The organism is Sphingomonas citricola (genome assembly GCF_019429535.1).
GTDB classification, from domain to species: Bacteria; Pseudomonadota; Alphaproteobacteria; order Sphingomonadales; family Sphingomonadaceae; genus Sphingomonas; species Sphingomonas citricola.
In genome coordinates this window covers 115,344-169,383 of sequence record NZ_JAHXZM010000004.1, presented here as the reverse complement: position 1 = coordinate 169,383, position 54,040 = coordinate 115,344, and the positions used below count along the sequence as shown (strand labels likewise).

Below are 54,040 nucleotides of genomic sequence, written 5' to 3'. Positions count from 1 at the left end.
GATGCCCGACAAGGATTCGAACCTTGATTGACGGAGTCAGAGTCCGCTCTCTTACCATTAGAGGATCGGGCAACGAGGGCGGGCATCTAGGGCGGGGAGCCGGGCATGTCAACGCCCTTGATGCACCCGCCGCTTGCCGCGGGGGGCGGGCGCTGCTAGCGTAATGTTCAAGCACCGGCAGATCGCGTCAACGATCTGTGACGGAAGAAAAAAGCGAGTACGACGGCAATGGTGGAAATTCCCGCCGAATTGCCGCGCCGGCGGGGCCCTGCCCCCGCCCGTTCGGCTAGGCAGCATGCGCCGCACGCGCGCGGCGGCTACGCGCGGCATTATGCCGCGCTCGATCTTGGCACCAACAATTGCCGGCTGCTGATCGCGCGCCCGCAAGGCGAAGGGTTCGCGGTGGTCGACGCCTTCTCGCGCATCGTTCGGCTGGGTGAGGGGCTCGCCTCGTCGGGGCGTTTGTCCGACCAGGCGATCGAGCGCACGATCGCGGCGCTGAAAGTGTGTTCGGACAAGCTGCGCCGCCGCAACGTCACGCTCGCGCGCTCGGTCGCGACCGAGGCGTGCCGCCGCGCCGAAAACGGTCACGACTTCATCGCGCGCGCCTATGACGAGACGGGGATACACCTCGACATCATCTCCGCGGAGGAAGAGGCGCGGCTCGCGGTGCTCGGTTGCCACGCGCTGCTCGAGCCGGGGACGGGGCCCGCGCTGGTGTTCGATATTGGCGGCGGCTCGACCGAACTGGTGCTGATCGACACCGCGGGCACCGTGCCGACGGTCCGCGACTGGCATTCGGCGCCGTGGGGTGTCGTCTCGCTGACCGAGAGCGCGGGCGGCGGTGACGGCGCGGTCGAACGCGCGGCGAGCTACGCCCGCATGCGCGCGTTGGTGCGCGAGAGTTTCGCGCCCTTCGCCGCCCGGTTGCCCGATCCCGGCGAACGCCCCCGGCTGCTCGGCACCAGCGGCACCGTGACGACGCTGGCGAGCGTGCACCTCGAACTCGAGCGGTACGACCGTGCCAAGGTCGACGGGTTGATCGCGCCGGCGGCGGCGATGCGGCGAATCAGCCAGGATCTGGCGGGCATGTCGCTCGCCGAGCGCGCGCGTTTCCCATGTATCGGCCGCGAGCGCGCCGATCTGGTGGTCGCGGGCTGCGCGATCCTCGAAGGCATTCTTGATCTCTGGCCCGCCGAACGGCTCGGCATCGCCGATCGCGGCATCCGCGAAGGTATCCTGCGCCGATTGATGGAAGCACGCTGAATCATGTGTCACCGTAAATGAGCCGGGGAGGTTCCGGCGGCCGCACCCGCGTCCGCACCGCGCGCGGCAGAAGCGCGCAGTCGACCCGCTGGCTCGAGCGTCAATTGAACGACCCCTACGTCCGCAAGGCGAAGGCGGAGGGGTATCGCAGTCGCGCGGCGTACAAGCTGCTCGAACTGGACGAGCGGTTCGGTTTTCTGCGCGGGCAGAAGAAGATCATCGATCTCGGCATCGCGCCAGGCGGGTGGAGCCAGGTGGTGAAGCGGCGCACCCCCGCCGCGACCGTGGTCGGGATCGACCTGCTGCCCGTCGATCCGATCGACGGCGTGACGATCCTGCAGATGGATTTCATGGACGATGCCGCGCCCGACCGGCTGACCGAGGCGCTGGGCGGCGCCGCCGATCTCGTGCTCTCGGACATGGCGGCGAACACCGTCGGGCATCAGCAGACCGACCATCTGCGCACCATGGCGCTGGTCGAGGCGGGGCTCGCCTTCGCGATCGACGTGCTGCGCCCGGGCGGCGCCTATGTCGCCAAGGTGTTCGCGGGCGGCGCCGACGCCGACCTCGTCGCGGAGATGAAGCGCAACTTCACCACCGTCAAACATGCCAAGCCGCCCGCCAGCCGCAAGGACTCGTCCGAATGGTATGTGATCGCGCAAGGGTTCAAGGGCCGCGCGCGTGATGGCGATGCGCCCCCGCCGGTGCCCGCCGTCTCCGACAGCGACCGCGACGACGAAATGTAACCATAGCGGATGCGTCGATTCGGGCGCGTCACCGGTTGTCATCACCGCGGAGCAGGCCAATGCTGCGCGTCGACAAGAATATGCGCGTCGGCGTTGTCGCATGACCGGCGGATAGAAGCATGCGGGAAGGGGTAGGGTCGAGGTGACGCAGCACGCCCAGCGCGACGGGTTCGCACCCGACGATGCGCCCGAGCCCGATAGTGCGCCCGAACCGGACAGCGCGGAGGCGAGCGCGGCAGCGCGACTGGGGATCAGCCCGGCACGGTTCACAACCGCCAGCGACAAGGCCGGACTGGAGGCGCTGTGCCGGTTCGCGGAGGAAGCCTATCTCGACAATGCGCTACCCGCCTTGTTCAAGGAGCGCGTCTTCGTCCGCCTGTCGCAGGTCGCGGGGGTGCAATATTGTCTGGTGCGGCATCTCAGCCGCCTGATCGGCCACGGCTATCCCGCGGGTGACCGCGATGCCGCCCCGCTCGGCGAGGCGGCGGTGGTGGCGCTGCTCGAGCGCCCGCGCGTCGCGGCGGACGCGATCGACGCGCTCGTCGAGGCGATCGCGCGCACTGGTTCGATCGATGAGCTGCCGCCGGCCGGCTCGCCGCTCGACGGGGCATTGCTCGACGCGATCACGGGCATTTTCGCCCATCCCGCCCACATCGTGCCGATCGCCGAGGCGCTGACCGCCTGCGTCGGCGCGGAACGCTACGCGCAGATCGTGGCCCTGGTCTCCTACGTTCGTGCCGAGCATTTCTGGGCGCAGGCGCATCCCGAACTGTCGTTCGCGCGCGACCTCGACCTGATCGAGCGGGATTACCCCGCGATCGCCGCGCTGCTTCGTGTTGAACGGCTTGCCGATGGAAGCGGCGCGTCACGGCCGCGCGGCAGCGGTGAGGTGCAGCGTGTCCTCGACTATGATGCGTTCGGCATCCTGGTGCTGGCGCGCGACGGAACGCTGATCGAGGCCAATGATCGCCTGCTCGATGCGGTGGGGCGCGACCGCACCGCGTTGCAGGCGGGCGTGCTCGCCTGGGAGGGGCTGGTCGCGCCTGAGCACGTCGCGGAAAGCCGGCGGCAATGGACGATCTTCGCCGCGACCGGCCGCGTCGGCCCGTTCGAAACGCAGCTACTTCACCGTGACGGCGCGCGCACCTGGGTATTGGTGGCCGGGCGCGAACTGGGTGACGGCACCCTGGTCGCGTTCGCGATCGATATCGACGCGGGAAAACGCGCGCAGGCGGCATTGAGCGAGAGCGAGGCGCGACAGCGCGCCTTGGTCGAGGGGATACCGCAGCTGGTCTGGCGCGCGATCGACGGTGGCGAGTGGACGTGGTCGAGTCCGCAATGGACCGCGTTCACCGGCCTGTCGGCGCAGGCGAGCCTAGGCTTCGGCTGGGAGGCGGCGGTCCACCCGAGCGACCGGACCGCGGCCCGCGCCTTCTGGCGCTCGGCCGAACGCACCGGCGAGCTCGAGATGGAAAGCCGCATCCTGCACACCGAAACCGGCGAATATCGCTGGTTCGCGACGCGTGCGACTCCGGTGCGCAACGAATGCGGCGATATCGTCGAATGGCTCGGCACCTCGACCGACGTCCACGATCTGCGGACGATCCAGGAGCGCTACGTTCGGATCGCGACCGAATTGCAGCACCGCGCGCGCAACATCCTGTTTGTCATCCGCTCGGTATTCGTGCGCACCGCGGAGGCGACGCAGGACCGTGCCGACATGATCGATCACTTCCGCGGCCGGCTCGACGCGCTCGCGCGGACGCAGGTCAGCGTCACGCGTCATCCCGACGGGTCGGCCGACCTCGAGAGCCTGATCCGCGACGAGCTGGTCAGCGTCGGTGCGACCGATGGCGTGCAGGTGGATCTGTCGGGCCCCGATGTCGCCTTGTCGCTGTCGCTGGCGGAGGCGATGGGGCTCGTGATCCACGAGCTGACCACCAACTCGCTCAAGTTCGGCGCATTGCGCGGCAACGGCCATGTCGCGATCCGCTGGCACGTCGATGTCGAGCACAACGGGCAGCGCGTGCTCGATTTCTCGTGGACCGAAAGCGGTGTGCCCGTCGTATCGGCGACGCCGGGTCGCGAAGGCTTCGGGCGCGAGCTGATCGAGGAAGCATTGCCCGACCGGCACGGCGCCACGACCAGTTTCACCGTCCGGGGCGGGGGCGTGCACTGCTCGATCCGCCTCCCGCTCGCGACCGGGGAGGGGTGAGCGGTCCCGACGGTTCGTCGCAGGCATGGCCCGCCGGGGCCCGTCTGGTTGCGGCGGGGGTTCCGCATCGCCGCGTGACCGGTTATGGTGAAGCATCGCTGCCTGATAAGTGCCGTGCGACGCCACGCCTGACCATGCCGTCCGCGGATGCAGCATTGACTTGGACCGTTTGCGCGCTGGGCGGGCAGGGAGTTTGCGAATGATCAACGCCCGGATCGCCGCCGCCGAGACGCCCCCGATCATCGCGCGCCTGTCGCGCCTCGCCGCGCTCGACGCGCCGGCGATGCGCCTGCTCGATGCCGCGATCGCCGATGCCTATCCGATGCGCGCGCGCCAGGAATTGCTGTCGGAGGGGCGCCCGGTCGAGACGGCGCTGCTGCTGCTCGACGGCTGGGCCGCGCGCGTTCGCCTGCTGGTCGACGGGCGTCGCCAGATCGTCAGCCTGTTGGTTCCCGGCGACGTGATCGGCACCAGCGAACTGCCCGATCCGATCGCGACCTCGACCATCCTCGCGCTGACGCCGCTGTCGGTCTGCGCGGCGCCCCCGCGCGGCGCGTCCGCGGCGCTCGACCTCGCTTATGCCGCCAGCCGCGCGTGCGACGAGGTCTATCTGCTCGCGCAGGTGACCCGCCTCGGGCGCATGAACGCGCAGGAGCGCATCCTCGATCTCCTGCTCGAACTCTACGATCGGCTCGAACTCGCCGGGCTGGTCCGCGCGCAGGGTTTCGACGTCCCGCTGACGCAGGAAACGCTGTCCGACGCGCTCGGGCTCACCCCCGTCCACGTCAACCGCATGCTCCAGGCCGCGCGCAAGGCGGGTGATCTGGTGTGGACGGGCAAAAGGATCACGCTCAACGATCCGCCGCGGTCGGCCCGCGAACTCGGCCGCAACCCACTCAAGCTGCGCGGGGCGTGAGGGGACCGACAAAGTCCTGAGAACGTCCTCGGGCAGGAAAAGAGCATCGCCCGTTGCGTCCGTCGGCGCCTGACGTCGGCCGACACCCGCGGCCGTATCGACGACGGGGCGCCGCTGCGGGCGATCCGCTGCGGCGGGAAACCCTTCGCCGCGTCATCGATTGAGCCGGCACGAAGGAGTTCATCGCCATGCTCAAGCCCGCCATCCTCGCCGCGATCGCTTCGGTCGCGCTCGCCGGTTGCCAGGAACAGATCGATCGTCAGGCGGACCGCCAAGCCGACCGTATCGGCGCTGCGGTGTCCGACGACGTCAACGACGCTGCGGCGAACGTGTCGAGCAGCCTCGACAATCTCGGCGATGCGATCCGCGGTCAGGCCGACCGCGTCGGTGCGCACGTGGTCGACGAAGCGGCCAACCAGACCACGCGCGCGGCGGACGACCTCGCCGACCAGATCCGCCGCCACGGCGACCGTGCGGTCGACGATGTCGGCGCGGCGTTGCAGGGGGCGGGTGCATCGCTGCGCGATCGCGAGCGAGCACCGGTGGACGACCGCCAGAGCGGGGACCGCGGCTACGACCGCGCGGACGAGCGCGACGATCGCCGCTAGCAGTTACGCCTCGCTGAGCAGCGCGCGCGATTCCGCGCTCGACCAGTCGCGCTCGCCGGTGACGCGCCACAGTTCGCGCCCGCGCTTGTCGTAGAGGATCGTCGTCGGCAGGTTCGCGTTCAGCGCCAGACTGAAGCCGAGCTGCGGATCGTACATCGGTTGAATCGTCGACAGCCGCCGTTCGGCGAAGAAGCTGCGCGCCTTTTTCGGGTCCATGTCCTGGCTGATCGCGACGAAACGGACGCGCCCGTTCGCTGCCTTTGCCGCGGCATCGAGTGTCGGCATCTCCTTCACGCACGGCGCGCACCACGTCGCCCACAGATTGACCAGCGTCGGCTTGCCGCCGAACGCCTTTACCGTCAGCGGCTTGCCCGCGGCATTTGTGAAGGCGACCGCGGGCGCGGCCTCGCCCTTGTGACTGCGATCGACGGTGCCGGCCTTGGGCGCGGTGCCGGCCGCTGCCGGCGCCTCGTCCGCGGTAGCGGCGGGGGCAGTGGCAGTGGAGGCCGCCGCGTTCGCGTCGCCCGCTGCGGCTTGCCCGTTACCCGATGCGGGCTTATCGCAACCCGCGATCGTCGTCGCGATCCCGAGGAGAAGTACGATCGCCGAGCGCGCTGACATGAACGGTTCCAATCAGATGTGGGGCGGGCGGTTCGCCGAAGGACCGGCGGCCGTGATGCGCGAGATAAATGCCTCCATCCCCTTCGACAAGCGGATGTGGCGGCAGGATATCGCAGGCAGCCGCGCGCACGTCGCGATGCTGGGGCAGCAGGGCATCGTCTCGGCAGAGGATGCGGCGGCGATCGACGCAGGGTTGGCGCGGGTCGCGGACGGTTACGCGGCGGACGGCGTGCCGGTCGATCTCGCGCTCGAGGATATCCACATGGCGACCGAGGCGCGGCTCGCCGACGCGATCGGGCCGGTCGCCGGCCGGCTCCACACCGCGCGCAGCCGCAACGATCAGGTCGCGACTGATTTCAAGCTCTGGGTCCGCGACGCGACCGATCAGGTGCTGGCCGCGCTCCGCGCACTCGACGCCGCGCTGCTCGCGCGCGCGGAGGAGCACGCCGACAGCGTCATGCCCGGCTTCACCCACCTGCAATCCGCGCAGCCGGTGACGCTCGGCCACCATTTGATGGCGTATCACGAGATGATCGCGCGCGACGCGAGCCGCTTTGCCGACAATCGCGCGCGCGCCAATCTGTGCCCGCTCGGCTCCGCCGCGCTCGCGGGCACCGGTTTCCCGGTCGATCGCCACGCCACCGCCGCGGCGCTCGGCTTCGATGCGCCGACGCGCAACTCGCTCGACGCGGTCAGCGACCGCGACTTCGCGCTCGATTATCTGATGGCGGCGAGCCAGTGCGCGCTCCACCTGTCGCGGCTCGCCGAAGAGTTCGTGCTGTGGGCGTCGCAGCCGTTCGGCTTCATCAGCCTCTCCGACCAATGGTCGACCGGCAGCTCGATCATGCCGCAGAAGCGTAACCCCGATGCTGCCGAGCTGGTGCGCGGCCACGCCGGACGGATCACCGGCTGCCTCGTCAGTCTGATGGTGACGATGAAGGGGCTGCCGCTCGCCTATTCCAAGGATATGCAGGACGACAAGCCGCCGGTGTTCGAGGCGCACGACCTGCTCGGCCTGTGCCTGGCCGCGATGACGGGGATGGTCGAGAGCGTCACCTTCCGTACCGATCGGATGCGTAGGGTAGCCGAAAGCGGCTTCGCGACCGCGACCGACCTCGCCGACTGGCTGGTGCGCGAGGGTGACGTGCCGTTCCGCGAGGCGCACCACATCACCGGCCGCGCGGTCGCGCGTGCGGAAACGCTGGGCGTCACGCTCGACCGCGTACCGCTCGCCGATCTGCAGGCGATCGACGCGCGGATCGACGCGCGCGTGTTCGACGTGCTGTCGGTCGATGCCTCGGTCGCCAGCCGGACGAGCTTCGGCGGCACCGCGCCCGACAATGTGCGCGCAGCGATCCGCGCGGCGCGGGGAGAAAAGGCATGACGCGTCCGCTGCTGCTCACCGCCACGCTGCTCCCCGCCACGTTGCTACTCGCCGCGTGCGGGTCGACGCAGGATTTGAAACCGGCGCCGGGCGCCGCCCTGCCCGTCGCGCCGCGCGGTGCGGCCGAGAGGCCGGGCGTCGCCAAACTGCTCGCCCCCTCGGTGCAGGCACGCCCGACGCGCAGCAACGAGCTGCTGACCCAGTCCAAGCCCCGCAAGCCCGACGAGTTCGACCTGCCCCCGCAATGACCCATTTCCATTATCAGGACGACGCCTTGTGGTGCGAGGGCGTGCCTCTGTCGCGCATCGCGGACGAGGTTGGGACCCCCGTCTACGTCTACTCCGCCGCCGCCTTTCGCGATCACGCGCGAACCTTTCGCGACGCGCTATCGGGCGTGGAGCGCAAGCACCTCGCCTACGCGATCAAGGCCAATCCCAACATCGCGGTGCTCCGCCTGCTCGCGGCCGAAGGCTACGGTGCCGACGTCGTCTCGGGCGGCGAGATGGCGCGCGCTCTGGCGGCCGGTATGCCCGCCGCCGACATCGTCTTCTCGGGCGTCGGCAAGACCCCGGCCGAGCTGATCCGCGGGCTCGACGCCGGGATTGGGCAGTTCAACATCGAGCTGGAGGAGGAAGGCGTCGTGCTCGCGGCGCTGGCCGCGGAGCGCGGGCTGACCGCGCGCGCGGTGCTGCGCGTCAATCCGGACGTCGATGCCGGCACCCACGCCAAGATCTCGACCGGGCGCAAGGAGAACAAGTTCGGGGTGCCGATCGATCAGGCCGCGGCGATGTTCGCGCGCCTGTCCGCGCTGCCGGGCCTCGACCTGCAAGGGGTCGCGATCCACATCGGTAGCCAGTTGTTCGACCTCGCCCCACTCGAAGCCGCGTACAACCGCGTCAAGGCGCTGGTCGATGAGCTGCGCAGCAGCGGCCACCGCATCACGCGCGTCGACCTCGGCGGGGGCCTGGGCGTCGCCTACAAGACCGACGACCGCCCGACGCCCCCCGCCGATTACGGCGCGATGGTGGAGCGCGTCACGCGCGGCTGGGACGTGGAATTGATGTTCGAGCCCGGCCGCGTCATCGCGGCGAATGCGGGCGTGCTGCTCACGCGCGTGATCTGGGTCAAGCCCGGGGTCGTCAATCCGTACGTCATCGTCGACGCCGCGATGAACGACCTCGCGCGTCCCGCGCTCTACGACGCGTGGCACGATTTCGCCGCGGTCCGGCCCTCGGGCGAGCGGATGACCGGCAACATCGCGGGTCCGGTATGCGAGACGGGCGACACGTTCGCGATGGCACGCGAGATCGACCGCGTGGCGAGCGGCGACCTCGCCGTCTTCCACAGCGCGGGCGCATACGGCGCGACGATGGCGTCGACCTACAACAGCCGCGCACTCGTGCCCGAGGTGCTGGTCGACGGCGATCGCTACGCCGTGGTCGCCGACCGCATCGCCGCCGAGACGATCCTCGCGGCCGAGCGCGTGCCCGAATGGTTGTGAGCCGGTGAGCGACTGGCCCGCGCTGCCGATCTTCGTGCGGCTGTCGGCGCATGCGGTGGTGCTGGTGGGCGAGGGTGAGGCCGCCGATGCCAAGCGCCGCCTGCTGGAGCGCGCCGGCGCGACGATTGTCGGCGAGGATCGGGCGGGTGAGGCGCGGCTCGCGGTCGTCGCCGACGACGAGCCCGCGGCGCATCGGCTGAAGGCGCGGGGGCTGCTCGTCAACGTCGTCGACCGTCCCGAACTCTGCGACTTCACGCTGCCCGCGATCGTCGACCGCGCGCCGATGCTGATCGCGGTCGGCACCGGCGGGGTATCCGCGGGGCTCGCCGCCGCGGTGCGCCAGCGGCTGGAGGCGATCCTGCCCGCCGGCCTCGGGCGGTTGGCAGACGCGCTCCACGCGGCACGCGATGCGCTGCGCGCGCGTTTTCCCGAGACGGCGCAGCGCCGCCGCGCGATCGGCGCCGCTCTCGCGGCGGGCGGTGCGCTCGATCCGCTCGGCGATCATGACGGCACGGACGTGATGGAACGGATCGCCGCCGGCGCGCCCCCGCGCGTCGAGCACATCCGCCTACGCTCGTTCGATCCCGACGACCTTTCCCTGCGCGAGGCACGCTGGCTCGCGCAGGCCGACCGCGTCACCCATCGCGTGGGCGTACCGCTCGCGGTGCTCGACCGCGCGCGTGCCGACGCGGTGCGCGAGCGGATCGATGCGGCACCGACCGCGAGTGTCGAGGGTCTCACGGTCGACGTGGCGCCGATGGAGAGTGCGGCGTGACCGGCTTCGCCTATCGCATCACCGACGGCCATGCCGAACCAGTCGAAATCGGCGACGCGCTCGGCTGCGGTGCGCCGTTCGTCTGGGTCCATCTCGCGACCACCGCCGAACACGCGCAGACGTGGCTGCGCGAGTGCGCCAGGCTCGAACCCTTCACGGTCGACGCGCTGACCGCCAACGAAACCCGCCCGCGCTGCGAGAAGATGGGTGCCGGATCGGGCGAAGGGGCGTTCCTCAACCTGCGCGGTCGCACCGACGAGGAGATCGAATCTAGCGACATGCTCGCGTCGGTCCGCATCTGGGCAGCGAAGGGGCGGCTCGTGTCGGTGACGCGCAAGAAGCTCGTCGCGCTCGACGCGGTGGTCGACGAAGTCAAGTCGGGTGCGGTCCGCGATCCGGGCGACCTGCTGACCGCCTTTGCGACCGAGATCACCGCCGATCTCGATCCCGTCGTCGCCGACCTCGGCGACTGGCTCGACGATTGCGAGCAGAAGCTCGACGTGAAGCGCATCTTCGAACTGCGCCGCGGCGTGACGCGCGTCCGCTCGGAGGCAATCAACTACCGCCGCTTCCTCAACCCGCAGCGGATCGCACTCGAACGGCTCGCGACGCTGCCGGGCGACTGGCTCGGCGACGACGACCGCGCGCACCTATCCGCCGCCGCCGACCGCGCCGCGCGCATGGCCGAGGAGGTCGAGGCGATCCGCGAGCGCGCTAGCGTGGTCCACGAAGCGCTGACCGACCTGCGCGCCGAACAACTCGATTCGCGCAGCCTGGTGATCGCGATCGCGGCGATGGTGTTCCTGCCGCTCACCTTCATCACCGGGCTGTACGGGATGAACGTCGACGGCTTGTGGTTCGCGCACGAACCCTGGGCGTTCGACGCGATCGTTGGATTGTGCATCACGATCGCGGTCGGCACGACGCTGTTCTTCGTCCGCCACCGATGGATCGGGCGCGGGACCGGGGCGGGGTAAGCGGCCGGGCCTAGCGCGTCGCCCATTCGGGCCGGGGCCCCTGCAGGCAGTGACCTTCTGCCGTACAGCCGAAATTTCGCGCGACCGTGTCCCGGACGAGGTTGATCGTCGCGCAGTCGGTACCTTTATCGAAGTCAATTGTGACGAACGGCTGCGGAGTCATTTGCGCGTCCATCCGGACATAATCGCTGATCTGCTCGATCGAGGCTGGCGCGTCATTGAACGCGAGCCCTCCGTCCCGGCGGATGGTGATCGCATCGACCATCGGGAGCTCTACTCCTCTAAAGTTGCGAAGAATAAACGCGCTCGTGCTGGGATTGAAACCGGCCGGCGGGATGGCGCAGGCGCGCGGAGGCACGCTGCATGCGCTCAGCAGGTGCAGCGCGAGCGCGGAGCCGAGAAGACGTTCGAACCGGCGGCTCGTTTGTCTGTTACGCATGCGCGGACGATCATGACCGACCAGCGCGATCCCGACAATGGTCGCGGGAAACTCGACACGTTCAGCCGCCGCTACGCTGCGCGGGCCTGCTTCCACGCTTGTGCGATCTCGTCCAGTTCGTCGGCGACGTGGCGGAACGGCGCGCCCGAATGGCCGATGCTCGCCTCCACCACGCGGCGGCGTGCGCCGGCGTAGAGGCGGGCGAGGACGACCGAGACCTCGCCGCCGCGCTCGAAATCGAGATTGGCCTCCAGCGCGAACAGGATCGCGGTGGCGCGCGTCACGCGCTCGCTCTTGACCGCGTAGCGGCCGTTCTCGGCCGCCCAGGCCGAGGTACGCAGCGCCGCGATCAGCTCCTCGTAGAGGAGCTGTACCAGCGCCGGGCCATCCGCGACCGCGGTGCGCCCCGCCAGATCGATCTCGCGGTAGGTGCGGGCCGGGTCGCGCAGCAGCGCAGAGGCATAGGCCATGTCAGTTCGCCCCCGTTGTCGGCTCTGGCCGGCGCATCAGTTCGACGACTTCGACCATTGGTCGATCTGCTGCTGCATGAACGATTGCGTCGACTTGTAGGCCGACACCTTCGCATTCATGCTCGAGAATTGCTGCGTCAGCCGCGTGGTCATCGCCGCTGCCTGATCGGTCAGCTTGCCCTGCGCGTCGGTCACGTTCGTGCGCGACTTCAGGTAATTGCTGTTCGACGCGCCCAGACCATAGATCGAACTCGTGGCGTTCAACTGCAGCGACTGCATCGCCGAGAAGATGCCGTTCGACGTGCCGTAGGAGAACATCGCCTCCACCGCGTCGGCGTTGCTGGTCATCGCCGCGGTCAGGGCGGTGTCGTCAACCTCCAGCAACCCCTCGCGCGTCGTGCGCACGCCGATTGCCGCCAGCGTGCTCGGTGCGCCTGCCGCCGCGCCGCTGTTCAGCACCTTGCTGGTCAGCCCCTGCAACGCGCGCAGCAGGTTCTTCGCCGCCGGGTCGGCGCGCAGCACGCCGGTGATCGGGTCGGTCTGTTCCTTGATCGTCTGGACGATGCCGTTGTAGGTATCGACGAAATCACCCACCGCATTGGTGATCGCGGTGGTCGGGCGACTGGACGTCAGCGTCGTCGTGCCGACCGACGTCAGGTTGAGCTTCGCGCCCGCGATCAGGTCGCTCACCTCGTTCGACGCGCGCTCGACCTCGACGCCGTCCATCGTCAGCTTCGCGTTCTGCGACTTGCTGGAGATCGCCATCGTCGAGCTGCCGCTCGCGCCCTTGCCGACGTCGAACTGCGCCAAGTCCCCCGATGGATCGCTCGCGATCAGCGAGAAAGCCTGCGCCGCGCCTGTCGGCCCTTTCAGCGAGAGATAGGCGCCGCCGTCGGCGTCGGTGACCACCGACGCGGTGACACCGGACTTCGCGGCATTGATGGCGGCCGCGATACCGGGCAGCGTGTTGTTCGTCTGGTCGATCTTGATGTCGAAGGAACTGCTCGCGGCAAGACCAGTCATGGTATCTGGGACCGGTTTGCCGTCCGCATCATTCGGGTTCGCTTGATAGCTTGCCGTCCCGATCTTCAACGTCAGCGTGCCTTCGCCGAACGTCGTCGTCTTCGGGGTCGTGATCTTGCTGCTGACCGCGGTCTGCGCGGTCGCGAGCTGCGTCACCTTGATCGTGCTGTTCAGCCCCGACAGATTGCCGCCGGTCAGCGTCGTCGCCGATAGCACGCCCGCGTTCGACACCACCGGCTGCGACGAGAGCGTGCCGCCTTTCACCAGATTTTCGAGTGCCTTGGTGAAATCGGTGATGTTGCTTTTCAGCGTCGCGACCGCGGAGATCTGCGAGGTGATCGTGTCGAGCTTGGTCGACAGCGCGCCCTTTTTCGCCGCGAACTGCGCCTCCACCAGCGAGGTGACGAGGCTGGACGTGTCGACCCCCGATCCGGTGCCGAGCGAGGTCAGCAGCGAATTGGTCGCCGAGGTCGTGACACTCGCCGTCGACTTCGTCGCGGTGGGCGTCGGCGTGGGCGTCGTGCCGCTCGTGGCGCTGGTCGTGGTCATGGCACCTCGTTAAACGGCCGTCGCCGCGCATCCTTTAGCGCTGCTGGATACCGTGTTCGTCGAACCGCGCGGTCGCGGGCACCTCGACCGGCGGCTGCGTCCCACCAGCTGCAGCGTTGACCCCGAACACGAACGCCAGCACCGTCGCGATCGCGAGGTAGAGGTCGTCGCGCACCTCCTGCCCCTCGCGACTGGTGTAATAGACCGCGCGCGCGAGCGCGGGATATTCGAGCACCTGCAAGCCTCGCTCGCCCGCCAGCTCGCGGATCGCGAGCGCGGTCGCGCCGCGGCCCTTCGCGACCACCACCGGCACCTGGTCGCGCCCGCGATCGTAGCGCAGCGCGACCGCGAAATGCGTCGGGTTGGTCAGCACGACATGCGCTTCCGATACCGCCTTGCGCACCCCGCCCGACAGCATCGCACGCGCCTGCGCGCGCTGATGCCCCTTCATCTCGGCGTTGCCCTCGCTCTCCTTGTGCTCGTCCTTGACCTCCTGCTTGGTCATGCGGAGTTTGCCGAGCAGCTGGATGATCTGGAGCGGCACGTCGAGCATCGCGATCCCGACCAGCCCCATCGCCATCACCAGCAGCACGCCGGTCAGCGTCGAGCCGAGCGACGAGATCGCCTGGTTGATGTTCGAATAAGCGAGGCCGAAGCTCGACTGCGCCACGCCCCACAACATGTAGGCGCCGATCGCGCCCAGCAGGATCACCTTGAGCAGCGACTTGCCGAGCTCGGTCCAGCCGTTCGTGCCGAAAATGCGTTTCAATCCCGACGCCGGGTTTAGCCGCCCGCCCTTGGGGGAGAGAATCGAGGCGTTGAACGACAGGCTGCCGAGTGCCGCCTGGCTGACCACCGCCGCCGCCATCGTGATCGCGAACAGCGTGCCGAGCGCGGGCGCGAGCCGCCACCCCGCCTGCACCAGCGGGCGCCACGGCTGGAAATCCTCGACGTCGCCGCGATCGAAGGTGAAGCTCGCCGCCATCACCGCCTTGCACGCCGCGATCAACTGCGGTCCGAAGAAGATCATCCACGCGACGCCCGCCAGCACGACGAGCGCGGTGGCGAGGTCCTTCGACTTGAGGACGTCGCCCTTCTCGCGCGCGTCCTTGCGGCGTTTGGCGGTTGGGGCTTCTGTCTTGTCGCCACCCTCCGACATCAGGCGAGCACCAGGCTCTGCGCGGCGGCGAGCGCTTCACGCACGATGACCTGCAGGTAATCGCCCATCGCGGGGAAGGCGATCGCGATCGAGACGACACCGACCGCGAGGCTGGCGGGCAGGCCGATCGCGAACAGGTTGAGCGCGGGCGCCGACCGCGACAGCATTCCCATGACGAGGTTGAGGCACAAGAGCAGGAACCCGACCGGCAGTGCGAGCAGCAGTCCAGCGAGAAAGGCGTAGCCGCCGAATAAAGCAATGTCGCGGAACTGCCCCGCGCTCAGCCACGCAGCACCCGGCGGCATCGCGCGGTAGCTGCGCACGACCATGTCGACGAGCACCAGATGCCCGTCGAGCGACAGGAACAGGAGCGTCAGCATGATCGACAGGAACTGGCCGATCGCTGGTGAAGACCGCCCCGAATTGGGGTCGATCATGTTGGCAAAGCCGATTCCCATCGCGCCGCCGATGATCTCGCCTGCAACAAGTGGTGCTGCGAACGCGATCTGGAGCACGAAGCCGAGTGCGAGTCCGACTAGCGCCTCGGCAACGACCGACAGGATCGTGGTCAGCGTGAAGATCTCGGCCGGCGCCTGGATCGTGTTGGTGCCGAGCACCAGCACCGCGATCGCGCCCGACAAGGCGACGCGCACCGGTAGCGGCACGGACACGTTGCCGAACACGGGCGCCGCGATCAGCGCCGCGCCCACGCGGATCATCACGAACAGCAGCGCCCAGAGCTGCGGCTCGATGGCCAGGCCGAAACCTAGCATCGCGCAGGGTGCGAGAGGCTGCGGGCCGCAGCCCACGCAACCAAGCGCGGCCGGCAGGCGCGAAGCGTTTGTTCGACGACGCGGCTCTGCCGCGGCGTGGTTACGTCCGTGCGGTCAATCCCGCCGCGGCAAAGCCGCGTCGTCGGACGGGGCTTCCGCCCCGCCGGCCGGGCTTGTGCCGGACGCGCGGGCGTGGCCGCGCTGGCACTGCGCCTCACCGCACCAGATCCGGAATACGCGCGAAGATCTCGGTCGTGAAATCGCTCAGCAATCCCAAGATCATCGCGCCGAAGATCATGATCGATACCGCCACCACGATCAGCTTGGGCACGAACGACAAGGTCTGCTCCTGGATCGAGGTCGCCGCCTGCACCATGCCGAGAATCAGGCCGGACAACAGCGCCGGGATCAGGATCGGCGCAGCGGCGAGCGCCAGTACCCACATCGTCTGGTTTGCGATCGTCAGGAAATAGTCGGCGTCGGCGAGGGGCTGCATCGGTTGAATTCCGCGAGAGGTCGGTCGGGTAGGGCGGGTACGTCAGGTCGCGAACGAATTGGCGAGGCTGCCCATGGTCAGCGCCCAGCCGTCGACCAGCACGAACAACAGCAGCTTGAACGGCAGCGAGATGATCGTCGGCGACAGCATCATCATGCCCAGCGCCATCAGCACCGTCGCGACCACCAGGTCGATGACGATGAACGGCAGGAACACGAGGAACCCGATCTGGAACGCGGTCTTCAACTCGCTGGTCACGAACGCGGGCAGCAGCACCGAATAGGGGATGTCGCTCGGGCGAGCGTACGGCCCCGACTTCGCCATCTCGGCGAACATCGTCACGTCCTTGACCCGCGTCTGCTTGGCCATGAAATCGTGCAGCGGCGCGCCTGCGGTCGAGATCAGCTGCGTGCCGTTCAACCGGCCGGCGGCATAGGGCTGGATCGCGTTCACGTTGATCTGGTTCACCACCGGCGCCATCACGAAAAAGCTGAGGAACAGCGACAGCCCGATCAGCACCTGGTTGGGCGGGGTCTGCTGCAATCCCATCGCCTGCCTGAGGATCGACAGCACGATGATGATCCGCGTGAAGCTGGTCATCATCAGCACGATGCCGGGCAGCACCGTGAGCAGCCCCATGATGATGAGGACCTGAAGCGACAGCGACAGCGATCCGCCGCCGGGCGTCGCGTTCGCATCCCCGCGCGAGAGCTGGCCGAGCGCGCGGTCGATCGCGTCGCCCACACCCGGCGCGGGCGCGGCGGGTGCGCCGGCGGGGGGAGCGACCTGCGCGAACGCGGGCGCCGCGATGCACAGCATGATGACAATTGCAGCGAGCGCCAGCGCGAGGCGGACCCAGCCGTGCGCGGGCTGGCGCGGGGGCGAAACCGGCGCGATCAGCGCGGGGCCGCGCCCGGTGCGGGTGACCGTGATACTCACGCGCGCGATCCCCGGGTCAGGTTGGCGAGCGCGTCGCGGAACGACGGCGTCGCGGCGGCGACGGGCTGGACCTCGTCGGCCGCCGGCGCTGCGCCGCCCTTGTCGACCAGCGTCACGCCCGTGCGCGTGACCGACACGAGCAGGCGGCGCCCCTCGAAATCGACCACCGCCAGCTTGACCCCGGGCGAGATCATCATCGTCTCACGCACCGCGATCGTCCGCGTCGCCGCCGCACCGGGCATCCGCGTCTCCAGCTTGCGCCACAGGTACAGCGAACCGATCATCAGCCCGCACACCAGCGGCAACAGCACGATCAGCTTGAGCACGTAAGTCCACATCATCGCGCCTGGCCTCAGCCGCGCTTCTCGGGCGAGACGAGCTCGAGCAGCTTGACGCCGAAGCGTTCGCCCACCGTCACCACCTCGCCGCGGCCGATCAGCGTGCCGTTGACGAATACGTCGAGCAATTCGCCCGCCTGGCGGTCGAGCTCGATCACGCTGCCTTCGCCCAGCGCCAGCAGTTCGCGCAACGCGAGCGTGGTCGAGCCGATCTCGACTGTCAGCTTGACGTCGACGTCCTGCAACAGCCGCAGATTGGCCGCCACGGCGGCGTCCACCGCGAAATCGGCGGTCATGTCGTTCATGCGATAGGTCCTTCGAGCTTGGAAATGCGGATCGCGGCGCGACCGTTCGAGGTGCCGACGGTGCCGGTGCCGACGCAGGTGTCGCCGATCACGATCGGCACATCGTTGTTGAACGCGATCGGGATGATGTCGCCGGGCTTCAGGTCCATCAACCGGCGCAACGGCAGCACCGGCTCGGCCAGCACCGAGCGGACGGGCATCCGCACCGTCATCGCCGCGCGCGTCAGCGATAATTGCCACTGGGCGTCGGCCTCGGCGGGCTTGGCGACGACCTTGCCGGTCAGCACCTGGGTGAACGGCTTGAGCGCTGCGACCGGGTAGAGCAGGTCGACGAACACCGGCGCGCCCTGCTCGCCCGCGACGCCGAAGCGCGTGACGACCATGACCTCGTCGTTCTCGATTCCCGACACGTGCGCGGCGTTGGTTTCGCAGCCGCCGACCGAGAAGGCGGCGCGCGCCACCGGCTCCCACGTCAGCTCGAGCTGATCGGCGATCCCGGCGCCCAGCCGCGTCACCAGCGCCTCAGCGGCGGGCGACAGGTCGGTCGCGGTGACGGGATCGGTGCCGCTCCCGCCGAAAAAGATGTCGAGCAGCCCGACGACGAACGCGCCGTCGACCGCGCACAGCATCACGCGACCGTCCATCCCCATCGGCAGCCACGCGGTCAGCGCGTCGCCGCGCTCGCTGCGATAGTCGGAGAAGCGGACGACCTCGAGCGGCTCTGCCCAGCAGCGCGTCTCGGTCCGCATATAGCCCTCGAACACGGGGCGCAGGTTGCGCGCCAGCCGTGCCGACAGATGCTGCAGCGTGTGGAGATCGCCGAAAGGGTGGAGCTTGCTCTGGCCCAGCAGCCCCGCATCGGCGCCGACCTGCTCGCGCGACCGCTCGCGCCGCTCGGACGCGGTGCGCTGCCCCTTGCGGGCAGCGGCTGATTCGGGGGTTGCGGGCCTGTTAACCATGCCCGTTCACTGAACAACGAAATTGGTAAAGTAGACGTTACTGACGCCGCCGAAACCTTCCTTTTGTTCGAGCACGCCGTTGATCGCGGCGACCAGCTTGCGCGCCAACTGCTGCTTGCCCTGGCTGGTGAACACCTGCTCCTCGGTCGTGTCGCCGAGCGTCATCAGGATCGCCGATCGGATCGCGATGTCGTTGGTTTTCAGATGCTCGATCACCTTGTCGTCGTACGGCGTCGAGATCGCGACCCCGACCTGAACGAAATGCGTCGAATCCTGCAGGTTGGAGGTGAACTCCTTCTCCATCGGGTAGTAGTTGGACGCGAACTTGTCCCCCGCCATGCTCTCGGGCGTCGGGATACCGCCGTGGCTGGCACCCGCCGCCTCTTCGCCGCCGCCGCCGCCGTGGCCACCTTCGCCTTCACCGCCGCCTTCGCCCGCGCGCTTCTGCGCCGACTTCGGGACCAGGTGCGGCTTGTTCGGGTCTTCCTTCGCCTCGGCGTGCGCGCCGCCGCCGATCATCCCGCTGCTGGCCGCGTACAGGCCCGCGCCGACGCCGCCACCGACCAGCACGCCGATGCCGAGCACCAGCCCGACGATCTTGACCAGCTTGCCCTTCTTCTTGGGCGCGGCTTCTTCCTTCTCGCTCATGGGTTACCTCCTCAGGCAATTCGTTCGTCATTGGCCGCGTCGTCGCGCTCGGCGACGCTGCGCGGCCGGGTGAAAAGGGATGTAGCGGGGGCGGACTGCTGGCGCGGTGCGTCGCCGCCCGTGCCGCCGCCGCCACCCATGCCATTGCCACCGCCGGGCTGTTGTCCCGTCGCGCCCGACTGACCACTCGTCAGGTGGAGCTTCACGCCGCGCGCATCCGCAAGTTCGGTCAACCGCGGCTGCGCTTCGGCGAGCAGCTGGCGCGTCTGCGCCTGCTCGGCGGAAATCTGTACCTGCACCGCGTCACCGTCGCGCCTCAGCGAGACGTCGATCGTGCCCAGCATGTCGGGTGACAATCGCAGCCGCGTATCGTGCTCCGCCGCCATGTCGCGCATCGTCGCGATCCGCTCGATCATCGCCGCCGGCCACGCGGCATGCCGCATGTCGAGCGCGCCCCCTTGTGCCGCTCCGGCGGCGGTCACCGTGGCAATTGGTGTCGTATAGGCGGAGGCGGGCGGCGTGGCCTCAACCGCGGGACGCTGATCCTGCTCGCCCAGCGCACGGTGGATCGCGGCGGCGAACACGCGCGCCGCCGGCGCAGCGGTGGCGGCCTGCGGCAATTCGGTGGGCATCGTTGCCGCTCGGGCGGGTGGCGCGATTGAACTGGCGGTGCGTGGTACCGCGTCACTGCCGCCGCGCCGCGACGACGCGAACGCCGCCGGTTCGCGCGCTGTTGTGCCGCCGGTGGGGGAGGCGGTCCCAGTCGCTGTGTCCTTCGTATCCGCGACCGCCGGCACACCCGCGATCGGCACGCCGGCGAGACCGGAAGCGAGGCGCTGCGGCACGACCAGGTCGGTCACCGGTCGATCAGCTGGCATTGCGGGGCCCCCATCGGCAGCAATACCCGGCAGCGGTACCGTCGGTGGGGCGAGTGCGGCACGCTGCTCGGGCGCGGGGGCGACCGTCCGGCTACCGTCCGTATCGGACAGCGTCGGGCCGGGCAGCACGTCGCGCGAAATCAGAGACGGCAGGTCCGTTCTATGCTGCCCGGTCCCCTGGTACGAAGTGATCCGAGCGCTCGTGCCGGTCGGCGCGATCCCGGCTGCATTCGCCGCGGGGGCGGGCAAGTCCCCGGGAATCGCGAAAGCCATCACCGGTGGCACCCCGAGCCACGCCAGCGCGTCGTCGTCCTCATTCCGCTGCGGCACGGTCTTGCCGTCGCCGGCATCGTCTTGCCGCTCGTCGACCGCGTCCGACCCCGCCACCGGCTGGCCGGGCGACGGCAGCAGGTCAAGGAAGGTGGCGAGGGGAGTCGTCGCGGCGCCAGCGACCGTGATCGGCGGCGCCACGGCGGCGGTGGTCGACAAAAGGCTGGCAATCGCGGTCATGGGACGAACGTGGACTCACCGGCAAAAGGACACCGGCAGACAGATCAGCAAGGATCGTGCCGGTTCTTCCTCGGCGTGCCGGGCAGGTCCTGGAGGCTGCGCAGTTCGGCCTCGACCAGCGCCTGCTGCCCGCGCTGGATCAGCTTCTCGATCGCGCTCTGGTCGCGCTTCGCCGATTGCGTCGCCTGCATCGTGCGCTGTGCCTCGTATTCGGCGGTACGCACCCGGTTGGTCGCCGCCTCGGACGATCGCTGCAGCCGTTCGCGGTAATGCGCGGCGGCGGCGAGCGACATCGCGCCCAAATCCATCGTGGTCGGCGCGACTGCGGCGGCGAGCTGCGCGATCCGCCCCGCGAGCGCCTGCTCGCTCGCTACCTGATCGCGCGCGCGCGCTTCCTCGGCCTGTGCCAGCCCCAGTTGCAGCGTGCGGACGCGGTGGGCGCGCGCGAGGCGTCCCGGATCAAGCGGCATGGTCGATCGGCATCAGGCGTCGCCGAACACGCCGGTCAATTCGGCCACCGCGTCATCGAGGTTGACCGACTGGTCGGTATCTTGCCGGACGAATTCCATCACCGCTGGATGATAGGCGATTGCGGCGTCGATCGCGGCGTCGCTGCCCGCCCGATACGCGCCCATCAGCACGAGGTCGCGGTTCTGTTCGTAGGTCGCCAGATGCCGCCGGAGCGCACGCGCCGCCGCCAGATGCGGGCGCTGGGCGATATCGGTCATCACGCGACTGACCGATTTCGATACGTCGATTGCGGGGTACACGCCCGCTTCCGCCAGCGCGCGCGTCAGCACGATATGCCCGTCGAGGATCGATCGCGCCGAATCGACCACCGGATCGTTGCCGTCGTCGCCGTCCGCGAGCACGGTGTAGATCGCGGTGATCGCGCCGCCGGTGTGGACGTCGGAGCCCGCGCGCTCGATCAGATTGGGCAGCATCGCGATCGCGGACGGCGGATAGCCGCGCGCCGACGCGGGCTCGCCCAGCGCCAGCCCGATCTCGCGGCCGGCGTGCGCGACGCGGGTGAGCGAATCGATGATCAGCAGCACGTTCTTGCCCTCGGCGCGGAAGGCTTCGGCGATCGCGGTCGCGCGGAGTGCCCCGCGGATGCGCAGCACCGGCGAATGGTTGGCGGGCACCGCGACCACCACCGAGCGCGCGCGCGCCTCGCCCGCGACCTTGGTTTCGAGAAAATCGGCGACCTCGCGGCTGCGCTCGCCGATCAACCCGATGACGATCACGTCGGCCTGCGCCGCACGCACCATCATGCCGAGCAGCACCGACTTGCCGACGCCCGATCCCGCCATGATGCCCACGCGCTGCCCCTGACCGATCGTCAGCAAGCCGTTGATTGCGCGCACCCCGACGTCGAGCGGCTCGAGCACGCGCCCGCGGTCGAGCGGGGATTGCAGCTTGCCCGCCAGCGGCCAGTGCCCGGCGCCGCGGATGGGCCCCAGGCCGTCGATCGGCTTGCCCGCGCCGTCGACCACGCGGCCGAGCATCGCGGCACCCACTTCCGCTTCGCCCGCCGCCCCCAGCGGACGCACTGGCGCCTGCGGCAAGAGCGGCGCGGGGCCGCCCAGGTTCATCATCAGCGTGCGCCCGCCGCGAAACCCGATCACCTCCGCCTCGACATGGTCGCCGACGCGGCAGACCGTGCCGACCGGTAACGACAGCCCGACCGCCTCCATCAGCAACCCGTCGTACGACGACAGCCGCCCCGACACGCGCGCGCGCGGCGCGAAATCGGCGCTGGCGATCGTGTCGAGATAGTCGCCCGAGAAGCGGTTGAGCATGTGCGTGTCGGCCAGTTCAGATCAGGCGGTTAGGTCGGGCGGGTGCGATCAGGCGGGCAGCGCGACGCGGTCGATCGCGGCGGTCAGCTGATCGAGCCACAATTCGGGCCCGTCCTCGACGATCGTGGATGCCGCCTCCAGCACGAAGCTGCCGCGCGCGACCTGCTCGTCGCCGACCGCGAACACGCTCGCGGGCAGATGCCCGTCGAGCAGCGCGACGTCGTCGGGGTGGACGCGCAGCATCGCCGGTTCGCTCGCGTCCGCCAACAGGTCGGTCGCCGCCTCGACGCGGCGCGCGAGCAGGTCGGCGGATACGCCCGCCTCGCCGATTACGCGCGACACCAGGGTCATCACCGTCGCGCGCAGCCGCCCGGCCAGCAGGTCGCGGTCGAACCCGCCCGCCTGCGCCAGCGCGGCGGCAAGCCCGGTCAGCAGCGCACCGTCGCGCGCTGCCTCGGCCTCGATCTCGGCGCGTGCCGCCGCCACGCCCTCGGCGAACCCCGCCTCGCGCGCGGTCTCGATCGGATCGATGAACGGCGTCGGCTCCGCTTCTGCATCCATCGGGTCCCAGCCTTCGGTGGGGTTGGTGTCGGGGGCGGCGGGCGAGAAATGCTTCGGCCCGCCCGCGAACGCTTCCTCGATCCGCGCGATCAGCTCGGCAGGGGTGAACCCCGGCACGCGCGTCGCGTGGCTGTCGGCGAGCGCCATCGCCGCGGCATCGCGCCGCGCGGGGAAACCGACGACGAACCCCCCGGTGTCGCTCGGGGCGCCGGTCGGACGCGTGACGAACCCTGCTTCAGACATAATCGTCGTCACCCGCACCCATCTGGATCGTGCCGTCCTTCGCCAGATTGCGCGCGATCTGGATCATCGCCTTCTGCGCGTCGAGCACCTCGGTCAGCTTCATCGGCCCACGCGCTTCCATCTCGTCGCGGATGCCGTCGGCGGCACGCGCCGACATACAACCGAGGAAGCGATTGCGCGCAATCTCGTCCACGCCCTTCAGCGCGCGAGTCAGCACGTCGCCGTCGACGTTGCGGATCAAGGTGCCCAGATTCTTGTCGTCCATGTCGAGCAAATTGTCGAAGATGAACATCGCCTCCTCGATCTGCTTGGCGACGTCGCGGTCGAGCTTGAACAGCTTGGGCATCACGCGCTGCTCGGTCGCCTTGCGCGCGCCCTGGAGCAACTTCGCCGCCTCGCGCGTGCCGCCGAGCTGCAACCCTTGCGCGGGGCCGCGACCCGACCGCGTCGCGGTGCGATTGGCGATCATCTGGCGCAGCGTTTCGACCGCCTCGGGCGTGATCGGGCCGAGCTTCGCGATCCGGTGCAGGATGTCGGGCTGCACCGCGTCGGGCAACAGCTCCAGCACCTGACTGCCGACCGCGGGATCGAGGTTGGCGATCAGCACCGCCGCAATCTGCGGATGCTCCTTCTCCAGCATCTGCGCGATCTCGGGCGCGTCGAGCCAGTCGAGCAGCTCGATCTCGCACGCGGCTTCCGCCGGGGTGATCCGCGCCAGCACGCTTTCGGCCTTTTCCGGCCCCAGCGCGCGGTTCATCACCGCCGCGACGTGCGGCTTGGGATCGAACGCGATGCCGTTGCGCTCGCGTGCGCGGCCGACGAAATCCTCGAGCACCAGCTCGACGTCGTCCTCGCTCACGTCGGCGACCGCGAACATCGCGCTGCCCAGGCGGCGGACCTCTTCGGGCTCCAGCTTCTGCAGGATCGCGGCGGCTTCCTCCTCGCCGACCAGCATCATCAGCACTGCGGCGCGCTCGACGCCGGTGAAGTGGCGCATCGGGACCTGCTCACTCATGACTTGGCGTCCGCCATGATCATGTCACGGACCGCGAGCGCCGCGCGCGCCGGATTGTCGCGCGTGAAGCCGCGCACCGCGCCGATCTTCTCCTCGTAACTGCGGCTCGCCGCGATCTGTTCCAGGCTGACGGGCGGCGCGACCGTGATCGCGGGTGCGCCCTCGGCGTCGGATGCGGGCAGCGGCTCGCCGTCGCTGCCGACCGCCGCGGTGCCGGGCAGGGCAGGGGTCGCTTCCTCGCGCTTCTTCATCAACACCTTCGCGATCGGGCGCACGCCCAGCAGCAGCACCAGCAGCGCGATGACGATCGCGGTCAGGTTGCGCGCCAGCACGGGCAGCCAGTTGTTGTCGTACCACGCCGGGCCGTTCTTCGCCGCGTCGTCGGCGCCCGCGAACTTGCGGCTGATGACCGTCACCTGATCCTGCCGGTTGCCGTCGAAGCCGACCGCGGATTTCACCAGGCTGTCGATCTGGTTGATCTCCATCGCGGTGCGGCGACCCTTTTCGGGATCGCGCAGCAGCACCGCGACCGACAGCCGCTTGATGCTGCCCGGCGTCGCGTGCGTCACCGACACTTCCTTGCCCAGATCATAGGCGCGCTGGAAACTGTCCGACTGCTTGTTCGCATCGGGGGCCGGGCCGCCCGCGGTGGGGGCAGCGCCGGGCGTGCCCGGATTGCCCGTCGCCGGCTGCGGCGTCGACAATTGCGAGGCGGGCGGCGGTGTGTTGCTGAGCGATCCGGGAATACCGCCCGGCGCCTGCGTGTTCGCCTGATTGCCGGTCCAATTGCCCGTCTCGGCGCGCAGCGCGCCTTGCTTCTCGTAACTCTCGCGCGTCGCGCTGGTCTCGTCCATGTTGACGTCGGCCTGCACCTCGGCGGTGAAATTGCCCGCGCCGACCAGCGGGGTCAGCAGCGCGTTCAGCTGCTGGCGGACCTTGTCCTCGACCTGCCGCTGGACGCGCAGCCGCGCATCGCCGCTGTCGCTGCCGCCGTCGCCCGATTTGCTCAGCAGCGCGCCGAGCTGGTCGACCACGGTGACCGAGTCGGGCTTCATCCCCGGCACCGACGAGGCGACGAGGTTGATGATCGAGGCGACCTGCGCGTCCGACAGCGATCGCCCGGCCTGCAGCTTGACGACCACCGACGCCGACGGCGCGGCATTGTCGCGCACGAACACCGACACCTCGGGCACCGCCAGATGAACGCGCGCTTCCGCGACCGCGTCGATTTCCTGGATCGAGCGCGCGAGTTCGGTTTCGCGCGCCTGGCGCAACCGCTCGCCCTCGACCGCGCGGCTGACGCCCATCGGCAACTGGTCGAGGATCGCGTAACCGCCCGGCGCCGCCTTGGGCAGGCCTTGCCCCGCCAGGAGCAGGCGCGCCTTGGAATAATCCTCCTCGGCAACGGTCAGCGTGCCAGCACCATCGTCGATGTGGCTGGGGATATTGGCCGCGGTCAGCGCGCTGGTGACGGCCGCCTTGTCGGCGTCGGGCAGCCCCGCGAACAGCGTCTTCTGCGGCGGCGTCGACAGCGCCGACCAGGCGAGCCCGGCCGCGCCGATCAACCCGACCATCAGCGCCATCGGCCCCGCGCGGCGGACCGCGGGCTGGGCCAGCGCGCCCTGGATCTGGCGCAGCGGATTGGCGAACTTCTCGGGCACGAGATTGTTCGCAGGGGCGAGTGCGTTGCTCATGTCAGACCGGCATGCTCATGATGTCCTTGTACGCGGACAGGATCTTGTTGCGGACCTGCATCGTCGCCTCGAAACCGATTGATGCCTCTTGCCGGGCGAGCATCACCTTGGCGATGTCGATCGTCTCGCCGCGTTCGTACTGCTCGGACAATGCGGTCGCGCGCTGCTGGCCGTCGTTCACCTTCGCGAGCGCGTTCTGCATCGTGTCGGCGAAGCTGGTCGGCGCGGCGGCGGTCGCCGCCTCGGGCGCGGCCGCGCCTGCGGTCGCGTTCGCGCGCTGCAACGCGCTGTTGCGCTCCAGGATCTGCGCCCTGAGCGCCATCACGCGGTCGACGCCGCCGACCCCTCCGATCGCGCTCATGCGCCGATCGCCCGGAGCGTGTTGGCCGACGCGAGATCGTCACCCTGCTCGCGTGCCTTGGCGAGGCGGTAGCGCAGTGTCCGCTCGGAAATGCCGAGCCGACGCGCGGTCTCGATCCGGCTGCCGCCGCACGCCGCCAGCGTTTCGCGGATCTTCGCGAATTCAGAGAGCTGCACGACCTGACCCAGCGTCGCGGGCTCGTCGGCCTGCTCGGTCACCGGCAGCGTAACCGGTACCGCCGCGACCGGCCGGTCGAACAGGATGTGGTGCGCCTCGATCACCTCGGCGTTGCCGGCGAACAGCAACGCGCGCTGGATCACGTTTTCCAGCTCGCGCACGTTGCCCGGCCAGTCGTGCGCCATCAGCGCCGCGATCGCGTCGTCCGACGGCCACGGCACGGTGGCGCGCGCGCCTGCGTGGCGCAGGATCATCGTCGCGGCGAGCGCCGGGATGTCCTGCGCGCGCTCGGCCAGCGCCTTGGTCGTCAGCGGAAACACCGACAGGCGGTAATAAAGATCGGCGCGGAACCGGCCCCCCGCCACCTCGGCCTGAAGATCGCGGTTGGCGCAGGCGATCACGCGGACGTCGACCGGCACCGGCTGCGTCGCGCCGATCGGCACCACCTCGCGCTCCTGCAGCACGCGCAGTAGCTTTGCCTGCAACCCGACCGGCATCTCGGCGATCTCGTCGAGCAGGATCGTCCCGCCGTGCGCGGCGCGAAAGAAACCGTCGCCCGCGCTGCTCGCGCCGGTGAAGCTGCCCTTCACGTGCCCGAACAGCATCGCCTCCAGCATCGTCTCGGGGAGCGCGGCGCAGTTGAGCGCGACGAACGGGCCGTCGGCCCGCGCGGAGTTCGCGTGAATCGTGCGGGCCAGCACTTCCTTGCCGGTGCCGGTCGGCCCGTTGATCAGCACGGTGATGTCGGCCTCCGCGACGCGCTCGGCGAGTGCGAGGAGCGCCAGGCTCTCGGGGTCGGCCGCGGTCGGCAGCGCCGGGCCGCCGATCAGTGCGCGGGCAAAGGCGTTGCCGACTGCGGCATCGCCGTGCGCGTAGCTGATCCGCGCGGGCTGGCCGTCGCGGAACGGCACCACGCTCGGGCGCTCACCCGCCTCGGCGCGCGCGACGATCAGCGTGCGCGCCGGCACCGCCATCGCCTCGCCATCCGCCACCAGATGCCCCGCACCCGGCTGCGCGCGCCCGCCGGGCAACTCCACCGCAAAACCCTGCGCGCGCAAGGACGACACGAGCGTCAGATGCTCGTTCATCACTCTCGCCGACGGCACGATCGAACGCATGAAATCGATTCCCCTGTTGGTGCGCTCCTTTTGCCGCCGCATTGGTTAACGCCGCGTATCGTTGCCGCCCTTGCCGGCAGATAATTTCCGGGCCCGCCCGCCCCCGCGCGCGCGGGGTGTTTCCTACACGCAGGCGAGCGCGCGCGAGGCGGGGCGGGGCGGCGTGCTGTGCGGCGGCAGGTTGCCGGACGGGCGGCAAAAACGGCTAAATCATGCCGGCGACCGGTCGTTTGATGCGCTGACGGCTCGGTTTCCTGCCTCGAACGAACGGGGGGCGGCGGGCGGTTTTGGGCACAGGAGAACAAACGTGACCGTTATCGCATCCAATACCTCGGCGCTGCGCGCCACCAACGCGTCGACGATGGCGAGCAAGGCGTTGTCGGTTTCGATGGAGCGCCTGTCGACCGGCAAGCGCATCAACTCGGCCAAGGACGACGCGGCGGGCCTCGCGATCTCGTCGAGCATGACTGCGCAGATCAAGGGCATGAGCCAGGGCATCCGCAACGCCAACGACGGCATCAGCCTGGCGCAGACCGCGGAAGGCGCACTCGATGAAGTTTCGAACATGCTTCAGCGTATGCGCGAGCTCGAAGTGCAGAAATCGAACGGCACCTATTCGACCGACGATACCGCCAATATTAAGCTTGAGCAGGACGCACTGTCGACGCAGATCACTGATGTGTTGAAGAATACTAAGTTCAACGACACCAAGCTTTTCGACGGCTCGACGGCGGGGACGCCGGCTGCCGGCACCGACGGCAGCGTTAAGATCCAGACCGGGGCCAATTCGACTGACTCAGTTACGATCACCTTGAAGCGATTGACGGACGCGACCGCGATCACCGACGTGGCGGGCGCAACGGCGGTCAACGCTGGCGCGACGCTCGCGAAATACGATACCGCCCTGTCGACGATCGCAAGTACGCGTGCCAGCTTGGGCGCGTCGCAGAACAGGCTTGAGTCGGCGGTTAACAACACGACCTCCAACATGACCAACCTGTCGGACGCGCGCAGCCGGATCGAGGACACCGATTTCTCGAGCGAGACGACCGCACTCGCCAAGTCGCAGATCCTGTCACAGGCGTCGACTGCGATGCTTAGTCAAGCGAACCAGTCGACGCAGAGTGTGCTGAAGCTGCTCGGCTGATTTTGTCCGGAGCCGGCGCCGCCCCCGTTTGGGTATCGGCTCCGTCCGCGAACCCCGGTCGCCACGCAGCGGCCGGGGTTTGTCGCGTCTGGGCAGGCGCGCGGACGAAGCGCGCGAGCGATTTACTGCTAAAATCCGCCTCGCGCCGGTCGTTTGGAAATGCAGGCACCTGGTTCCCCGCCATGGGGGCGGCGGTCGGGGCCGATCTGGAGCAAACCCATGACCGTTATCGGAAGCAACATCTCCTCGCTGCGCGCGTCGAACGCGGGCACCAAGGCACAGGGTATGCTGTCGACTTCGATGGAGCGTCTGTCGACCGGCAAGCGCATCAACTCGGCCAAGGACGATGCTGCCGGCCTCGCGATCAGCTCGTCGATGACCGCGCAGATCAAGGGCATGAACCAGGGCGTGCGCAACGCCAACGACGGCATCTCGATGGCGCAGACTGCCGAGGGCGCGCTCGACGAAGTGTCGAACATGCTTCAGCGCATGCGCGAGCTGACCGTGCAGGCGAAGAACGGCACCTATTCGACCGACGACGTGAAGAACATCAAGGCGGAAATGACCGCGCTCGGTTCGCAGGTGTCGGACGTGCTCGCCAACACCAAGTTCAACAACACCGCGCTGTTCGACGGGTCGACCACCAGCGTGAAGATTCAGACCGGGGCGAATGCCAACGATTTCGTCTCGATCTCGCTGAGCAAGATCAATGACTCGGCAACGGCGACGCAGAGCGACGTGAATAAGGCGCTGGCCATCGACGTAACCGTGGCAGACGCCGGCACCGCGGGGACAAGCGATTACCTCACCAAGTTCGACAACGCGCTCAAGCAGGTCGCGACTGCGCGCGCCGGGCTCGGTGCGACGCAGAACCAGCTTGAATCGGCGGTCAACAACATGACCAACAACGCCACCAACCTGTCCGACGCGCGCAGCCGGATCGAGGACACCGATTTCTCGACGGAGACGACCGCCCTCGCCAAGGCGCAGATCCTGTCGCAGGCGTCGACCGCGATGCTCAGCCAGGCGAATCAGTCGGCGCAGGGCGTGCTGAAGCTGCTCGGCTGATCCCGCGCCGGCGGGGGCGGCGTCGCCCCCACTCGGACGCCGCGCATCCGCGTGATCGAGGGGCTCTGGCGACATGCCGGGGCCCCTTTCCGCGTCCATGCATGCCTGATCAAAATTTCACGTGGAAAGTTCTTAAACCCGGCGCCTGCCGGTCGTTTCATGGGGCGAACGCATCGTGGTCGCCGTGGGGGCAGCAGCGGTGCCGATGGATGGAGACCCTGCCATGACCGTGATCAACAGCAACATTTCCTCGCTCCGCGCCGCCAATGCCTCGACTGCCGCGGGCAAGTCGCTCGCCACCTCGATGGAGCGCCTGTCGAGCGGCAAGCGGATCAACTCGGCCAAGGACGATGCCGCCGGTCTCGCGATCGCCAGTTCGATGACCGCTCAGATCAAGGGCATGAACCAGGGCATTCGCAACGCGAACGACGGCATCAGCCTGGCGCAGACTGCCGAGGGTGCGCTCGACGAAGTCACTAACATGCTTCAACGGATGCGGGAGCTGACCGTGCAATCGTCGAACGGCACCTATTCGGACAGCGACAAGCAGAACATCTACAAGGAGCAGGATGCGCTCGCCGATCAGATCCGGTCTGTCGTTAAGAATACGACGTTCAACGGCAAGACGCTGTTCGCGGGCGACGGCGCGACCACGCCGGCGGCACGCTCCGTGACGATCCAGACCGGCGCGAACAGCACCGACACGCTGTCGATCTCGCTCGACTATCTGACGAAGAATGACACCACCAACAATGCGCTGTCGAAGGTGGTCGACATGGACACGACGGCCGCCGGTATGACCGGCGACTCCGCCGCAGCTACGCCAGTCGTGCCGTCGCTCGACGATTTCGATAAAGCGTTGAAGCAGATTTCGACGACGCGCGCGGGTCTCGGCGCGGTGCAGAACCGTCTCGAATCGGCGGTCAACAACATGACCTCGAATGCGACCAACCTGTCGGATGCGCGTAGCCGCATCGAGGACGCCGACTTCTCGACCGAGACGACCGCGCTCGCCAAGGCGCAGATCCTGTCGCAGGCGTCGACCGCGATGCTCAGCCAGGCGAACCAGTCGAGCCAGGGCGTGCTCAAGCTGCTCGGCTAAGCCCGAACCAGCCTTTGGGTGAAACGAAGCCCCGGCGGTCACGCGACCGCCGGGGCTTTCGCTCGTCCGGGCTGTCCTACACGCAGCACCCGCGGCAGAGCGGCGGCGGTCCGCTCTTTAACATCGCTATCTTCACCCGCGCGCCCGCGCGTACGCGTAGGGGTGTGACCTTAGTGACCTTCCACGACGTGTCGTCCACGACGCGGACCGGTGGCGCGATTACTCTCCGCCCTGCACGGTCAGGTCGTCGGTATCCATGTCGGTGCCGTCGTCGTGTGCCGCGGTATCGTCGTCGCTTTCCGCCGGGCGACGCTCCGCCTCGTGGCCGAGCGGGACGCCGCTCGCGTCCACGTCGCCGATCGGCAGTTCGGGCTCGGGGCTACGCTGGTCGGTCATGCATCATCTCCTTCGCCGTGACCAACGCACCGCCGGCGCAAAAGAAACCCCGCCGGCGCTCGTCGCGCGGGCGGGGCGGGGTGTGGAGGGAAGGGCGCGCGCTCAGCGGCGCAGCATCGCCTTTTTCAGCTTGGCGTGCGCCGCCGCCTTGATCTGGCAGACGCGCGCCGCGCCGACGCCCAGCACCTGGCCGATCTCGTCGAGGTTCAGTTCCTCGACGTGGTAGAGCTGGATCACCAGCTGGTCGCGCTCGGGCAGCGCGGCGATCGCGGCGACGAGGCAGTCGCGCTGCTCGGCGTCCGCCAGTTGCGTGAACGCATCGGGCTCGTCGCTCGCGAACCACGGCTGATCGTCGGCATAGACCTCGTCGATCGATTCGTATTTGACCGCGTCGGCGCTGGCGTAATCGCTGCGCAATTTCTCGACCGAGACGCCGATCCGCGCCGCGAGCTCGCGCTCGGTCGCCGCGCGGCCCAGTTCGCCGGCGAGCGCACTGGTCGCGCGCGCATATTCGCGCCGGCGGCGGATCGCGCCGCGCGTCATCGCGGCGTGGCGGCGCAACTCGTCGATCATGCTGCCGCGCAGCCGCGTGGTCAGATATTGCTTGAACGTCACCTGGCCGCGATCCTCGAACGCCGCGGCGGCCTCGACCAGCGCGACGAGGCCGACCTGGATCAGATCCTCGACCTCGACCGCGGTCGAGACCGAGCCGTGGACATGCCACGCGATCCGGCGGACGAGCGGCAAATGCGCCTGCACCAGCGCGGCATCGTCGCGCGCGCGTACGCGCGGACTATAGGTGAGGGGGGTGGTGGTGAGGGCCGGGCCCGTCACCGGCTGCGCGTTGCTGAACGCGTCCCGCATCGGCTCGGCGGTCATGCCGCCAGCGCCTGCTGCTGGCCGATCGTCGCCGGCTGCGCGGCGCCGCCGATCACGGCGACGACCTCGACGGCCTTGTCCTCGGGTACTTCGAAGAAGCTCATGACAGGGGTATCCGGCAGAACGGTTCGGACGAGTTTGCGGACCGCGACGCGGATCGCGGGCTGGACGACGAGTGCGAAAGGCTTGGCCTCGGCGATCATCGGCTGGGCTGCGGCCTGCAGCGCGTCGACGATGCGGCGGCCCAGATCGGGTTCGATGACGTGGCGGCGCGACGGGTCGGCGCGCATCGCTTGCCCCAGCAACTGCTCAAGCCCGCCCTCGAGCGTCATGACGCGCAGCGGCTCGCGCACCCCCGCCAGCTTCTGGATGATGAGGCCGCCGAGCAGCGGGCGTGCCAGCTCGACGATTTCGTCGGCGTTCGCGCTGTGCTGCGCGCAGGCCGAGATCGCGGCGGCGATGCGGCGGAATTCCTTCAACGGGATGCCCTCGGCGAGCAGCGCGCGCAGCACCGCGGTCAGCGTGGTGAGCGGCAGCGGCTGCGGGCACAGCGACGCGACGAGCTGCGGCGAGCGTTCCTTCAACCCGTCGAGCAGCGCCTGCACCTCGTCGGCACCGAGCAGGTCAGCCGAATTGGCGCCGAGCGCGTGGTTGAGGTGCGTCGCGATCACGGTGCCCGCGTCGACCACGAGATACCCCTGACCGGTCGCGGCATCGGCGTCGCCCGGCGCGATCCAGGTCGCATCGAGCCCGAAGGTCGGGTCCTTCGCCTTCTTGCCGAGCAGTTCGCCGAACCCCTGTCCGGTATCGAGCGCCAGCATCTCGTCGGGAGAGACCTGATCCTCGCCGACGCACACGCCGCCCAGCATCAGGCGATAGGTATAGGGCGCGAGATTGATGTCGTCGCGGACGCGGACCTGCGGCACGACGAAGCCGAGTTCCTTCGACAATTGCCGGCGCACGCCCGTGATCCGCGCCATCAGCGGCGCGCCGCGGCGCTCGTCGACCAGCGGCACGAGGCCGTAGCCGATGTCGAGGTTGACCATCATCCCCTCGGTCACCTCGTCCCAGCCGATCTTCGACAGGTCGGGCGCCTCGGCGACGGGCACGGGCTCGGCGGGGGCGGGGCGCTTGGCGATCTGGTTAAGCTTCCACGCGGCGAACCCGGCGATCCCCGCGATCGGCAGGATGACGAGGTGCGGCATGCCCGGCAGCACGCCCAAGAGCGTCAGGATCGCGGCGACCGGCGTCCAGGTGCGCGCCGAGCCGAACTGGCTGCCGATTTGCCCCGCTAGATCCTTGTCCGACTTTACCCGGGTGACGATCGACGCGGCGGCGATCGACAAGAGCAGTGCGGGTACCTGCGCGACCAGCGCGTCGCCGATCGCCAGCATCGTATAGGTCTGCGCCGCTTTGGCGATGCCGAGCCCGTGGCTGACCGGCCCCAGGATCAGTCCGCCGACGATGTTGGCGGCGAGGATCAGCAGCCCCGCGATTGCGTCGCCCTTCACGAACTTCGACGAACCATCCATCGAGCCGTAGAATTCGGCCTCGGTCGCGACGTCGACGCGGCGTTTCTTCGCCTCGTCGGGGGTGATGAGCCCCGCGTTCAGGTCGGCGTCGATCGCCATCTGCTTGCCGGGCAATGCGTCGAGCGTGAAGCGCGCCGATACCTCCGACACGCGGCCCGCACCCTTGGTCACGACGATCAGGTTGATGATGACGATGATCGCGAACACGAACAGCCCGACGACATAGTCGCCGCCGATCACGAACGTCCCGAACGCCTCGATCACGTGCCCCGCCGCCGCTTCGCCCTCGTGGCCGTGGACCAGGACGACGCGGGTGGACGCGACGTTGAGCCCGAGCCGGAACAGCGTCGCGAACAGCAGCACGGTCGGAAAGGCGGAGAAATCGAGCGGTTTTTCCGCGTTCAGCGCGACCATCAATACGGCCAGGCTGATCGTGATGTTCATGATGAAGAACACGTCGAGCATCGCGGCCGGGATCGGCACGACCATCAGCACGACGAGCAGCAGGATCGCCGCAGGAAGTGCGGCCTGACGGGCGTTGGCGAGCAGCTTCATCTCAGCGTCCCCCCATCGACGCGAGCATCAGATAGGCGAGCCGCGCATTGTCGGGGCTTGGGCGTAGCAACGACGCCTGGCCCGCCGCCTGCCCCTTGATCTGGCCAAGCGTCGAGCGTGCCCATGACAGCGCGTCGCTCGCGCTCTCGCCCGCGCCGGTCACGACAGTCGCGTCGTCACCCATTCCCAGCGCCTGCGCGGCGAACTGCATCGTCGACAGGTTGCCGGTGGCGGCGACGCCGCTGCCCGACGCGTCCGCGCCGTCGCCCAGCTTGCTCGCGAAACGCTGATACACGTCGGACAATGAGCGCGCGCTGCCGTCGCTCGTGTAAAAGACGCTGCGGTTGGCATGCGCGGCCGCCGGGAACAGGCTCGCCGCGTCACGCGCCGGGTTGGACGCCATCGCCGACAGGAATTGCTTCGCGCCGCCCAGCCCCAGGAAATGCGCCATGTAGAGGTCGGTGCCGGTGGCGGGACGCCCGGTCGCTCCTTCGATCGCGGCCTTGTTGTCGCTCGCATGCTCGGCCGCCATCAGGCTCGCGACCTCGGGATCGTTGCGCAAGCCCAGCACCGCGTCGCGGTTGCCCCCGGTCACGACATAGCGCCCGCCGACCTTCTGGATGCTGTCCGCCGCCCAGCTCAGCCCGTGCTCGCCGCCGTGCTGCTTCATCACGCCGAGCCAGCTCTGCTCGATGAACTGGTACAATCCGCTTGCCGAGGAGGTACCGGCGCGGGCGTTGACGTTGAAGCCGCTCTCCAGCTTCGCCTGACCCATCAGATACTGGAAATCGATGCCGGTGCGCGCCGACGCGCGCTGGATCGCGGAGGTGACGCGCTGGCTCGCAGAGGTGATCGCGGAAACGGTCATGCTGATCTTGATGAGGCCCTGTTCTGAGCCGCTCGATCAGCAAGGGGCGTGCCAAGCGCGCCTTGGGCGCGCCCGGCAACCGGTGTCAGGCGTAGGCGAGCTTGCCGCGACCGTAGGCGCCGGCAGAATCGGCGGACAGGACTTGCAGGCGGCGGCGAACATTTGCCGCCATCAGGTTGACGTAGATCCGGCAGGTGTCGTTCAGCCGATCGGCTTCCTCCGCCAATCCGCGAAGCTCGGGCGTGGCGGGCCCGTCGCCGAGCTGCTGCAGCGTCTCGATCGCCTTCAGCTTTCCACTGGTGGCACGTTCCAGCCCGGAGACGTCGTTCGCCTTCAGCGCGGAAATCTCGGCGTGCAGCGCGTCGATCACGCGGACCAGGGCATCACGACGCGTCATGCGACATCCACTCGTAACGGGCGGCGATCAGCGCGTCGGCGACGCTCGCGGGGGACAGCGGATAGCGGCCCTGTTCGACCGCATCCCGGATCAGTGCGACGCGGCTCGTGTCGACCGGGGCGGATGCCGCCATCGTCCGGGCAAGCGTCGGGGCGGCGGCGGGTGCCGACACGGTCGGCGACGACGGCGCATTCTGCGTCGCGACCGGGCGCGCTGCCGCGACCCGCGTCACCCCGCCGATGCGTGGATCGTTTGCCTTGATCGTCGTCGGATTGACTGAATCCACCATGTCCGCACCTGTTGGTCGTCGCTGACATCGGAAGAAACGACCAACCGGCGGCCGGCTTTAGGACTTTTTTCATTCGCTCCAGCCGGGCAGCGTCGCGCGACCCGTATCGACCGCCACCGCCTGCACGGGGCGCGGCGTGCCGTCGACGCGTACCATCAATCGGGCGCCGGGTGCGGCATCGCCGATCGCGACCCCTTCGCGCGTGATCGAGAAGCCGTCGGACCCCGCCTCGATCGTGACGGGATCGCCGCGCCGGATCACCGGCGGCAGCGCCTTGGGGGTCATCGCCCCGCCCGCGCTCACGACCGCGGGCGTGGCCGCCGCGGCGCGGGGCGGGGCGAGCACGGGGACGAAGATGCGCCAGTCGGGCCCGGCGCACGACACCACCACCGCGTCGTGCGCGTCGCTGCGCCACGACAGGGCGACCGTCGGGCATTGCGCCAGCCGCAGCCGCGGGTCGACGGCCGCGCGCGCGCCGCCCTCGCTGCCGATCGGTCGCGCGGTGAACGCGGCGACCGCGCGGTCGAGCGAGGCGACATCCTGGAAAGCCGCGGCGGCAAGGAGCGAGAGGATGATCATCGTGTTCCTTTCTCGCCGACGAAGGCGAGCGTGATGAGGACGTGGCGCGCCGGGTGGGCGTCCCCGCCGGCATTGGAGATCTGCGTACGCTCAATCGGCACGCCCGCCTCGGCGAGCGCGGCGGCGACCGCACGCGCGCGGTCGGTGGCGAGCAATGCGGCGCTGCCGGTCGCGGCATCGACGTCGGTCGGGCTGCCGTCGGTCGCGCCGGTGATGCGAAGCCCGACCCGTGGGTCGCGCAGTTCGTCGCGCGCCCAGGCGGCGATCGCGTCGACGCGCGTCGGCAGGCGGGCCGAATGCGGCGCGAAGCCGGGCACGATCTGCGCCGCGACCGCGAGCGGCGGCGGCTCGGCGCCCAGCCCCACCGCGACGGCGCGCGTGATCGCGCGCGGGTCGAGCTGGTAGTTGGCCTCGAGCAGGACGAAGAAACCGACCAGCAGCAGCGCGAGATCGGCGAGCGTCATCAGCCACAAGGGACGCGCCGGCGCCGGCGCGGGAAAGTCCACGTCGCCGTGACCTGGCGCGGTGGCGATCGCGCCCGTCGTCACGCCGCAGTCGCCCGCAGGGTGGAAACACCCGTCATGCGCGGCGCCTCGCGTACGGCGAGCGCGATCAGCGGCGCGACCAGCCGCTGGCGTTCGGTCGCCTCGACCCGCGCCGCCGCGCGCAACCGCGCCGCGATCGGCATCGCGATCAGGTTGGCGACCAGCGCACCGTAGAGCGTCGCGAGCAGCGCCACCGCCATCGCGCCGCCGATCGCGGTCGGATCGCTCATGCGCGTGAACATCACCACCAGCCCGACCAGCGTCCCGACCATCCCCATCGCGGGGGCCGCCTCGGCTGCGGCTGCCCAGCAATCGGCGGCACCCAGGTGACGCTCGATCCGCGCGCGGCGGCGCGCCTCCAGGTCGGCGGCGATCGCCTCGGGCGTGGCACCGTCGACCACTCCGGCGATCCCCGCGGCGACGTCCGGGTCAGCGATCACGCTGCGATCGAGCGCCATCGCGCCGTGCCGCCGCGCGATCCGATCCTGCGCGACGATCTGCTCGAGCAGCGGTGTCGCCGAAAACCGTCGCCGCGCGAGCACGCGGAGCGCCGCCACCGCGCGAACGAGCTCGGGCGCGGGCGTGCGCAATGCGGTCGCCAGCAGCGTGCCACCGAAGACGATGGCGATTGCGACGGGATCGAGAAAGATGCCGGGAGTCATTGCCCGCACATCCGCAAGCCGCGTGCCAAACCGGGCGGTGCGGTTGCTCGGCTGCGCGTGACGGGGCGCGTCGGGCGAGCGGCAGCGTCGTTTGCCGGCAACCGGCAAGCCTTTGCCGCCCGGCGATGCCGTCCGGGACCAGACAGCCCCCGCCCCCGGCGCGAACACTATTTGGCACGCGCTTTGCTGTCATCCTCGCGAGCGCCCTGTCGGCGCATCGCAGGAGGCAGTTTGCATGGCTGGCGACAGTCTGTTCGGGGTACACGGAACCGCGCTGGAGGTGCGGGCGCAGCGCATGGGTGTGCTCGCGTCCAACATCGCGAACGCGTCGACCCCCGGGTTCAAGGCGCGCGACGTCGACTGGAAGTCGGCGCTGGCAAGCGCGAGCGCGACCGGCAACATCGACGCGGGCATCACCGCGCAGACCAAATACCGTGTGCCGAGCCAGCCGAGCATGGACGGCAACACCGTCGAGCTCGCCTCGGAGCAGACCGCCTTCGCCGAGAACGCGGTTCAGTATCAGACCACATTGTCGTTCCTGAACGGGCGCATCGGTCAGATCACCCGCGCGCTGAAGGGGGAATAAGCGCATGGGCACCCCCGTTTCCATCTTCCAGACCGCGGGGCGCGCGATGTCCGCGCAGCTGACGCGGATGAACACCAGCGCGTCGAACCTCGCGAACGCGGGCGGTATCGCATCGTCGGCCGACGCCGCCTACAAGACGATCAAGCCCGTCTTCCGCACCAGCTACGACGCCGCTTCCGGCCTTTCCACGGTCGACGTCGAGCGGATCGTCACCGCGGGCGAGACGCCGACCAAGCGCTACGACCCCGCCAACCCGATGGCGGACAAGGACGGCAATGTGTTCGAGGCCGCAGTCGATGAAACCCGCGAGCTGGTCGACATGATGGAATCGGCGCGCACCTATCAGAACAACGTCGAGGTGATGCAGACCGCCAAGTCGCTCATCATCGATACCCTCAAGCTGGGCCGCTGAGCATGACGCAAATCTCCACGATCGGTACGAGCACCAGTGCGACGGGCGCCGCGACGAACGCGACCACCGCGCTCACCGGCACCAAGACAACGCTCAACCAGAGCGATTTCCTGAAGCTGATGACCGCGCAGATGAAGAACCAGGATCCGTTCAACCCGGTCGACAACACGCAGATGGTCGCGCAGATGGCGCAATTCTCGTCGCTCGCGGGCATCACCGAGATGTCGACGACGCTGAAGGCGATTTCGGACAAGCTCGGCGCGACCACCACCGCCGATGCGGTCAGCTACATCGGGAAAACGGTGCTGACGCCGGGTACCACCGCCTACGCGCGGACCTCGGGCGGGATCGCGGGTGCGGTAGAGCTGGGCGGCGCGGCGAGCGACGTTGGCGTCACCATCACCGACGCGAACGGCATGGTGCTGAAGAACCTGTCGCTCGGCAAACAATCGGGCGGCACCGTCAACTACGACTGGAACGGCAAGACCGACGCCGGCGAGGACGCGGGGACAGGCCCCTTCACCGTCAGCGTCACCGCGGCAAACGGCGGCCAGTCGGTGTCAGCGACCAATCTCGTCTGGGCGCCGGTCCAGTCCGTCTCGACCGCCACCGGCCAGACGGTGCTGACCGCGCCCGGCCTCGGCGAAATCCCCGCCAGCGCCATTCGCCAGATCGGCTGAATTCCCTCCCTTTCATCGCTTTTCCCGGAGTTTACGCTCATGTCCTTCTACACTTCGCTTTCGGGCCTCCAGGCCGCGCAGACCGATCTGTCGACGATCAGCCACAACCTCGCCAACGTCTCGACCAACGGCTTCAAGAAGTCGCGCAGCGAGTTCGCCGACGTGATGGCATCGAACTTCACCTCCGACCCGCGGCGCATGGTCGGCTCGGGCGCGGTGTTGCAGCAGAATCGTCAGCAGTTCAGCGAAGGCAGCCTCCAGACAACGGGCAATTCGCTCGACCTGACGGTCGCGGGTGACGGCTTCTTCTCGGTGAAGATGCCCAACGCGGTCGGGACGCAGGCCTATACCCGCAACGGCGCGTTTCTGGTCGATCCCAATCGCTTCATCGCGGACTCGCAGGGCAGCCGGTTGCAGGCCTACGCGGTCGAAACCGATGGCACCGTGCCCGCCAACAGCAAGGTCGGCGACGTGCGCATCCCGCTCAACAGCGGCGAATCGGTCGCGACCGGCACGGTGACGCTGCAGATGAAGCTGAACGCCGCCGCGACGCAGATCGCGGGCAATTTCAACGCCGCCGACGCGTCGACCTACAACACCGCGACCAGCACCTCGATCATCGATGCGGCGGGCAACACGACCACGCTGACCAATTATTTCGTCAAGGATGCGCCGAACGATCCGTCGGGTGCGACCTCGTGGACGATGTACAGCTACGCCGCGGGCGCGCCGCTCAACAACGGCAACGGTACCAAGGTGACGTTCGACGGTGACGGCAACATGACCGCGCCGACCGGTGCGATCGCATTGTCCACGACGCCAGCCGGTGCCGCAGGAACCGCGCAGCAGACGATCTCGTTCGACCTGACCGGCAGCACCGCCGCCAAGCAGCCGTTCGCGGTCGTCTCGCGCAGCCAGGACGGCAAGGCGAAGGGCGAGTTTTCCAGTGTCTCGGTCGACGAAGCGGGCATCATCACCGCCAGCTACTCGAACGGCGATTCGGTGAAGCTCGGCAAGGTCGCGCTCGCCAATTTCGTCAACCCTACGGGGCTGAAGCAGAACGGCGGCAATTACTGGACCTCGACCGGCCTGTCGGGAACCGCGACGATGGGGACGTCGAATGAGAATGGTTTCGGCAAGCTGATGTCGGGCACGATCGAGGGGTCGAACGTCGACATCACCGAGGAGCTGGTCAACCTGATCGCGGCGCAGCGCAACTTCCAGGCGAACTCGAAGGCGCTCGATACCGCGAGCCAGATCTCGCAGACCATCTTCAACATCCGCGCTTGAGCGAACGGACCGGGGGAGCAGGATAGGTGGACAAGCTCGTCTATACCGCGGCGACTGGCTTGCGCGCGCAGATGGCGGCGCAGGCGGCGATCGCCAACAACATGGCGAACGCGTCCACCACCGGCTTTCGCGCCGACCGCGTCGTGTTCGACCGCATCACGCTGTCGGACGGCACCTCCGCGCTATCGGCGCGTCAGCCGACCGCGGAGGAGGTGACCGACGCCGATCGCACGCCCGGCACGATCCAGCAGACCGGGCGCAATCTCGACGTCGCGCTGACCGGTAACGACACGTGGCTGGCGGTGCAGGCCGCGGACGGCAGCGAGGCGTACACGCGTCGCGGCGACCTGTCGGTCACGCAGTCGGGCACGCTCCAGACCGGCGACGGGTTCCTGGTGATGGGCCAGTCGGGACCGATCACCATCCCGCCGTACCAGTCACTGTCGATCGCAGGCGACGGCTCGATCTCGATCGTGCCCCTCGGCGCCGCAGCGACCGAGACCACCGTGATCGACAAGATCAAGCTCGTCTCCGACAAGGGATCGAGCACGGTGAAGGGGCTCGACAACCTTCTCCACGTCAAGGGCGGCGGCAACCTGCCCGAGAACCTCGACGCGAAACTCGCCTCGGGTGCGCTCGAAGGGTCGAACGTCGACATGACCAAGGCACTCGTCGACATGATCGAGAACCAGCGCAGCTACGAGGTGCAGGCCAACCTGCTGAAGGAAGCCAAGTCGATGGACGAGTCGAGCGCGTCGCTGATGCGACTGCCGACGTAACGCGCCGCGCCGCCGACCAACCCGCCAACCGCCCACGATCTGAACGAACAGGAATCCGCCCATGACCACCGCCGCCATGCACATCGCGCGCACCGGGCTCGACGCCCAGGACATGCGGATGCGCGTCATCTCGAACAACCTCGCGAACGTGAATACGACGGGGTACAAGCGCGACCGCGCGGCGTTCGAGACGCTGTCGTACCAGGTCGTGACCGCGGCGGGTGCGGCGTCGAGCTCGGAGAGCAAGTACGCGACCGGCCTCAACCTCGGCAGCGGCGTGCGCGTGCAGGGCACCGCGCGGATGGATACGCAGGGCGCGACGCAGCAGACGGGCAATTCGCTCGACATGATGCTCGACGGCGACGGTTATTTCCAGGTGCAGTTGCCCGGCGGCGAACTCGGCTACACCCGCGCGGGCAATTTCTCGCGCAGCCCTGAGGGTCAGCTCATCACCAGCGAAGGCTATCAGGTGATGCCCGGCATCACCATTCCGCCCAACGCGACGCAGGTGACGATCGGGCTCGACGGTACCGTGTCGGCGACCATACCGGGGCAGACCGAGGCGCAGAACCTGGGGCAGATCCAGGTCGCGAGCTTCCCCAACGCCGCTGGCTTGCAGAGCACCGGCGACAATTACCTGCGCGAGACCGCGTCCTCGGGTGCCGCCAACCTCGGCATCGCGGGCGAGGACGGGCGCGGCAAGGTACGCCAGGGCGCGCTCGAGGCATCGAACGTCAACGTGGTCGAGGAACTGGTCGACATGATCGAGACGCAGCGTGCGTACGAGGTCAATTCCAAAATGATCTCGGCGACCGACGAGATGCTCAAATACGTCAACCAGAACATCTGACGGCAGAACATCCGATGGCCAGCCGCATGCCCCATTCCATCTCCGCGCACTGGATCGAGCTCGCGCTCGGCGCGACGGCGGCAGCGCTCGTCGCCGCCGCGCTGGTGCCGTCTTCCGCCGACGCGAAACTGTTCGGCGCGAAGAAGCCGCCGGAGGATTTCACCGTCGTCCGCGCGCCCGTCGTCCCGGTCGCGCCGCCACCCGCCGACGGCGCGATCTTTCACGTGTCGGACGGCTATGGCGCACTGACCGAGGGGTGGCGCGCGCGCCGCGTCGGCGATCCGCTGACGATCGTGCTGGTCGAGCGGACCGCGGCGTCGAAGACCGCGTCGTCGAAGCTCGACTCGACCGGGGCAGGGGGGCTGACCCCGCCCGCGACCGGGCCGCTGTCGTTCATCGACCCGAATTCGATCCGCGCCAGCGGCAACCGCAATTTCAACGGCGCGGGCTCGGCCGATCAGGCCAATTCGCTCTCGGGTGAGGTTTCGGTCACCGTGGCGCAGGTTTATCCCAACGGCACGATGCTGGTGCAGGGGCAGAAGCGCGTCACGCTCAACCGCGGCGACGAGTACGTCCAGATCAAGGGGCTGGTGCGGATGGCGGACGTCGACATCAACAACCGCGTCCCCTCCACCCGCGTCGCCGACGCACAGATCGCCTATACCGGCAAGGGCGACGTCGCGCGCGCCAGTCGCCAGGGCTGGCTGTCGCGCTTCTTCGGCGTGATCTCACCGTTCTGAGCGGCAGCGTTAGCGCCGCGGTAACCATGACCCGTCTAGGTTCGCCCATCATGACAGTCCTTGCCCACGCCCGTTCGCTTATCCGCCATCTGCTCGCGGCTGCGCTGTCGCTGGCCGCGCTCGCCGCACCCGCGCACGCTGATCGCATCAAGGATCTGGGCGGGTTCCAGGGCATTCGGTCGAACCAGCTGACGGGTTACGGCATCGTCGTCGGCCTGCCGGGGACGGGGGACGACAATCTCGAATATACCGTGCAGTCGGTGAAGGCGGTCGCCTCGCGCTTCGGGCTGCAATTGCCCGCCGGCGTCAATCCGGGGCTGAAGAACGCCGCGGTCGTCATGATCACCGCCGATCTGCCGCCGTTCGCGAAGCCGGGGCAGCGGATCGACATCACCGTTGCCTCGATGGGCAAGGCGAAGAGCTTGCGCGGCGGCAGCCTCGTGCTCGCGCCGCTGCTGGGTGCCGACGGGCAGATCTACGCGATGGCGCAGGGCAATCTCGCGGTCGGCGGGCTGGGTGCGGAGGGCAAGGACGGGTCGACGATCGTCGTCAACGTGCCCAGCACCGGACGCATCCCGGAGGGGGCGACGGTTGAGCGCGCGGTCGCGACGGGGTTCGCGGATACGCCGTTCCTCACCTACAACCTCGCCCGCGCCGATTTCACGACCGCGCAGAACGTCGCCGCCGCGATCAACCAGCGGTTGGGCTTCGGCACCGCGCAGGCGGTCGATGCGGTCTCGGTCGCGGTACGCGCGCCCGTCGGCGCCGACATCCGTGCGGGGCTGATGAGCACGATCGAGAACATCGACGTGACGAGTGCCGAGCCGCCCGCCAAGGTGATCGTCAACGCGCGCACCGGCACCGTGGTCATCAATTCCGCGGTCCGCGTCGGCGCGGCCGCCGTCACCCACGGCAAGCTGACCGTCCGCATCGACGAGAATCAGCGGATCAGCCAGCCCGCCCCCTTCAGCCAGGGCCAGACCGCGCTGGAGCGCAAGTCGGGCGTCTCGGTCGAGGAGGAGCGCAAGCCGATGTTCCTGATCAACCCCGGCCCCAAACTCGCCGACGTGGTGAAGGCGGTGAACGCGATCGGCGCGAGCCCCGCCGACCTCGTCGCGATCCTGGAGGCGCTGAAGGAAGCCGGTGCCCTGAAAGCGGAGCTGATCGTCCTGTGACCGACACCCCGAATATCGCTGGCGCGACCGCGTCGCTCACGCCGTCCGCCACCACCGGCACCTTCGCGCGCGCGAACACCAAGGAAAATCTCGCCAAGGCGGGGCAGCAGTTCGAATCGGTCTTCACCGGCATGATGCTGAAATCGATGCGTCAGGCAAAGCTCGCCGATCCATTGTTCGACAGCAAGGCGCTGGACACGTTCCGCGACATGCAGGACCAGAAGACGGTGCAGGCGATGGCCGAGCACACCCCGCTCGGCATCGGCCGCGCGATGACCGATTTCCTCAGCCGCGGGCAACCGAATCTTAACGAGGGCGGTGGCACGCTGCCGGGATGAGCGATCTCCTCTCCATCGGCGCCAGCGGCGTTCGCGCGTTCCAGGGCGCGCTGACGACGACGTCGGAGAATATCGCCAACGCCGGCACCGCCGGCTACGTCCGCCGCACCGCGCAGATGGCGGAAGTGTCCGCCGCCGGGGTCAAGGGGATCAATGGCTACGGCGTGACCGTCACCGGCACGCAGCGCGCAGCCGACGCAATCCGGTCGGCCGCGGTGCGCAGCGCAGGAGCCGACCTGTCGCGCACGCAGGCGGGCTCGGCCTGGCTCGACCGGATCCAGACCGCGCTGACCGGCGCCGACGTGTCGGGGCGGCTCACCAGTTTCTATACCTCGGCGACCGCGCTCGCCGCTGATCCCGCCTCGCTCGCGCAGCGCAGCGTCATGCTCGAGAACGCGCAGGGCGTCGCGGCGGGGTTCGCCGCCACGGGTGCCGCGCTGACGCAGGTCATGGCCGACCTCGACCAGACCGCCGACGGCGACGCTGCAACCTTGTCCAATCTCGCCGGCGCGCTCGCGAAGGTGAATGACGGGCTCGGCAAGGCGACCGCGGGCAGCGCGGGGGCCGCGAGCCTCGCCGATCAACGCGACCAGCTCCTCGAGCAGATGAGCGCGCTGTCCGACGTGACGGCGACGTTCGACGCGGCGGGTCGCGCGAATGTCAGGCTCGGCGGCGACACCGGCCCGACGCTCGTGTCGGGCGGCAGCGCGGGGCGCGTCTCCTACGCACGCAGCGCGCAGGGCAACGTCACCTTCACGGTCACGGGCGGCAAGGACAGCGCGACGTTCCAGCCGAACGGCGGCTCGCTCGCCGGCATCGCGGACGCCGCGCAGCGCATCGTCGACACGCGCGGGCTCGTCGCCGACACCGCACGTGATTTCGCCGCGGGCGTCAACGACGTGCAGGCGCAGGGCCGCGACCTGAACAACGATGCGGGCGCGGCGATGTTCGCGGTCGATCCGGCCGACACCACGCGGCTCACGGTCGCGATCACCGATCCCAAACAGATCGCCGCCGCGTCGGTCGGCGGCGGCACGCGCGACGGCAGCAATCTCGCCAATCTCCAGGCAACACGCGCGAGCGGTGATTACGAGGCGGGGATCACCGGCCTCGTCGCGGGCAATGCCGCCGCGATCGCCAACCGCAAGATCGTGGGCGAGGCGCAGAACGCGATCCTCACCGGCGCGATCACCGCGCGCGACTCGGTCAGCGCGGTCAATCTCGACGACGAGGCGGTCCAGCTGCTGCGCTTCCAGCAGGCGTATCAGGCCTCCAGCCGCGTCATCTCGGTCGCGAAGGACGTGTTCCAGTCGCTGATGGAGATCCGTTGATGTCGGTCAGTTTCGCCACGAGCGGGTTCTACGGCCGCTCCGCTGCATCGATGAACGCGCTGACGCAGCGCGCCGAGGCGCTGCAGGTACAGGTGTCGACGGGCAAGCGGCTGCAGGCCCCGTCCGACGATTCGGTCGCCTATCAGCGGCTCCAGGGGCTGCGCACCGCGGGGGCGAACGACACCGCCTACAGCGCCAACGTCAAGATCGCGCAGGGCGTGCTGGCGCAGGCCGACTCGACGCTCGGCTCGATCGGCGACCAGTTGCAGAAGGCGAACGAGCTCGTCGTCCAGGCGGGCAACGGCACGCTGTCCGCCGACGCGAAAAAGGCGATCGCGGTACAGTTGAAGGACGTGCTCGCCAGCATCGTCGGGCTCGCCAATGCAAAGGACGCGCGCGGCGCGCCGTTGTTCGGTGGTTCGGAGGCGCCCGCGGCGGGGAAGGGTGAGACACCCGCGGTGACCCAGCTCGCGACGGGTGCGCTCGCCTTCGCCGCGGGGCAGCCCTCCGCGATCCCGATCGGCGACGGGCAGACCGTCCAGCCGAGCGTCGCCGCGCGCGACGTGCTGACGATCAAGGAGGGGCGCGATCTCGGCACCGTCCTGACCGACATGATCGCGACGCTCGAGGCGGGCGATACACTGTCGAGCGAGGATGTCGGCGACCTGTCGACCATCACCGCGCAGACCACGCAGGCGCAGGCCTCGGTCGGCGCGCGCGCGGTCCGCGTCGACCTGCAGGCGACGTATTTCACGCAGGTGTCGACCGACCGCGAGGCGGCGCGATCGGACATGGAGGACGTCGACGTCACTTCTGCGATCACCGAATTGCAGAAGACGATGACGATCCTCTCGGCGACGCAGGCGAGCTTTTCCAAGCTCTCGCAACTGTCGCTGTTCGACTACATCCGCTGATCGCGGGCAGCGTGCAAAAGCACGCGGGCTTAACCTCTTCGCTACCACCCAGCTGTTAACCACGACCCGAACAGTTCAGGGAATCGCGCATGTTCGCCGGCATCGGCCTCGTCGTCCTACTCGTCATGGTGTTCGGTGGTTTCGCGATCACCGGCGGCGCGCTCGGCCCCGTGTTCGAGGCGATCCCGCACGAAATGCTCATCATCGGCGGCGCCGCCGCGGGCGCGCTGATCATCGGCAATTCGGGCAAGGAACTGAAGGCGATGGGCGGCGGCCTCGCCAAGGTGTTCAAGGGCCCCAAGTACAAGAAGCAGGATTATCTCGACGTCATCTTCCTCGTGTCGAAACTGATGAAGATGCTGCGGATGGAAGGGCCGATCGCGCTCGAGCCGCATGTCGAGGATCCCAATTCCTCCGCGGTCTTCGCCGAATATCCGCGGCTGCTGAAGGACCACACGCTGGTCAATCTGATCGCCGACACCTTGCGCCTCGTCGTCGTCTCGTCTGGCACGCTCGACGTCCACGCGGTCGAGGACGTGATGGACAATGCGATCAAGACCCACCACCACGAGGTCGAGGGGCCGCACACGACGCTGTCGAGCCTCGCCGACGCGCTGCCCGCGCTCGGCATTGTCGCGGCGGTGCTCGGCATCGTGAAGACGATGGGCTCGATCGACAAGCCGCCGTCGATCCTCGGCGCGATGATCGGCTCGGCGCTGGTCGGCACGTTCATGGGCGTGCTGCTGGCCTACGGCATCGTCTCGCCACTCGCGGGGCGGTTGAAGCAGGTGATCGACGCCGACGCCGCGATCTATCACGTGGTCAAGCAGATCATCATCGCCTCGCTCCACGGCCACCCGCAGCCGCTGGTGATCGAGGCGGCGCGCTCGGGTATCCAGCACAAGAACCAGCCCGGCTTCGCCGAAGTGTTCGACGGTCTGCGCGGCAAGTAACGTGGCGCGCGCACCCCACGGCGCCAATGTGCCGCCCAAGATCATCGTCAAGAAGATCTACGTCGAGGGTCACGGCGGCCACCACGGCGGCGCGTGGAAAGTCGCCTACGCCGATTTCGTCACCGCGATGATGGCGTTCTTCCTGCTGCTGTGGCTGCTTGGCGCGACGACCGAGAAGCAGCGCAAGGGGATCGCCGACTATTTCGCGCCGACGCTGATCGACACCAAGTCGAAGGGGATCGGCGGGATCGGGCCGTTCGGCGGCGAGTCGCTGATGTCGCAGGAACGGCTGGGGCCGAAGTCCGGACAGTCGGCGATGCAGGCGCTCGCGACCGTGACCGAATCGACCGGCGGGCCGCAGAACGGCTTCGGCCCCAAGGGGTCGATCCGCAGCAGCCCGCGCCAGGTGATGGCGGAGGATCAGAAGAACTTCGCCAAGCTGAAGCGCGAGGTCATGCAGCGCATGGCGATGAAGGCCGACATCGCGAAGCTCGCCAAGCACATCCGCTTCACCATGACGCCCGACGGCATGCGGATCGACCTAGTCGACGACGCCGATTACTCGATGTTCGCGCTCGGCACGACCGCGCTCGACCCGCGCGCGTCCGAGCTGATCGGCACGGTGGCAAGCGGGATCACGGCGACCAGCAACCCGATCATGATCCGCGGCCATACCGACAGTCTGCCGTACGGCGACCCGCGCGCAATGAACAACTGGATGCTCTCGTCGGGCCGTGCTGAGGCGACGCGGCGGCGGCTGGCGCTCGCGGGCATCCCCGAATCGCGGTTCCACCGTATCGAAGGGGTCGCCGACCGCGAACCGATGATCGTGAAGTCACCGGGCGATCCGCGCAACCGCCGCGTCGCCATCACCCTGCTGTACCGCGCGGGCACCTTCGGCGCCTGATCGACGCGATCCGCGCGGCGACAATGCTTGGTAAAGTCCGGCGGGTGCGGTACGCTGTGCGTTGCTTGCGATAGATTTAGCACAAACCGCGTTTTTCGCGCCGAACCTTGCACAAAACGAGTCGCGGAGCCGTTCGCGATAGGTTATGCGAGGGGCAAGGCGCTTATTCGATCGCGCCCCGAAAGCCACGTTCGCCGTCCTGCACGTGGGTTTCGCAATGGATGCGACGGGCGGACCGGGAAGTTGAACAGGGTTATGGGTTACGACAAGGGCGGCCGCGGTGCACGCGGTGGGCGTGGACGCGACAAGCGCGACGATTTCGGCGGCGGTGATTTCGGTGGCGGCGGCTTCGGCGGCGGCTTCGACAGCGACCGCGGCGGCTTCGGCGGCGGCGGCTTTGGTGGTGGCAGCGGCGGCTTCGGCGGCGGCAACCGTGGCGGCTTCGGCGGCGGTGGCTTCGGCGGCGGCGGCGGTGGTGGCTTCCGCGGCGGCGGTGGCGGCTTTGGTGGTGGCGGCGGCGGTGGCCGCGGCATGCCCCCGCAGGTCGTCGGCGAGGGCACCGGCGTGGTCAAGTTCTTCAACGCGCAAAAGGGCTTCGGCTTCGTCGTGCGCGATGACGGCGGCGAGGACGTGTTCGTGCACATCTCGGCGGTCGAGCAGGCCGGTCTCTCGGGTCTGGCAGAGGGTCAGCCGCTCGGCTTCACCCTGGTCGACCGCGGCGGCCGCATCTCCGCGACCGACCTCAAGATCGACGGCGAGCCGATGCCCGTCACCGACCGTGCGCCCCCGCGCGACGGCGGCTTCGGCGGCGCGCCGGGCGGCCCGCGCGGCGGCGCCGGTGGTGCTCCGCAGCGTTCGCTGACCGGCGAGAAGGCGACCGGCACGGTCAAGTTCTTCAACGCGATGAAGGGCTTCGGCTTCATTCAGCGCGACGATGGCCAGCCGGACGCGTTTGTCCACATCTCGGCCGTCGAGCGTGCGGGCATGCCGACGCTCAACGAGGGCGACCGTCTCAGCTTCGAGATCGAGGTCGATCGTCGTGGCAAGTACGCAGCGGTGAATCTCGCACCGAACAGCTGATCGACCGATCAGGTGATTGGGACGGCCCGTTCGGCACGATGCCGGGCGGGCCGTTCGCGTTCAGGCGTATGCGCGTGACCGCATTCGCAACAAGCAAGGCAAGGTGGCAGACATGACGCTGCGTTGGTTGGTCGTTCCCACAGTGGCGCTCGCGGCGGCCGGTGCCGCGCTCACCTTGCACGCGCCCGACGTGCCCGCGCCGCGACGGCCGGCCGCGACCGCCCCGGCGGCGGCGAATGACGCATCGGGCACTTCAGCTGCCGCGCGTCCGCCGCTCCTGACCCCGCGCGTCGTCGCCCGCTTCCCGCACGACGCGCAGGCCTTCACCGAAGGGCTCGTCTGGCACGACGGCGCCTTGTACGAGAGCGTCGGGCTCGAGGGCCGCTCCGACGTGCGCCGCGTCGATCTGACGACCGGCAAGGTGACTGCGCGCGCGGTCATCCCGCCCGCGCAGTTCGGCGAGGGACTGGCGGCTTACAAGGACCGGCTGGTCAGCCTGACGTGGCACGACGGCATCGCGCATCGCTGGTCCGCGCGCACGCTCAAGCCGCTCGGTACTGCGCGCTATACCGGCGAGGGATGGGGGCTGACCAGCGACGGTCGCGCGCTGACCCGCTCGGACGGGTCGGCGACGCTCACGTTCCACGATCCGGTGACGCTCGCCGAGCAGCGCCGTCTCGACGTCACGCTCAACGGTCGCCCGATCACGCAGATCAACGAGCTCGAATGGGTCGACGGCGCGATCCTCGCCAACGTCTGGCACGCGCCGTTCCTCGTGCGGATCGATCCCGCGAACGGCCACGTCACCGCGATCGTCGACCTGCGCGCGATCGTCGCCGAGGTGGGGGCGACCAACCCCGAAGCGGTCGCCAACGGCATCGCCTGGGACGCGGGCAAGCGCCGCCTGTTCGTCACCGGCAAGCTGTGGCCGACCATGTTCGAGATCGCGCTGCCGGCCAAATGACCCGGTGAGGCATGTTCGCGCGGTCATGCCGAAGGACTCAGCCATAAAAGGTTGGCGAGCGGCACCGCGCGATGCCACCGCTTCACCGCGATCACGCGCAAGCCGCCGCGGGACATACGTCACGCAAAAAGAGCCCGGCACGTCGCCGTACCGGGCTTCAGGTGTTTGTCCGCAGGAGGAACATCGTGATGGGCGCGGGGGGCCGGATCAGGGCCGGGCCCGCGCCCGAAAACCGTCAGTAATTGTAGGCGCGCTCACCATGCTCGCCGAGGTCGAGGCCTTCGCGCTCGACGTCGGGGGCGACGCGCAATCCGGTCAGCGCGCGTGCGGCGACCATCGCGACCGCGGTGCCGATGCCGGTCCAGATGATCGTCGTGACCACCGCCTCGACCTGGACGATCAACTGGTGCGCCATGTCGTAGTCGGGCTTGCCCGGCCCGCCGAGCGAGGGGGCGTAGACGATCGCGGTGCCGATCGCGCCGACGATCCCGCCGACGCCGTGGACGCCGAACGCGTCGAGTGCGTCGTCGTAGCCGAGCCGGGGCTTCACCACCGATACGGCATAGAAGCAGATCACCGAGGCAACCGCGCCGAGCACGATCGCGCCGAACGGCCCCGCATTGCCCGCCGCCGGCGTCACCGCGACGAGGCCCGCGACCACGCCCGAACAGAACCCCAGCGCCGAACCCTTGTGGCCGTTCAACCGCTCGGCGAGCATCCAGAACAAGGCACCCGACGCAGTCGCGACGAAGGTGTTGATCATCGCCAGCCCCGCCGACCCGTTCGCCTCAAGCGCGGATCCGGCGTTGAACCCGAACCAGCCGACCCACAGGAGCCCCGTGCCGATCCCCGTCATCGTCAGCGAATGCGGCACGATCCGCTCGGTCGGATAACCGATCCGCTTGCCCAGAATCAGCGCGGCGACGAGCGAGGCGACACCCGCGTTGATGTGCACCACGGTTCCGCCTGCGAAATCGAGCGCGCCCATCTTGAAGAACAGCCCGCCCGATGCCCAAACCATGTGCGCGATCGGGAAATAGACGATCGTCAGCCAGATCGCGGCGAAGACCATGACGGCGGAGAATTTGATCCGCTCGACCACCGACCCCAGCACAAGCGCGACCGTGATCGCGGCAAAGGTCATCTGGAAACAGACAAAGACATATTCGGGGATCGCCACGCCCTGCGTGAAGGTCGCCGCGGTGCTTTCCGTGGTGACGCCCGCGAGGAACGCCTTGCCCAGCCCGGAGACGAAATCGTTGCCGCCGTCACCGAAGGCGAGCGTGTAGCCCCACATCACCCAGATCAGCATCGCGAGACACGCGACCGCGCCGATCTGCGTCATCGTCGACAGCATGTTCTTGGTACGCGTCAGCCCGCCATAGAACAGCGCGAGGCCCGGCAGGATCATCATCATAACCAGCAACGTGCTGGTCAGCATCCACGCGGTATCGCCCTTGTTGACGGTCGCGGTCGCCGCCGTGGCGGGCGCCTGTAGCGCCGCGTCCTGCGCCCAGGCGGGCAGCGCCGCGACGAGCGCCAACCCAGCGCCCGCTAAACCAAGTCGTCCAATCGATCGCTTCATTCCCCAACCCCCGTCAGAGTGCGGTGTCGTCGGTTTCGCCGGTGCGGATGCGCACCGCCTGTCCGACCTCGAGCACGAAGATCTTGCCGTCGCCGATCGCGCCGGTGTTGGCGGCGGCCTGCACCGCTTCCACCACGCGGTCGGCCATCTGGCTCGCGCACACGACCTCGATCTTGATCTTGGGCACCATGTTGGTGCTGTATTCGGCGCCGCGGTAGATTTCGGTCTGCCCCTTCTGGCGGCCAAATCCCTTCACCTCGGACACCGTCATGCCCGCCACGCCGATCGCGGTCAGCGCCTCGCGCACCTCGTCGAGCTTGAACGGTTTGATGATGGCAATGACCAGCTTCATCGCGCCCCCTTCCCTGTAACGGGAGGGGGAGTCGCAAGCCGCGTGCCAACACGCGTGCAAGCGGGGGCAGGGGCTATATTGCTACGCGAAGGGCAACAATTTGGTAATTAATGGGCAGCAGCGAATGCCACCTGCCTAATAATCAGGCAGGATCGAGCAACCGCCTCGCGCGCGACAGATCGTCCTCGTCCACCATCACGCGCGCGGGGATCAGCAGCCAGCTGCCGTCGGCGATCGATGCGCCGGTGTCGAACGCGATCGCGTCGATCCCCTCCGCTTCCAGCCGACCGACGATGATATTGGCGAGGTTGCGGTCGAAGCGACCGAGTTCGACCAGCGCCATTACGCAGGAACCGTCGGGTTGCGCACCGGCAGCCCGTCGATGCTGGTGGTACGCTGCGCATATTTGGCGAAGCGCGTCTGATCGTCGTGTTTCTCGTGATATTTGTTGAGCGTCTCGCGCGTGCGCTCGAACGCCATGTGCGGCACGCCCCATCCGCACGAGGTCTGCACCTGCTGCACATCGACGACGAAGATCTGTCGCGTACCAGGCAGCAACGTGAAATGCGCCGCGAGCGCGGCCCAGTCGTCGTCCTGTGGCAGCACCGGGCGACCGCGGCCGTAGATGCGGAAGATCAGCGCGGGATTGTCAAAGGCGCAAAACATGATCGTGATGCGCCCGTCGGCGATCAGGTGCGCGTTGGTCTCGTTCCCCGATCCCGCGACGTCGAGATAGGCGACCGTGCGATCGTCGAGCACGCGAAAGCTGTCCATGCCCTTGGGGCTGAGGTTGATCCGCGTGCCCGCCGCCGCGGTCGCGACGAAGAACACCGGCTGCTTCGCGACGAACGCGCGATGCTCGGGGGTGAGCGCGGGGAAGAATTCCATGGCACATGCCTCGCGTTGACGCGCATCGGTGATGCGCATAGCTTCCGCGCATGAAGCATGATCCGATCAACTCCGGCAAGCGCAAAGCGGTCAACCTGTCGATCGACACCGGCGTCGTCGCCGCGGCGCGCGAGGCGGGGATCAACCTGTCGCAGACCTGCGAGGCCGCACTACGCACTGCGGCAAAGGCCGAGCGTGACCGCAAATGGGCAGAGGACAACCGCGAGTGGGCCGAATCGGTCAATCGCTGGGTGGAAGAGAACGGGCTTCCACTGGAAAAGTACCGTCTATTCTGATGGCTCAGTTTGACGTCTACGACGCCGGCGATGGCAGCCTGCTGATCGATTGTCAGTCCGATTCGCTGGGCTATCTAGCGACACGCTTGTCTGCCCCTTTGATACCGTTGGAGCGCGCGCCTGACCGGCGCCTGCGCTTGAACCCAATTTTCGACGTGAACGACGAGACGTACGTACTGGTGACGCAATTTGCCGCAGCCGTTCGATGCGCCGACCTGCGTAACCGTGTCGCGACGCTTGCCGCACATCGCGACACGATCATCGCCGCATTCGATATGCTCCTGACGGGCGTTTGATCTTTTGCCTCACGCGGTCGCGGTGCCGCCCACCGTCAGCCCGCCGATCAGCAGCGTTGGCTGACCCACGCCCGCGGGGACGCTCTGCCCGCCCTTGCCGCACATGCCGATGCCTTCGTCGAGCGCGAAGTCGTTGCCG

General features: G+C 68.6%; 64 protein-coding genes and 1 tRNA gene (2 of these 65 only partly in view). 30 read left to right on the top strand and 35 right to left on the bottom strand.

Going from position 1 to position 54,040, the window contains the following annotated elements; translation table 11 throughout:
- Window positions 1–72 (bottom strand) — tRNA-Gln (locus KZ810_RS11415) (it extends 2 nt beyond the left edge of the window).
- Window positions 73–228: 156 nt separating this feature from the next.
- Between KZ810_RS11415 and KZ810_RS11410 the strand changes: the two genes are divergently transcribed.
- The 5 genes from KZ810_RS11410 to KZ810_RS11390 all read left to right on the top strand — a co-directional run bounded on the left by KZ810_RS11410 (window position 229) and on the right by KZ810_RS11390 (window position 5,751).
- Window positions 229–1,266 (top strand): Ppx/GppA phosphatase family protein, encoded by a 1,038-nt coding sequence (locus tag KZ810_RS11410; RefSeq protein ID WP_219769239.1) that lies wholly within the window; start codon window positions 229–231, stop codon window positions 1,264–1,266.
- A gap of 17 nt (window positions 1,267–1,283) precedes the next feature.
- Window positions 1,284–2,012 (top strand): RlmE family RNA methyltransferase, encoded by a 729-nt coding sequence (locus tag KZ810_RS11405; protein ID WP_219769238.1) that lies wholly within the window; start codon window positions 1,284–1,286, stop codon window positions 2,010–2,012.
- Between the two features lie 142 nt (window positions 2,013–2,154).
- Window positions 2,155–4,227, top strand: a complete 2,073-nt coding sequence (locus KZ810_RS17390; RefSeq protein WP_219769237.1) for a sensor histidine kinase — start codon at window positions 2,155–2,157, stop codon at window positions 4,225–4,227.
- Between the two features lie 199 nt (window positions 4,228–4,426).
- Window positions 4,427–5,143: a Crp/Fnr family transcriptional regulator gene (locus KZ810_RS11395; RefSeq protein ID WP_219769236.1), complete on the top strand. Its 717-nt coding sequence runs from the start codon at window positions 4,427–4,429 to the stop codon at window positions 5,141–5,143.
- A 188-nt stretch (window positions 5,144–5,331) separates the two neighbouring features.
- Complete coding sequence (locus KZ810_RS11390; protein WP_219769235.1) at window positions 5,332–5,751, top strand: hypothetical protein; 420 nt, start codon at window positions 5,332–5,334, stop codon at window positions 5,749–5,751.
- A 3-nt stretch (window positions 5,752–5,754) separates the two neighbouring features.
- Here the strand turns inward: KZ810_RS11390 and KZ810_RS11385 are convergent, their stop codons facing one another.
- Window positions 5,755–6,372 carry a TlpA family protein disulfide reductase gene (locus KZ810_RS11385; protein WP_219769234.1) on the bottom strand — a complete coding sequence of 206 codons (618 nt, stop codon included), beginning with the start codon at window positions 6,370–6,372 and terminating at the stop codon, window positions 5,755–5,757.
- Window positions 6,373–6,388: 16 nt separating this feature from the next.
- Here KZ810_RS11385 and argH point away from each other — a divergent pair, with 16 nt between their 5' ends.
- From argH to KZ810_RS11360, 5 genes are read left to right on the top strand one after another with little or no spacing between them, the layout of a single operon-like run.
- Window positions 6,389–7,756: an argininosuccinate lyase gene (argH, locus tag KZ810_RS11380; protein ID WP_219769466.1), complete on the top strand. Its 1,368-nt coding sequence runs from the start codon at window positions 6,389–6,391 to the stop codon at window positions 7,754–7,756.
- Window positions 7,753–8,004 (top strand): hypothetical protein, encoded by a 252-nt coding sequence (locus KZ810_RS11375; protein WP_219769233.1) that lies wholly within the window; start codon window positions 7,753–7,755, stop codon window positions 8,002–8,004. Before argH ends, KZ810_RS11375 begins: the two co-directional genes overlap by 4 nt.
- Entirely contained in the window at window positions 8,001–9,257 is a 1,257-nt protein-coding gene (lysA, locus tag KZ810_RS11370; protein ID WP_219769232.1) for a diaminopimelate decarboxylase, read from the top strand. Before KZ810_RS11375 ends, lysA begins: the two co-directional genes overlap by 4 nt.
- Window positions 9,258–9,261: 4 nt before the next feature.
- Window positions 9,262–10,032, top strand: a complete 771-nt coding sequence (locus tag KZ810_RS11365) for a precorrin-2 dehydrogenase/sirohydrochlorin ferrochelatase family protein (protein WP_219769231.1) — start codon at window positions 9,262–9,264, stop codon at window positions 10,030–10,032.
- Window positions 10,029–11,009: a CorA family divalent cation transporter gene (locus KZ810_RS11360; protein ID WP_219769230.1), complete on the top strand. Its 981-nt coding sequence runs from the start codon at window positions 10,029–10,031 to the stop codon at window positions 11,007–11,009. The genes KZ810_RS11365 and KZ810_RS11360 overlap by 4 nt, the downstream gene beginning before the upstream one ends.
- 10 nt (window positions 11,010–11,019) lie before the next feature.
- Here the strand turns inward: KZ810_RS11360 and KZ810_RS11355 are convergent, their stop codons facing one another.
- The 19 genes from KZ810_RS11355 to KZ810_RS11265 all read right to left on the bottom strand — a co-directional run bounded on the left by KZ810_RS11355 (window position 11,020) and on the right by KZ810_RS11265 (window position 27,466).
- Entirely contained in the window at window positions 11,020–11,544 is a 525-nt protein-coding gene (locus KZ810_RS11355; RefSeq protein ID WP_219769229.1) for an ExbD/TolR family protein, read from the bottom strand.
- The gene (locus tag KZ810_RS11350; protein WP_219769228.1) at window positions 11,520–11,918 is read right to left on the bottom strand and encodes a flagellar export chaperone FliS; all 399 of its coding nucleotides are present in this window, start codon (window positions 11,916–11,918) and stop codon (window positions 11,520–11,522) included. The genes KZ810_RS11355 and KZ810_RS11350 overlap by 25 nt, the downstream gene beginning before the upstream one ends.
- Before the next feature lie 36 nt (window positions 11,919–11,954).
- Window positions 11,955–13,490 carry a flagellar filament capping protein FliD gene (gene fliD / locus KZ810_RS11345; RefSeq protein ID WP_219769227.1) on the bottom strand — a complete coding sequence of 512 codons (1,536 nt, stop codon included), beginning with the start codon at window positions 13,488–13,490 and terminating at the stop codon, window positions 11,955–11,957.
- 34 nt (window positions 13,491–13,524) lie between these two features.
- Window positions 13,525–14,649: an EscU/YscU/HrcU family type III secretion system export apparatus switch protein gene (locus KZ810_RS11340; protein ID WP_219769226.1), complete on the bottom strand. Its 1,125-nt coding sequence runs from the start codon at window positions 14,647–14,649 to the stop codon at window positions 13,525–13,527.
- Window positions 14,649–15,422 carry a flagellar biosynthetic protein FliR gene (gene fliR / locus KZ810_RS11335; protein ID WP_219769225.1) on the bottom strand — a complete coding sequence of 258 codons (774 nt, stop codon included), beginning with the start codon at window positions 15,420–15,422 and terminating at the stop codon, window positions 14,649–14,651. The genes KZ810_RS11340 and fliR overlap by 1 nt, the downstream gene beginning before the upstream one ends.
- Window positions 15,423–15,636: 214 nt before the next feature.
- Window positions 15,637–15,918: a flagellar biosynthesis protein FliQ gene (gene fliQ / locus KZ810_RS11330; RefSeq protein ID WP_093006364.1), complete on the bottom strand. Its 282-nt coding sequence runs from the start codon at window positions 15,916–15,918 to the stop codon at window positions 15,637–15,639.
- A gap of 42 nt (window positions 15,919–15,960) precedes the next feature.
- Complete coding sequence (fliP, locus tag KZ810_RS11325; RefSeq protein ID WP_219769224.1) at window positions 15,961–16,857, bottom strand: flagellar type III secretion system pore protein FliP; 897 nt, start codon at window positions 16,855–16,857, stop codon at window positions 15,961–15,963.
- The gene (locus KZ810_RS11320) at window positions 16,854–17,198 is read right to left on the bottom strand and encodes a FliO/MopB family protein (protein WP_219769223.1); all 345 of its coding nucleotides are present in this window, start codon (window positions 17,196–17,198) and stop codon (window positions 16,854–16,856) included. The genes fliP and KZ810_RS11320 overlap by 4 nt, the downstream gene beginning before the upstream one ends.
- Before the next feature lie 11 nt (window positions 17,199–17,209).
- Window positions 17,210–17,500: a flagellar motor switch protein FliN gene (fliN, locus tag KZ810_RS11315; RefSeq protein WP_174193862.1), complete on the bottom strand. Its 291-nt coding sequence runs from the start codon at window positions 17,498–17,500 to the stop codon at window positions 17,210–17,212.
- Entirely contained in the window at window positions 17,497–18,459 is a 963-nt protein-coding gene (locus KZ810_RS11310) for a flagellar motor switch protein FliM (RefSeq protein ID WP_219769222.1), read from the bottom strand. Before KZ810_RS11310 ends, fliN begins: the two co-directional genes overlap by 4 nt.
- A gap of 6 nt (window positions 18,460–18,465) precedes the next feature.
- Window positions 18,466–19,107, bottom strand: coding sequence for a flagellar basal body-associated FliL family protein (locus tag KZ810_RS11305; RefSeq protein ID WP_219769221.1), 642 nt, complete (start codon window positions 19,105–19,107; stop codon window positions 18,466–18,468).
- Between the two features lie 11 nt (window positions 19,108–19,118).
- A complete protein-coding gene (locus tag KZ810_RS11300) occupies window positions 19,119–20,495 on the bottom strand; it encodes a flagellar hook-length control protein FliK (protein WP_219769220.1) in 1,377 nt (458 codons plus the stop codon).
- Between the two features lie 44 nt (window positions 20,496–20,539).
- Window positions 20,540–20,965: a hypothetical protein gene (locus KZ810_RS11295; protein ID WP_219769219.1), complete on the bottom strand. Its 426-nt coding sequence runs from the start codon at window positions 20,963–20,965 to the stop codon at window positions 20,540–20,542.
- A gap of 12 nt (window positions 20,966–20,977) precedes the next feature.
- Window positions 20,978–22,297, bottom strand: a complete 1,320-nt coding sequence (locus KZ810_RS11290) for a FliI/YscN family ATPase (protein WP_219769218.1) — start codon at window positions 22,295–22,297, stop codon at window positions 20,978–20,980.
- A gap of 48 nt (window positions 22,298–22,345) precedes the next feature.
- Complete coding sequence (locus KZ810_RS11285) at window positions 22,346–23,101, bottom strand: FliH/SctL family protein (protein WP_219769217.1); 756 nt, start codon at window positions 23,099–23,101, stop codon at window positions 22,346–22,348.
- Window positions 23,094–24,116 carry a flagellar motor switch protein FliG gene (fliG, locus tag KZ810_RS11280; protein ID WP_219769216.1) on the bottom strand — a complete coding sequence of 341 codons (1,023 nt, stop codon included), beginning with the start codon at window positions 24,114–24,116 and terminating at the stop codon, window positions 23,094–23,096. Before fliG ends, KZ810_RS11285 begins: the two co-directional genes overlap by 8 nt.
- Window positions 24,113–25,810: a flagellar basal-body MS-ring/collar protein FliF gene (fliF, locus tag KZ810_RS11275; RefSeq protein WP_219769215.1), complete on the bottom strand. Its 1,698-nt coding sequence runs from the start codon at window positions 25,808–25,810 to the stop codon at window positions 24,113–24,115. The genes fliG and fliF overlap by 4 nt, the downstream gene beginning before the upstream one ends.
- A gap of 1 nt (window position 25,811) precedes the next feature.
- The gene (gene fliE / locus KZ810_RS11270; protein ID WP_219769214.1) at window positions 25,812–26,171 is read right to left on the bottom strand and encodes a flagellar hook-basal body complex protein FliE; all 360 of its coding nucleotides are present in this window, start codon (window positions 26,169–26,171) and stop codon (window positions 25,812–25,814) included.
- Window positions 26,168–27,466, bottom strand: coding sequence for a sigma-54 interaction domain-containing protein (locus KZ810_RS11265; protein WP_219769213.1), 1,299 nt, complete (start codon window positions 27,464–27,466; stop codon window positions 26,168–26,170). Before KZ810_RS11265 ends, fliE begins: the two co-directional genes overlap by 4 nt.
- 307 nt (window positions 27,467–27,773) lie before the next feature.
- On the opposite strand from KZ810_RS11265, the gene KZ810_RS11260 reads away from it, so the two are divergent.
- The 3 genes from KZ810_RS11260 (at window position 27,774) to KZ810_RS11250 (ending at window position 30,783) form a co-directional block, all read left to right on the top strand.
- Complete coding sequence (locus KZ810_RS11260; RefSeq protein ID WP_219769212.1) at window positions 27,774–28,613, top strand: flagellin N-terminal helical domain-containing protein; 840 nt, start codon at window positions 27,774–27,776, stop codon at window positions 28,611–28,613.
- Between the two features lie 219 nt (window positions 28,614–28,832).
- Window positions 28,833–29,681 (top strand): flagellin N-terminal helical domain-containing protein, encoded by an 849-nt coding sequence (locus tag KZ810_RS11255; RefSeq protein ID WP_219769211.1) that lies wholly within the window; start codon window positions 28,833–28,835, stop codon window positions 29,679–29,681.
- A gap of 223 nt (window positions 29,682–29,904) precedes the next feature.
- Window positions 29,905–30,783, top strand: a complete 879-nt coding sequence (locus KZ810_RS11250; protein ID WP_219769210.1) for a flagellin N-terminal helical domain-containing protein — start codon at window positions 29,905–29,907, stop codon at window positions 30,781–30,783.
- Window positions 30,784–31,002: 219 nt separating this feature from the next.
- Here KZ810_RS11250 and KZ810_RS11245 read toward each other — a convergent pair whose 3' ends face one another.
- The 9 genes from KZ810_RS11245 to KZ810_RS11205 all read right to left on the bottom strand — a co-directional run bounded on the left by KZ810_RS11245 (window position 31,003) and on the right by KZ810_RS11205 (window position 37,485).
- Entirely contained in the window at window positions 31,003–31,179 is a 177-nt protein-coding gene (locus tag KZ810_RS11245) for a hypothetical protein (RefSeq protein ID WP_219769209.1), read from the bottom strand.
- A gap of 102 nt (window positions 31,180–31,281) precedes the next feature.
- Entirely contained in the window at window positions 31,282–32,058 is a 777-nt protein-coding gene (locus KZ810_RS11240) for a FliA/WhiG family RNA polymerase sigma factor (protein WP_219769208.1), read from the bottom strand.
- On the bottom strand, window positions 32,055–34,145 hold the full coding sequence (flhA, locus tag KZ810_RS11235) for a flagellar biosynthesis protein FlhA (protein WP_219769207.1): 2,091 nt from the start codon (window positions 34,143–34,145) through the stop codon (window positions 32,055–32,057). The genes KZ810_RS11240 and flhA overlap by 4 nt, the downstream gene beginning before the upstream one ends.
- Window position 34,146: 1 nt before the next feature.
- A complete protein-coding gene (locus tag KZ810_RS11230) occupies window positions 34,147–35,013 on the bottom strand; it encodes a lytic transglycosylase domain-containing protein (RefSeq protein ID WP_219769206.1) in 867 nt (288 codons plus the stop codon).
- Window positions 35,014–35,098: 85 nt separating this feature from the next.
- Window positions 35,099–35,410 carry a flagellar protein FlgN gene (locus tag KZ810_RS11225; RefSeq protein WP_219769205.1) on the bottom strand — a complete coding sequence of 104 codons (312 nt, stop codon included), beginning with the start codon at window positions 35,408–35,410 and terminating at the stop codon, window positions 35,099–35,101.
- On the bottom strand, window positions 35,397–35,699 hold the full coding sequence (flgM, locus tag KZ810_RS11220) for a flagellar biosynthesis anti-sigma factor FlgM (RefSeq protein WP_219769204.1): 303 nt from the start codon (window positions 35,697–35,699) through the stop codon (window positions 35,397–35,399). The genes KZ810_RS11225 and flgM overlap by 14 nt, the downstream gene beginning before the upstream one ends.
- 69 nt (window positions 35,700–35,768) lie before the next feature.
- Window positions 35,769–36,278, bottom strand: a complete 510-nt coding sequence (locus KZ810_RS11215; protein WP_219769203.1) for a flagella basal body P-ring formation protein FlgA — start codon at window positions 36,276–36,278, stop codon at window positions 35,769–35,771.
- Window positions 36,275–36,826, bottom strand: coding sequence for a flagellar motor protein MotB (locus KZ810_RS11210; protein WP_219769202.1), 552 nt, complete (start codon window positions 36,824–36,826; stop codon window positions 36,275–36,277). The genes KZ810_RS11215 and KZ810_RS11210 overlap by 4 nt, the downstream gene beginning before the upstream one ends.
- Window positions 36,823–37,485, bottom strand: coding sequence for a motility protein A (locus tag KZ810_RS11205; protein ID WP_219769201.1), 663 nt, complete (start codon window positions 37,483–37,485; stop codon window positions 36,823–36,825). Before KZ810_RS11205 ends, KZ810_RS11210 begins: the two co-directional genes overlap by 4 nt.
- A 235-nt stretch (window positions 37,486–37,720) precedes the next feature.
- On the opposite strand from KZ810_RS11205, the gene flgB reads away from it, so the two are divergent.
- The 15 genes from flgB to KZ810_RS11130 all read left to right on the top strand — a co-directional run bounded on the left by flgB (window position 37,721) and on the right by KZ810_RS11130 (window position 50,484).
- Entirely contained in the window at window positions 37,721–38,071 is a 351-nt protein-coding gene (gene flgB, locus KZ810_RS11200; RefSeq protein WP_219769200.1) for a flagellar basal body rod protein FlgB, read from the top strand.
- A 4-nt stretch (window positions 38,072–38,075) separates the two neighbouring features.
- Window positions 38,076–38,483 (top strand): flagellar basal body rod protein FlgC, encoded by a 408-nt coding sequence (gene flgC, locus KZ810_RS11195; protein ID WP_219769199.1) that lies wholly within the window; start codon window positions 38,076–38,078, stop codon window positions 38,481–38,483.
- Between the two features lie 2 nt (window positions 38,484–38,485).
- Complete coding sequence (locus KZ810_RS11190) at window positions 38,486–39,163, top strand: flagellar hook assembly protein FlgD (RefSeq protein ID WP_219769198.1); 678 nt, start codon at window positions 38,486–38,488, stop codon at window positions 39,161–39,163.
- A gap of 39 nt (window positions 39,164–39,202) precedes the next feature.
- Complete coding sequence (locus KZ810_RS11185; protein ID WP_219769197.1) at window positions 39,203–40,453, top strand: flagellar hook protein FlgE; 1,251 nt, start codon at window positions 39,203–39,205, stop codon at window positions 40,451–40,453.
- A 26-nt stretch (window positions 40,454–40,479) separates the two neighbouring features.
- Window positions 40,480–41,232, top strand: coding sequence for a flagellar basal body rod protein FlgF (locus KZ810_RS11180; protein ID WP_219769196.1), 753 nt, complete (start codon window positions 40,480–40,482; stop codon window positions 41,230–41,232).
- Between the two features lie 61 nt (window positions 41,233–41,293).
- Window positions 41,294–42,082 (top strand): flagellar basal-body rod protein FlgG, encoded by a 789-nt coding sequence (gene flgG, locus KZ810_RS11175; protein ID WP_219769195.1) that lies wholly within the window; start codon window positions 41,294–41,296, stop codon window positions 42,080–42,082.
- A 26-nt stretch (window positions 42,083–42,108) separates the two neighbouring features.
- Window positions 42,109–42,822, top strand: a complete 714-nt coding sequence (locus KZ810_RS11170; protein WP_258044794.1) for a flagellar basal body L-ring protein FlgH — start codon at window positions 42,109–42,111, stop codon at window positions 42,820–42,822.
- A gap of 50 nt (window positions 42,823–42,872) precedes the next feature.
- The gene (locus tag KZ810_RS11165) at window positions 42,873–43,997 is read left to right on the top strand and encodes a flagellar basal body P-ring protein FlgI (RefSeq protein WP_258044793.1); all 1,125 of its coding nucleotides are present in this window, start codon (window positions 42,873–42,875) and stop codon (window positions 43,995–43,997) included.
- Window positions 43,994–44,335: a rod-binding protein gene (locus KZ810_RS17385; RefSeq protein ID WP_219769193.1), complete on the top strand. Its 342-nt coding sequence runs from the start codon at window positions 43,994–43,996 to the stop codon at window positions 44,333–44,335. The genes KZ810_RS11165 and KZ810_RS17385 overlap by 4 nt, the downstream gene beginning before the upstream one ends.
- The gene (gene flgK, locus KZ810_RS11155; RefSeq protein ID WP_219769192.1) at window positions 44,332–45,666 is read left to right on the top strand and encodes a flagellar hook-associated protein FlgK; all 1,335 of its coding nucleotides are present in this window, start codon (window positions 44,332–44,334) and stop codon (window positions 45,664–45,666) included. The genes KZ810_RS17385 and flgK overlap by 4 nt, the downstream gene beginning before the upstream one ends.
- Complete coding sequence (locus tag KZ810_RS11150) at window positions 45,666–46,580, top strand: flagellin N-terminal helical domain-containing protein (RefSeq protein ID WP_219769191.1); 915 nt, start codon at window positions 45,666–45,668, stop codon at window positions 46,578–46,580. The genes flgK and KZ810_RS11150 overlap by 1 nt, the downstream gene beginning before the upstream one ends.
- Window positions 46,581–46,669: 89 nt before the next feature.
- A complete protein-coding gene (gene motA, locus KZ810_RS11145; RefSeq protein WP_219769190.1) occupies window positions 46,670–47,533 on the top strand; it encodes a flagellar motor stator protein MotA in 864 nt (287 codons plus the stop codon).
- Between the two features lies 1 nt (window position 47,534).
- Window positions 47,535–48,440, top strand: a complete 906-nt coding sequence (locus KZ810_RS11140; protein WP_219769189.1) for a flagellar motor protein MotB — start codon at window positions 47,535–47,537, stop codon at window positions 48,438–48,440.
- Between the two features lie 255 nt (window positions 48,441–48,695).
- Complete coding sequence (locus KZ810_RS17380; protein ID WP_219769188.1) at window positions 48,696–49,520, top strand: cold-shock protein; 825 nt, start codon at window positions 48,696–48,698, stop codon at window positions 49,518–49,520.
- Between the two features lie 112 nt (window positions 49,521–49,632).
- A complete protein-coding gene (locus KZ810_RS11130; RefSeq protein WP_219769187.1) occupies window positions 49,633–50,484 on the top strand; it encodes a glutaminyl-peptide cyclotransferase in 852 nt (283 codons plus the stop codon).
- A 235-nt stretch (window positions 50,485–50,719) separates the two neighbouring features.
- On the opposite strand, the gene KZ810_RS11125 is transcribed toward KZ810_RS11130, so the two are convergent.
- The 4 genes from KZ810_RS11125 to KZ810_RS11110 all read right to left on the bottom strand — a co-directional run bounded on the left by KZ810_RS11125 (window position 50,720) and on the right by KZ810_RS11110 (window position 53,309).
- Window positions 50,720–52,069, bottom strand: coding sequence for an ammonium transporter (locus KZ810_RS11125; protein WP_219769186.1), 1,350 nt, complete (start codon window positions 52,067–52,069; stop codon window positions 50,720–50,722).
- A gap of 13 nt (window positions 52,070–52,082) precedes the next feature.
- Window positions 52,083–52,421 (bottom strand): P-II family nitrogen regulator, encoded by a 339-nt coding sequence (locus KZ810_RS11120; protein ID WP_219769185.1) that lies wholly within the window; start codon window positions 52,419–52,421, stop codon window positions 52,083–52,085.
- A gap of 142 nt (window positions 52,422–52,563) precedes the next feature.
- Window positions 52,564–52,764: a putative signal transducing protein gene (locus KZ810_RS11115; RefSeq protein WP_219769184.1), complete on the bottom strand. Its 201-nt coding sequence runs from the start codon at window positions 52,762–52,764 to the stop codon at window positions 52,564–52,566.
- A complete protein-coding gene (locus KZ810_RS11110) occupies window positions 52,764–53,309 on the bottom strand; it encodes a pyridoxamine 5'-phosphate oxidase family protein (protein WP_258044790.1) in 546 nt (181 codons plus the stop codon). Before KZ810_RS11110 ends, KZ810_RS11115 begins: the two co-directional genes overlap by 1 nt.
- Before the next feature lie 50 nt (window positions 53,310–53,359).
- Between KZ810_RS11110 and KZ810_RS11105 the strand changes: the two genes are divergently transcribed.
- Together KZ810_RS11105 and KZ810_RS11100 are read left to right on the top strand one after the other, a co-directional pair.
- Window positions 53,360–53,605, top strand: coding sequence for a type II toxin-antitoxin system CcdA family antitoxin (locus tag KZ810_RS11105; RefSeq protein WP_219769182.1), 246 nt, complete (start codon window positions 53,360–53,362; stop codon window positions 53,603–53,605).
- Window positions 53,605–53,901, top strand: coding sequence for a CcdB family protein (locus KZ810_RS11100; RefSeq protein WP_219769181.1), 297 nt, complete (start codon window positions 53,605–53,607; stop codon window positions 53,899–53,901). Before KZ810_RS11105 ends, KZ810_RS11100 begins: the two co-directional genes overlap by 1 nt.
- Window positions 53,902–53,910: 9 nt before the next feature.
- Here the strand turns inward: KZ810_RS11100 and tldD are convergent, their stop codons facing one another.
- Window positions 53,911–54,040, bottom strand: the 3' portion of a protein-coding gene (tldD, locus tag KZ810_RS11095) for a metalloprotease TldD (RefSeq protein ID WP_219769180.1). Its footprint extends 1,298 nt past the window's final position; the window shows 130 of its 1,428 coding nt (coding positions 1,299–1,428); the start codon falls outside the window, past its right edge — the gene reads right to left on this strand; it ends in the stop codon at window positions 53,911–53,913.

Bases quoted from the DNA above. Each gene is read 5' to 3' on its own strand.
- KZ810_RS11410 (WP_219769239.1), top strand. From the start codon at position 229: ATGGTGGAAATTCCCGCCGAATTGCCGCGCCGGCGGGGCCCTGCCCCC.
- KZ810_RS11405 (WP_219769238.1), top strand. From the start codon at position 1,284: ATGAGCCGGGGAGGTTCCGGCGGCCGCACCCGCGTCCGCACCGCGCGC.
- KZ810_RS11395 (WP_219769236.1), top strand. From the start codon at position 4,427: ATGATCAACGCCCGGATCGCCGCCGCCGAGACGCCCCCGATCATCGCG.
- KZ810_RS11390 (WP_219769235.1), top strand. From the start codon at position 5,332: ATGCTCAAGCCCGCCATCCTCGCCGCGATCGCTTCGGTCGCGCTCGCC.
- KZ810_RS11385 (WP_219769234.1), bottom strand. From the start codon at position 6,372: ATGTCAGCGCGCTCGGCGATCGTACTTCTCCTCGGGATCGCGACGACG.
- argH (WP_219769466.1), top strand. From the start codon at position 6,389: ATGTGGGGCGGGCGGTTCGCCGAAGGACCGGCGGCCGTGATGCGCGAG.
- KZ810_RS11375 (WP_219769233.1), top strand. From the start codon at position 7,753: ATGACGCGTCCGCTGCTGCTCACCGCCACGCTGCTCCCCGCCACGTTG.
- lysA (WP_219769232.1), top strand. From the start codon at position 8,001: ATGACCCATTTCCATTATCAGGACGACGCCTTGTGGTGCGAGGGCGTG.
- KZ810_RS11350 (WP_219769228.1), bottom strand. From the start codon at position 11,918: ATGGCCTATGCCTCTGCGCTGCTGCGCGACCCGGCCCGCACCTACCGC.
- fliD (WP_219769227.1), bottom strand. From the start codon at position 13,490: ATGACCACGACCAGCGCCACGAGCGGCACGACGCCCACGCCGACGCCC.
- KZ810_RS11340 (WP_219769226.1), bottom strand. From the start codon at position 14,649: ATGTCGGAGGGTGGCGACAAGACAGAAGCCCCAACCGCCAAACGCCGC.
- fliR (WP_219769225.1), bottom strand. From the start codon at position 15,422: ATGCTAGGTTTCGGCCTGGCCATCGAGCCGCAGCTCTGGGCGCTGCTG.
- fliQ (WP_093006364.1), bottom strand. From the start codon at position 15,918: ATGCAGCCCCTCGCCGACGCCGACTATTTCCTGACGATCGCAAACCAG.
- KZ810_RS11320 (WP_219769223.1), bottom strand. From the start codon at position 17,198: ATGATGTGGACTTACGTGCTCAAGCTGATCGTGCTGTTGCCGCTGGTG.
- fliN (WP_174193862.1), bottom strand. From the start codon at position 17,500: ATGAACGACATGACCGCCGATTTCGCGGTGGACGCCGCCGTGGCGGCC.
- KZ810_RS11310 (WP_219769222.1), bottom strand. From the start codon at position 18,459: ATGGTTAACAGGCCCGCAACCCCCGAATCAGCCGCTGCCCGCAAGGGG.
- KZ810_RS11305 (WP_219769221.1), bottom strand. From the start codon at position 19,107: ATGAGCGAGAAGGAAGAAGCCGCGCCCAAGAAGAAGGGCAAGCTGGTC.
- KZ810_RS11300 (WP_219769220.1), bottom strand. From the start codon at position 20,495: ATGACCGCGATTGCCAGCCTTTTGTCGACCACCGCCGCCGTGGCGCCG.
- KZ810_RS11295 (WP_219769219.1), bottom strand. From the start codon at position 20,965: ATGCCGCTTGATCCGGGACGCCTCGCGCGCGCCCACCGCGTCCGCACG.
- KZ810_RS11290 (WP_219769218.1), bottom strand. From the start codon at position 22,297: ATGCTCAACCGCTTCTCGGGCGACTATCTCGACACGATCGCCAGCGCC.
- KZ810_RS11285 (WP_219769217.1), bottom strand. From the start codon at position 23,101: ATGTCTGAAGCAGGGTTCGTCACGCGTCCGACCGGCGCCCCGAGCGAC.
- fliG (WP_219769216.1), bottom strand. From the start codon at position 24,116: ATGAGTGAGCAGGTCCCGATGCGCCACTTCACCGGCGTCGAGCGCGCC.
- fliF (WP_219769215.1), bottom strand. From the start codon at position 25,810: ATGAGCAACGCACTCGCCCCTGCGAACAATCTCGTGCCCGAGAAGTTC.
- fliE (WP_219769214.1), bottom strand. From the start codon at position 26,171: ATGAGCGCGATCGGAGGGGTCGGCGGCGTCGACCGCGTGATGGCGCTC.
- KZ810_RS11265 (WP_219769213.1), bottom strand. From the start codon at position 27,466: ATGCGTTCGATCGTGCCGTCGGCGAGAGTGATGAACGAGCATCTGACG.
- KZ810_RS11255 (WP_219769211.1), top strand. From the start codon at position 28,833: ATGACCGTTATCGGAAGCAACATCTCCTCGCTGCGCGCGTCGAACGCG.
- KZ810_RS11250 (WP_219769210.1), top strand. From the start codon at position 29,905: ATGACCGTGATCAACAGCAACATTTCCTCGCTCCGCGCCGCCAATGCC.
- KZ810_RS11245 (WP_219769209.1), bottom strand. From the start codon at position 31,179: ATGACCGACCAGCGTAGCCCCGAGCCCGAACTGCCGATCGGCGACGTG.
- KZ810_RS11240 (WP_219769208.1), bottom strand. From the start codon at position 32,058: ATGACCGCCGAGCCGATGCGGGACGCGTTCAGCAACGCGCAGCCGGTG.
- flhA (WP_219769207.1), bottom strand. From the start codon at position 34,145: ATGAAGCTGCTCGCCAACGCCCGTCAGGCCGCACTTCCTGCGGCGATC.
- KZ810_RS11230 (WP_219769206.1), bottom strand. From the start codon at position 35,013: ATGACCGTTTCCGCGATCACCTCTGCGAGCCAGCGCGTCACCTCCGCG.
- KZ810_RS11225 (WP_219769205.1), bottom strand. From the start codon at position 35,410: ATGACGCGTCGTGATGCCCTGGTCCGCGTGATCGACGCGCTGCACGCC.
- flgM (WP_219769204.1), bottom strand. From the start codon at position 35,699: ATGGTGGATTCAGTCAATCCGACGACGATCAAGGCAAACGATCCACGC.
- KZ810_RS11215 (WP_219769203.1), bottom strand. From the start codon at position 36,278: ATGATCATCCTCTCGCTCCTTGCCGCCGCGGCTTTCCAGGATGTCGCC.
- KZ810_RS11205 (WP_219769201.1), bottom strand. From the start codon at position 37,485: ATGACTCCCGGCATCTTTCTCGATCCCGTCGCAATCGCCATCGTCTTC.
- flgB (WP_219769200.1), top strand. From the start codon at position 37,721: ATGGCTGGCGACAGTCTGTTCGGGGTACACGGAACCGCGCTGGAGGTG.
- flgC (WP_219769199.1), top strand. From the start codon at position 38,076: ATGGGCACCCCCGTTTCCATCTTCCAGACCGCGGGGCGCGCGATGTCC.
- KZ810_RS11190 (WP_219769198.1), top strand. From the start codon at position 38,486: ATGACGCAAATCTCCACGATCGGTACGAGCACCAGTGCGACGGGCGCC.
- KZ810_RS11185 (WP_219769197.1), top strand. From the start codon at position 39,203: ATGTCCTTCTACACTTCGCTTTCGGGCCTCCAGGCCGCGCAGACCGAT.
- flgG (WP_219769195.1), top strand. From the start codon at position 41,294: ATGACCACCGCCGCCATGCACATCGCGCGCACCGGGCTCGACGCCCAG.
- KZ810_RS11170 (WP_258044794.1), top strand. From the start codon at position 42,109: ATGCCCCATTCCATCTCCGCGCACTGGATCGAGCTCGCGCTCGGCGCG.
- KZ810_RS11165 (WP_258044793.1), top strand. From the start codon at position 42,873: ATGACAGTCCTTGCCCACGCCCGTTCGCTTATCCGCCATCTGCTCGCG.
- flgK (WP_219769192.1), top strand. From the start codon at position 44,332: ATGAGCGATCTCCTCTCCATCGGCGCCAGCGGCGTTCGCGCGTTCCAG.
- KZ810_RS11150 (WP_219769191.1), top strand. From the start codon at position 45,666: ATGTCGGTCAGTTTCGCCACGAGCGGGTTCTACGGCCGCTCCGCTGCA.
- motA (WP_219769190.1), top strand. From the start codon at position 46,670: ATGTTCGCCGGCATCGGCCTCGTCGTCCTACTCGTCATGGTGTTCGGT.
- KZ810_RS17380 (WP_219769188.1), top strand. From the start codon at position 48,696: ATGGGTTACGACAAGGGCGGCCGCGGTGCACGCGGTGGGCGTGGACGC.
- KZ810_RS11130 (WP_219769187.1), top strand. From the start codon at position 49,633: ATGACGCTGCGTTGGTTGGTCGTTCCCACAGTGGCGCTCGCGGCGGCC.
- KZ810_RS11125 (WP_219769186.1), bottom strand. From the start codon at position 52,069: ATGAAGCGATCGATTGGACGACTTGGTTTAGCGGGCGCTGGGTTGGCG.
- KZ810_RS11120 (WP_219769185.1), bottom strand. From the start codon at position 52,421: ATGAAGCTGGTCATTGCCATCATCAAACCGTTCAAGCTCGACGAGGTG.
- KZ810_RS11115 (WP_219769184.1), bottom strand. From the start codon at position 52,764: ATGGCGCTGGTCGAACTCGGTCGCTTCGACCGCAACCTCGCCAATATC.
- KZ810_RS11110 (WP_258044790.1), bottom strand. From the start codon at position 53,309: ATGGAATTCTTCCCCGCGCTCACCCCCGAGCATCGCGCGTTCGTCGCG.
- KZ810_RS11105 (WP_219769182.1), top strand. From the start codon at position 53,360: ATGAAGCATGATCCGATCAACTCCGGCAAGCGCAAAGCGGTCAACCTG.
- KZ810_RS11100 (WP_219769181.1), top strand. From the start codon at position 53,605: ATGGCTCAGTTTGACGTCTACGACGCCGGCGATGGCAGCCTGCTGATC.